This window comes from Nocardioides salsibiostraticola, assembly GCF_054783655.1.
Genome location: NZ_BAAGQD010000003.1, coordinates 1 through 57,671 on the forward strand (window position 1 = coordinate 1; position 57,671 = coordinate 57,671).

47 protein-coding genes are annotated in these 57,671 nt (G+C 68.6%); 27 read left to right on the top strand and 20 right to left on the bottom strand.

Annotation, left to right across the window (positions count from 1 at the left end; all coding sequences use genetic code 11):
- Positions 1 to 218: 218 nt before the first annotated feature.
- Positions 219 to 1,064: an SDR family NAD(P)-dependent oxidoreductase gene (locus ACYVLV_RS02415; RefSeq protein WP_460807414.1), complete on the bottom strand. Its 846-nt coding sequence runs from the start codon at positions 1,062 to 1,064 to the stop codon at positions 219 to 221.
- Positions 1,061 to 2,611: a flavin-containing monooxygenase gene (locus ACYVLV_RS02420; RefSeq protein ID WP_460807416.1), complete on the bottom strand. Its 1,551-nt coding sequence runs from the start codon at positions 2,609 to 2,611 to the stop codon at positions 1,061 to 1,063. The genes ACYVLV_RS02415 and ACYVLV_RS02420 overlap by 4 nt, the downstream gene beginning before the upstream one ends.
- A gap of 49 nt (positions 2,612 to 2,660) precedes the next feature.
- Between ACYVLV_RS02420 and ACYVLV_RS02425 the strand changes: the two genes are divergently transcribed.
- Positions 2,661 to 3,266 carry a TetR/AcrR family transcriptional regulator gene (locus ACYVLV_RS02425; protein WP_460807417.1) on the top strand — a complete coding sequence of 202 codons (606 nt, stop codon included), beginning with the start codon at positions 2,661 to 2,663 and terminating at the stop codon, positions 3,264 to 3,266.
- 59 nt (positions 3,267 to 3,325) lie between these two features.
- On the top strand, positions 3,326 to 4,120 hold the full coding sequence (locus ACYVLV_RS02430) for an NUDIX hydrolase (protein WP_460807418.1): 795 nt from the start codon (positions 3,326 to 3,328) through the stop codon (positions 4,118 to 4,120).
- On the opposite strand, the gene ACYVLV_RS02435 is transcribed toward ACYVLV_RS02430, so the two are convergent.
- The 5 genes from ACYVLV_RS02435 to ACYVLV_RS02455 all read right to left on the bottom strand — a co-directional run bounded on the left by ACYVLV_RS02435 (position 4,113) and on the right by ACYVLV_RS02455 (position 11,535).
- Positions 4,113 to 6,194: an ArnT family glycosyltransferase gene (locus tag ACYVLV_RS02435; RefSeq protein ID WP_460807420.1), complete on the bottom strand. Its 2,082-nt coding sequence runs from the start codon at positions 6,192 to 6,194 to the stop codon at positions 4,113 to 4,115. The two genes, ACYVLV_RS02430 and ACYVLV_RS02435, sit on opposite strands and share 8 nt — an antisense overlap.
- Before the next feature lie 80 nt (positions 6,195 to 6,274).
- Complete coding sequence (gene rocD, locus ACYVLV_RS02440) at positions 6,275 to 7,549, bottom strand: ornithine--oxo-acid transaminase (protein ID WP_460807422.1); 1,275 nt, start codon at positions 7,547 to 7,549, stop codon at positions 6,275 to 6,277.
- A 157-nt stretch (positions 7,550 to 7,706) separates the two neighbouring features.
- Entirely contained in the window at positions 7,707 to 9,206 is a 1,500-nt protein-coding gene (locus ACYVLV_RS02445; RefSeq protein WP_460807424.1) for a sensor histidine kinase, read from the bottom strand.
- A 13-nt stretch (positions 9,207 to 9,219) separates the two neighbouring features.
- Complete coding sequence (locus ACYVLV_RS02450) at positions 9,220 to 9,939, bottom strand: response regulator transcription factor (protein ID WP_460807425.1); 720 nt, start codon at positions 9,937 to 9,939, stop codon at positions 9,220 to 9,222.
- A gap of 57 nt (positions 9,940 to 9,996) precedes the next feature.
- Entirely contained in the window at positions 9,997 to 11,535 is a 1,539-nt protein-coding gene (locus ACYVLV_RS02455) for an FAD-dependent oxidoreductase (RefSeq protein WP_460807427.1), read from the bottom strand.
- A 73-nt stretch (positions 11,536 to 11,608) separates the two neighbouring features.
- Here ACYVLV_RS02455 and hrpA point away from each other — a divergent pair, with 73 nt between their 5' ends.
- The 3 genes from hrpA (at position 11,609) to ACYVLV_RS02470 (ending at position 18,355) form a co-directional block, all read left to right on the top strand.
- The gene (gene hrpA / locus ACYVLV_RS02460) at positions 11,609 to 15,694 is read left to right on the top strand and encodes an ATP-dependent RNA helicase HrpA (RefSeq protein ID WP_460807429.1); all 4,086 of its coding nucleotides are present in this window, start codon (positions 11,609 to 11,611) and stop codon (positions 15,692 to 15,694) included.
- A gap of 143 nt (positions 15,695 to 15,837) precedes the next feature.
- Positions 15,838 to 16,470, top strand: a complete 633-nt coding sequence (locus tag ACYVLV_RS02465; protein ID WP_460807431.1) for a hypothetical protein — start codon at positions 15,838 to 15,840, stop codon at positions 16,468 to 16,470.
- Between the two features lie 292 nt (positions 16,471 to 16,762).
- Positions 16,763 to 18,355: an ABC transporter substrate-binding protein gene (locus ACYVLV_RS02470; protein ID WP_460807433.1), complete on the top strand. Its 1,593-nt coding sequence runs from the start codon at positions 16,763 to 16,765 to the stop codon at positions 18,353 to 18,355.
- Here ACYVLV_RS02470 and ACYVLV_RS02475 read toward each other — a convergent pair.
- On the bottom strand, positions 18,352 to 19,767 hold the full coding sequence (locus ACYVLV_RS02475; RefSeq protein ID WP_460807434.1) for an HRDC domain-containing protein: 1,416 nt from the start codon (positions 19,765 to 19,767) through the stop codon (positions 18,352 to 18,354). The two genes, ACYVLV_RS02470 and ACYVLV_RS02475, sit on opposite strands and share 4 nt — an antisense overlap.
- Positions 19,767 to 20,396 carry a DUF3000 domain-containing protein gene (locus tag ACYVLV_RS02480; protein ID WP_460807435.1) on the bottom strand — a complete coding sequence of 210 codons (630 nt, stop codon included), beginning with the start codon at positions 20,394 to 20,396 and terminating at the stop codon, positions 19,767 to 19,769. Before ACYVLV_RS02480 ends, ACYVLV_RS02475 begins: the two co-directional genes overlap by 1 nt.
- 116 nt (positions 20,397 to 20,512) lie before the next feature.
- Between ACYVLV_RS02480 and hemE the strand changes: the two genes are divergently transcribed.
- On the top strand, positions 20,513 to 21,556 hold the full coding sequence (gene hemE / locus ACYVLV_RS02485; protein WP_460807437.1) for a uroporphyrinogen decarboxylase: 1,044 nt from the start codon (positions 20,513 to 20,515) through the stop codon (positions 21,554 to 21,556).
- A gap of 189 nt (positions 21,557 to 21,745) precedes the next feature.
- On the opposite strand, the gene ACYVLV_RS02490 is transcribed toward hemE, so the two are convergent.
- Positions 21,746 to 22,741: a DUF4349 domain-containing protein gene (locus tag ACYVLV_RS02490; protein WP_460807439.1), complete on the bottom strand. Its 996-nt coding sequence runs from the start codon at positions 22,739 to 22,741 to the stop codon at positions 21,746 to 21,748.
- Between the two features lie 50 nt (positions 22,742 to 22,791).
- Here ACYVLV_RS02490 and hemG point away from each other — a divergent pair, with 50 nt between their 5' ends.
- Genes hemG through ACYVLV_RS02505 form a run of 3 tightly spaced genes read left to right on the top strand, consistent with a single transcriptional unit; the run spans position 22,792 to position 25,585 of the window.
- Positions 22,792 to 24,168, top strand: a complete 1,377-nt coding sequence (gene hemG, locus ACYVLV_RS02495; protein ID WP_460807440.1) for a protoporphyrinogen oxidase — start codon at positions 22,792 to 22,794, stop codon at positions 24,166 to 24,168.
- A 4-nt stretch (positions 24,169 to 24,172) separates the two neighbouring features.
- Positions 24,173 to 24,928, top strand: a complete 756-nt coding sequence (gene hemQ, locus ACYVLV_RS02500; RefSeq protein WP_460807443.1) for a hydrogen peroxide-dependent heme synthase — start codon at positions 24,173 to 24,175, stop codon at positions 24,926 to 24,928.
- 18 nt (positions 24,929 to 24,946) lie between these two features.
- Positions 24,947 to 25,585, top strand: a complete 639-nt coding sequence (locus ACYVLV_RS02505; RefSeq protein ID WP_460807445.1) for a hypothetical protein — start codon at positions 24,947 to 24,949, stop codon at positions 25,583 to 25,585.
- Positions 25,586 to 25,834: 249 nt separating this feature from the next.
- Here the strand turns inward: ACYVLV_RS02505 and msrB are convergent, their stop codons facing one another.
- Positions 25,835 to 26,236, bottom strand: a complete 402-nt coding sequence (gene msrB, locus ACYVLV_RS02510) for a peptide-methionine (R)-S-oxide reductase MsrB (RefSeq protein ID WP_460807447.1) — start codon at positions 26,234 to 26,236, stop codon at positions 25,835 to 25,837.
- Between the two features lie 81 nt (positions 26,237 to 26,317).
- Here msrB and ACYVLV_RS02515 point away from each other — a divergent pair, with 81 nt between their 5' ends.
- The 5 genes from ACYVLV_RS02515 (at position 26,318) to ACYVLV_RS02535 (ending at position 30,675) form a co-directional block, all read left to right on the top strand.
- Positions 26,318 to 27,394 (top strand): ferredoxin reductase, encoded by a 1,077-nt coding sequence (locus ACYVLV_RS02515; RefSeq protein ID WP_460807449.1) that lies wholly within the window; start codon positions 26,318 to 26,320, stop codon positions 27,392 to 27,394.
- A gap of 97 nt (positions 27,395 to 27,491) precedes the next feature.
- Positions 27,492 to 28,685, top strand: coding sequence for a fatty acid desaturase family protein (locus ACYVLV_RS02520; RefSeq protein WP_460807450.1), 1,194 nt, complete (start codon positions 27,492 to 27,494; stop codon positions 28,683 to 28,685).
- On the top strand, positions 28,682 to 29,056 hold the full coding sequence (locus ACYVLV_RS02525; RefSeq protein WP_460807451.1) for a hypothetical protein: 375 nt from the start codon (positions 28,682 to 28,684) through the stop codon (positions 29,054 to 29,056). Before ACYVLV_RS02520 ends, ACYVLV_RS02525 begins: the two co-directional genes overlap by 4 nt.
- Positions 29,057 to 29,109: 53 nt before the next feature.
- A complete protein-coding gene (locus ACYVLV_RS02530) occupies positions 29,110 to 29,592 on the top strand; it encodes a hypothetical protein (protein ID WP_460807452.1) in 483 nt (160 codons plus the stop codon).
- 3 nt (positions 29,593 to 29,595) lie between these two features.
- Positions 29,596 to 30,675 (top strand): DNA polymerase domain-containing protein, encoded by a 1,080-nt coding sequence (locus ACYVLV_RS02535; protein ID WP_460807454.1) that lies wholly within the window; start codon positions 29,596 to 29,598, stop codon positions 30,673 to 30,675.
- Between the two features lie 172 nt (positions 30,676 to 30,847).
- On the opposite strand, the gene ACYVLV_RS02540 is transcribed toward ACYVLV_RS02535, so the two are convergent.
- From ACYVLV_RS02540 to ACYVLV_RS02555, 4 genes are all read right to left on the bottom strand, one after another.
- Positions 30,848 to 34,126: a M14 family metallopeptidase gene (locus ACYVLV_RS02540; protein ID WP_460807456.1), complete on the bottom strand. Its 3,279-nt coding sequence runs from the start codon at positions 34,124 to 34,126 to the stop codon at positions 30,848 to 30,850.
- Between the two features lie 362 nt (positions 34,127 to 34,488).
- A complete protein-coding gene (locus ACYVLV_RS02545; RefSeq protein ID WP_460807457.1) occupies positions 34,489 to 36,120 on the bottom strand; it encodes a DNA repair helicase XPB in 1,632 nt (543 codons plus the stop codon).
- 67 nt (positions 36,121 to 36,187) lie between these two features.
- A complete protein-coding gene (locus tag ACYVLV_RS02550) occupies positions 36,188 to 36,463 on the bottom strand; it encodes a putative quinol monooxygenase (protein ID WP_460807458.1) in 276 nt (91 codons plus the stop codon).
- Positions 36,464 to 36,472: 9 nt separating this feature from the next.
- The gene (locus tag ACYVLV_RS02555) at positions 36,473 to 38,767 is read right to left on the bottom strand and encodes a helicase-associated domain-containing protein (RefSeq protein WP_460807459.1); all 2,295 of its coding nucleotides are present in this window, start codon (positions 38,765 to 38,767) and stop codon (positions 36,473 to 36,475) included.
- 56 nt (positions 38,768 to 38,823) lie between these two features.
- Between ACYVLV_RS02555 and ACYVLV_RS02560 the strand changes: the two genes are divergently transcribed.
- From ACYVLV_RS02560 to ACYVLV_RS02575, 4 genes are read left to right on the top strand one after another with little or no spacing between them, the layout of a single operon-like run.
- The gene (locus ACYVLV_RS02560) at positions 38,824 to 39,645 is read left to right on the top strand and encodes a PP2C family protein-serine/threonine phosphatase (protein ID WP_460807460.1); all 822 of its coding nucleotides are present in this window, start codon (positions 38,824 to 38,826) and stop codon (positions 39,643 to 39,645) included.
- Positions 39,642 to 41,042 carry an FHA domain-containing protein gene (locus tag ACYVLV_RS02565; RefSeq protein ID WP_460807461.1) on the top strand — a complete coding sequence of 467 codons (1,401 nt, stop codon included), beginning with the start codon at positions 39,642 to 39,644 and terminating at the stop codon, positions 41,040 to 41,042. Before ACYVLV_RS02560 ends, ACYVLV_RS02565 begins: the two co-directional genes overlap by 4 nt.
- Before the next feature lie 21 nt (positions 41,043 to 41,063).
- Complete coding sequence (locus tag ACYVLV_RS02570) at positions 41,064 to 42,260, top strand: RDD family protein (protein ID WP_460807462.1); 1,197 nt, start codon at positions 41,064 to 41,066, stop codon at positions 42,258 to 42,260.
- Positions 42,261 to 42,262: 2 nt separating this feature from the next.
- The gene (locus tag ACYVLV_RS02575) at positions 42,263 to 42,670 is read left to right on the top strand and encodes an SRPBCC family protein (protein ID WP_460807463.1); all 408 of its coding nucleotides are present in this window, start codon (positions 42,263 to 42,265) and stop codon (positions 42,668 to 42,670) included.
- Positions 42,671 to 42,758: 88 nt separating this feature from the next.
- On the opposite strand, the gene ACYVLV_RS02580 is transcribed toward ACYVLV_RS02575, so the two are convergent.
- Complete coding sequence (locus ACYVLV_RS02580; protein ID WP_460807464.1) at positions 42,759 to 43,634, bottom strand: DUF559 domain-containing protein; 876 nt, start codon at positions 43,632 to 43,634, stop codon at positions 42,759 to 42,761.
- Between the two features lie 64 nt (positions 43,635 to 43,698).
- Positions 43,699 to 44,421: a signal peptidase I gene (gene lepB, locus ACYVLV_RS02585; protein WP_460807466.1), complete on the bottom strand. Its 723-nt coding sequence runs from the start codon at positions 44,419 to 44,421 to the stop codon at positions 43,699 to 43,701.
- 59 nt (positions 44,422 to 44,480) lie between these two features.
- Between lepB and ACYVLV_RS02590 the strand changes: the two genes are divergently transcribed.
- Positions 44,481 to 46,097, top strand: coding sequence for an AMP-binding protein (locus tag ACYVLV_RS02590; protein WP_460807468.1), 1,617 nt, complete (start codon positions 44,481 to 44,483; stop codon positions 46,095 to 46,097).
- 18 nt (positions 46,098 to 46,115) lie between these two features.
- Here the strand turns inward: ACYVLV_RS02590 and ACYVLV_RS02595 are convergent, their stop codons facing one another.
- A complete protein-coding gene (locus ACYVLV_RS02595) occupies positions 46,116 to 46,682 on the bottom strand; it encodes a GNAT family N-acetyltransferase (RefSeq protein WP_460807470.1) in 567 nt (188 codons plus the stop codon).
- A gap of 43 nt (positions 46,683 to 46,725) precedes the next feature.
- The gene (locus tag ACYVLV_RS02600) at positions 46,726 to 48,876 is read right to left on the bottom strand and encodes a S8 family serine peptidase (protein ID WP_460807471.1); all 2,151 of its coding nucleotides are present in this window, start codon (positions 48,874 to 48,876) and stop codon (positions 46,726 to 46,728) included.
- 158 nt (positions 48,877 to 49,034) lie between these two features.
- Between ACYVLV_RS02600 and ACYVLV_RS02605 the strand changes: the two genes are divergently transcribed.
- Positions 49,035 to 49,646 carry an HAD family hydrolase gene (locus tag ACYVLV_RS02605; RefSeq protein ID WP_460807473.1) on the top strand — a complete coding sequence of 204 codons (612 nt, stop codon included), beginning with the start codon at positions 49,035 to 49,037 and terminating at the stop codon, positions 49,644 to 49,646.
- A 48-nt stretch (positions 49,647 to 49,694) separates the two neighbouring features.
- Complete coding sequence (locus ACYVLV_RS02610) at positions 49,695 to 50,090, top strand: cold-shock protein (RefSeq protein ID WP_460807475.1); 396 nt, start codon at positions 49,695 to 49,697, stop codon at positions 50,088 to 50,090.
- 90 nt (positions 50,091 to 50,180) lie between these two features.
- Here the strand turns inward: ACYVLV_RS02610 and ACYVLV_RS02615 are convergent, their stop codons facing one another.
- Positions 50,181 to 51,725 carry an MFS transporter gene (locus ACYVLV_RS02615; RefSeq protein ID WP_460807476.1) on the bottom strand — a complete coding sequence of 515 codons (1,545 nt, stop codon included), beginning with the start codon at positions 51,723 to 51,725 and terminating at the stop codon, positions 50,181 to 50,183.
- Between the two features lie 159 nt (positions 51,726 to 51,884).
- Between ACYVLV_RS02615 and ACYVLV_RS02620 the strand changes: the two genes are divergently transcribed.
- The 6 genes from ACYVLV_RS02620 to tuf all read left to right on the top strand — a co-directional run bounded on the left by ACYVLV_RS02620 (position 51,885) and on the right by tuf (position 57,653).
- Positions 51,885 to 52,661: a DUF3027 domain-containing protein gene (locus tag ACYVLV_RS02620; RefSeq protein WP_460807477.1), complete on the top strand. Its 777-nt coding sequence runs from the start codon at positions 51,885 to 51,887 to the stop codon at positions 52,659 to 52,661.
- Between the two features lie 13 nt (positions 52,662 to 52,674).
- The gene (locus tag ACYVLV_RS02625) at positions 52,675 to 53,028 is read left to right on the top strand and encodes a DUF2530 domain-containing protein (protein ID WP_460807478.1); all 354 of its coding nucleotides are present in this window, start codon (positions 52,675 to 52,677) and stop codon (positions 53,026 to 53,028) included.
- Between the two features lie 228 nt (positions 53,029 to 53,256).
- Positions 53,257 to 53,631, top strand: a complete 375-nt coding sequence (gene rpsL, locus ACYVLV_RS02630) for a 30S ribosomal protein S12 (RefSeq protein ID WP_056862063.1) — start codon at positions 53,257 to 53,259, stop codon at positions 53,629 to 53,631.
- Positions 53,631 to 54,101, top strand: coding sequence for a 30S ribosomal protein S7 (gene rpsG / locus ACYVLV_RS02635; RefSeq protein ID WP_460807479.1), 471 nt, complete (start codon positions 53,631 to 53,633; stop codon positions 54,099 to 54,101). The genes rpsL and rpsG overlap by 1 nt, the downstream gene beginning before the upstream one ends.
- 138 nt (positions 54,102 to 54,239) lie before the next feature.
- The gene (fusA, locus tag ACYVLV_RS02640; protein ID WP_460807480.1) at positions 54,240 to 56,351 is read left to right on the top strand and encodes an elongation factor G; all 2,112 of its coding nucleotides are present in this window, start codon (positions 54,240 to 54,242) and stop codon (positions 56,349 to 56,351) included.
- Positions 56,352 to 56,459: 108 nt separating this feature from the next.
- Complete coding sequence (gene tuf, locus ACYVLV_RS02645; protein WP_460807481.1) at positions 56,460 to 57,653, top strand: elongation factor Tu; 1,194 nt, start codon at positions 56,460 to 56,462, stop codon at positions 57,651 to 57,653.
- Positions 57,654 to 57,671 lie beyond the last annotated feature (18 nt).

Genomic DNA, 57,671 nt, shown 5'->3' on the forward strand with positions numbered 1-57,671 from the left:
ACGTGCTGCCAGAACACTCGCTGAACCTCAACGCGCACCGGAGGACGGCCCACGTCAATCACCTCGATCAGATCAAGGTGTTGCGTTCACCGCCTGAACCCGCCCAGGGCCTGAGCCTCGAAACCTGGTGAGCGACCTCGGGGAGGTTCGCGTGGGTGGTTCCTTGGTTTCGAGGCTCGTCGCTGGCGCTCCTCGCACCTCAACCAGCGGAGTGGACCTCAGACGGCCTTGACCTTCGGGGGCAGAATCTTCTTCGAGCCCATGGCGACGAGGTCCTGGTAGCGCGACCCGGTCAGCTTGGCGATCGTGTGCAGGGCGTGGGCGTCGAGTCCGACCAGGACCCGCGCCTTGTTGCCGAGGATGCCCTTGACGATGATCTCGGCGGCCCGGTCGGGGGTCATCTTCGCGAGCTTCTCGTCGAAGAGTTTCGCGGTGGCGTCCTTGTCCTCGCCGTCGGAGACGCGAGCATTGCGGGCGATGGCGGTCTTGATGCCACCGGGGTGGACGCAGGTGACACCGACCGGGTGCCGTGCGATGAGCATCTCCTCGCGCAGCGCCTCGGTCATCCCGCGCACGGCGTACTTCGCGGCGTTGTACATCGACTGGCCCGGCATCGAGATCAGGCCGAACAGCGAGGACAGGTTGACCACGTGGCCGTCGCCGGAGGCGATCAGGTGCGGCAGGAACTCCTTGGTGCCGTGCACGACACCCCAGAAGTTGATGCCGGTGATCCAGTCCATGTCGGCGTAGTCGAGGTCGGTGAGGTCCCCGGACAGGGCGACGCCGGCGTTGTTGATGATCACGTTGACGCGACCGAAGTGCTCGGCCACCGCGGCGGCGTACGACGTGAACGCGGCGCGGTCGGCCACGTCCAGGTGAGCGGTGTGGATCTCGCGCCCCGGGGAGGCGGCTTCGACGAGCTTCACGGTGTCAGCCAGGCCGGCGTCGTCGACGTCGGAGAGGGCCAGCAACGAGCCGCGCTTGGCGCAGTTGAGGGCGAGGGCGCGACCGATGCCGGAACCGGCGCCGGTGATCACGACGACCTTGTTGTCGAGGGTCTTCATGCGAGGGTCTCCTGGGGGGTCTGGGCGGAATCGGACGTGGTGCTGCTGGTTGTGTGGGCAGCGCTGGCCGTGCGGGCCTGCACGGTGTACGCCGCGACATCGAAGTCGGCGGTCTCGCCGCGGAAGGCGAAGGTGGTGCGCGGCCAGAGGGTGGTGTTGTTGCCGTGGGCGTCGAGGTACCACGACGCACATCCACCGGTGCTCCACACCGTGCGCTTCATCCGTCGCTGGATCTCGCTGCTCCACTGCTTCTCCGCGGACTCGTCGACCTCGACGGTGCCGTAGCCGTGGGTGCGCATCGCCCTGATCGCCTTGCGGATGTAGGTCACCTGCGACTCGATCATGAACACCATGCTCGAGTGGCCCAGGCCGGTGTTGGGGCCGACGATGAAGAACAGGTTCGGGAAGTCCGAGACCGCGGTGCCCTTGTAGGCCGACATCCCGGTGCGGGACCAGCGGGCGGCCAGGGTCTGTCCGCTGCGGCCGGTGATGGCCTCGGTGATCGGCAGTTCGGTGGTGAAGAACCCGGTGGCCACGATGAGCACGTCGATCTCGCGCACGGTGCCGTCTGCGGTGACGATCCCGGTCGGGGTGACCTTCGCGATCGGGTCGGTCACGACGTCGACGTGGTCCTGGGCCAGGGTGGGGTAGTAGGTGTTGGAGATCAGGATCCGCTTGCAGCCGATCTGGTAGGTCGGGGTGACCTTCTTGCGCAGGACGGGGTCCGAGATGCCCTTCCTGATGTTGGCCAGCCCCATCTTCTGGGCCGGCATCGCGAGCTTCGGGGCCAGGGTGAAGCCCGGGACGTAGCCCTCTCGGGCCCAGTAGATGCCGGTGCGGTACGCCGACTGCAGGCCGGGCACGTGGCGCAGCGCGGCCTTCTCGACCTTCGAGTAGGTGCGGTCGTTACGGGGGATGACGTACGGCGCGGTGCGCTGGTAGACGTCGAGGTGCGCGACGGTCTTCGCGATGACGGGCACGATCTGGATCGACGAGGCACCGGTGCCGATGACGGCGACCCGCTTGCCCGCCAGATCGGCGTCGTGGTCCCACTCGGCGGAGTGGAAGATCTCGCCGGCGAAGTCGTCGATGCCGTCGATCTCGGGCATCTTCGGGGCCGAGAGGCCACCGGCGGCGCTGATCACGGTGCGGGCGGCGTACTCGCCGGGTCCGTCGGGTCCCGTGGTGCTGACCAACCAGTGCTGGGCCCGCTCATCCCACCGCATGGCGTCGACCGAGGTGTTGAAGACGAACCGGTCCAGGGTCCCGGAGCCTTCGGCCGTCTTGCGGATATAGGCCTGGATCTCCGGCTGGGGGGAGAAGGACATCGACCAGTCGGGGTTCGGGGCGAAGGAGTAGGAGTAGAGCTGGCTGGGGACGTCGCACGCGGCACCGGGGTAGGTGTTGTCGCGCCAGGTGCCGCCGACGTCGGAGCCCTTCTCGACCACGACGAAGTCGCGCTCGCCGTCCTCGTCGAGCTTGATGGCGGCGCACAGGCCGGCGAAGCCTGCGCCGACGATGAGGGTGTCGACCTGGTGAAGATTCATGGCCGCAGGCTATTGGCGTTATTGAATGTATGTCAATAGAATGACCGGTGTGACGACCGCCGCACGACTCCGCCTGTCCCCCGACGAACGCCGCTCCCAGTTGCTGGATCTGGGGGTGCGCCTGCTCGCCGACCGCTCCCTCGACGAGCTCTCGATCGACGTGCTGGCCCAGGAGGCCGGCATCTCCCGGGGCCTGCTCTACCACTACTTCGGCAACAAGCACGCCTTCCACGAGGCCGTCGTACGCCGCGCGGTCGACGACCTCGTCGCCCAGACCGCCCCGCCGGTCGAGGGGTCGCCGGCCGAGCGGCTGCTCGCCTCGATGAGCGCTTACGCCGACTACGTGATCACCAACTACCGCGGCTACATCTCCCTGGTGCGCGGGGCTGCTGGCGGCAACGAGACCCTGCGTGAGATCTACGACGAGGCGCGGTCGGTGCTGACCGACCGGATCTTCCTCGAGGACGCCGTCGGTGGCAGCCACGATTTCCCCGACACCCCGATGGTGCGACTTGTCGTCCGGGGTTGGGCAGCCATGGTGGAGGAGACGGTGCTGTCCTGGGCGGCCGACCCGACCGGGGTCTCCCGTACGGACTTGGACATCATGCTGGCGGTCTCGCTGCCGGCATTGGTGGAGGCCGTCGTGCCCAAGTAGTGCCCGGGTGACCCGTCGGTGTGTGGCTATGTGTCATGGCGACAAGTAATGTGGCGGCGGTGACGTACCGCAGCGACTACCCGGTCTTCTATGTCGCCGTCGACGTTGCTGCCTTCACCCTGATCGACTCTGTGCTCCAGGTCCTGGTGGTCGAACGCGGGCCCGCTCCTGACGGCAGCGAGGGGACCGAGACGGGGCGGGTGGCTCTCCCGGGCGGCTTCGTCGGGCCCGAGGAGGACCTGACCACCGCCGCTCTGCGCGAATTGGCCGAGGAGACCGGGGTCGAGGACGTCACGCTGGAGCAGTTGGCGTCGTACGGCGCTCCGGGACGCGACCCCCGGGGACGGGTGGTCAGCGTGGCGCACCTCGCCGTGCTCGCCCATCCGGCCACGCCCCACGCCGGTAGCGACGCCGCCACCGCGTCGTGGCGGGCGGTGGCGGAGGTCGGGTCGATGGCCTTCGACCACCGGCGGATCCTCGACGACGCCGTGGCCAGGCTGCGGTCGAAGCTGGAGTACACCGCGATCGCCGCGGCCTTCCTCCCGGAGCGATTCACGCTGGCCGAACTGCGCGCGGTCTACGAGTCGGTGTGGGGCGTCGCCCTGGACCCGGGCAACTTCCAGCGCAAGCTCCGCAGCAACGGCGGTGACTTCGTCGCTCCCGTCGAGGGTGCTCTGCGCGGCCACGGACGCGGCCGTCCCGCGCAGTTGTTCCGAGCGTTGAAGTCAGGCACCGCTGCCTTGGACAACCCGATCGTGCGCGCCGCACTGTCCTCCGAGAGCCCGTCCTCCGAGAGCCCGTCCTCGCAGGGCGTGTCCTCGCAGGGCGTGTCCCCGGAGGGTGGCCTCAGCTGAAGTCGTAGACCGTGACCCCGTCGACGGTGGTCGAGGCGAAGGTCTCGGCGACCCAAGTCGAGATCTCGGTCGAACTGCCTGATGTGTCGCCCTGTCCACCTCCTTGACCGCCACCTCCTTGACCGCCACCTCCTTGACCGCCGCCACGACCGCCGCCCTGGCCACCGCCGCCAGCGATGAAGAAGTGGATCTCGCCGTCGGCGACCAACTGCTGGAACTCGGACAGCGTGGGGCTCGGGTCGCTGCCGTTGAATCCACCGATCGGCATAACCGATCGTTCGGTCGCCAACTGATAGCCCGAGGCCGACTGGGAGCCCACGGCGGCCGCGACCCAGGTGTAGTCGTCGGCGTCGGTCAGTAAGAGGGCGGTCATCTCGGCGCTGGACGTGCTGCCGTTGATCAGGCCACCGGCCGACCCGGCGGCGGTGCCACCGGGGCGTCCCCCGTCCGTGGGTGCTCCGTCCGTGGTGCCCTGACCGGTGGTGCCCGCGCCGGGCCCGCCTGCTCCACCGGGCCCGGGACCTGCGCCGGGACCGGCGCCGCCTCCGCGAAGTCCGGCACCGGGACCGCCCACTCCTCCGGCGAGTTCCGGACCGGAGGTGGGGATCGACCCGGTGTGCGGCGTCGCCGCCGTCTGGAGGGAGTACGCCGCCGGCGCGCTCAGTGCGGTGACCACCGCCACTGCCGCCACGACCGTGGCTGCCCGGGCCGGAAGGCGTGAGACTCCCGCGAGCAGTACCGCGGCGAGGAGGCCGACGACCAGCACGGCGTACCGCAGCCAGGGGAGCCAGCCCTCGGTCCGGGACAGGAGCACGAACGCCGTCACGCTGGTGGCGGCCATCGCGAGGGCGAGGGTGCCCGAGGCGACCAGTGAGGTACGCCGGACCCACAGGGTGTGCCCGCCGATGCCGACCAGCGCGGCGATGGCCGGGGCTAGGGCGACGGTGTAGTAGGCGTGGTAGATCCCGCTCATGAAACTGAACACCAGGGTGGTGGTGATCAACCAGGTCGACCAGAGCGTCAGGGCTGCGGGGACCGAGCGATCGCGTCTGGTCAGGGCCAGGGCGACGCCGCCGAGGACGAGAGCCGCGGGGATGAGCCAAGCGATGTTGCCGGCGTTGTCGGTGCCGAAGAGCCGCAGGATGCCGGTCTCTCCCCAGCCGTTGCCGCCACCGACCGAGCCGACCTCGTCGCCGGTGAGTCGCCCCAGCCCGTTGTAGCCGAGGGTCAGTTCGAGGATCGAGTCGTTCTGCGAGCCGCCGATGTAGGGACGGTCACCGGGCCAGAGCTCGACGATCGCGACGTACCAACCACCGGCCACGATCATGGAGCCGAAGGCGACGAGCAGGTGCCCCAGGCGTCGACCAACCGGGACGGCGGCGAAGATCAAGTAGGGCAGGGCCAGCGCAGGCAGCACCAGGAACGCCTGCAACATCTTGGCCAGGAAGGCCAGACCCACCAGCGCCCCACCCAGAGCCAGCCACCGAGCGGGTCGGCCAGCCCATCGTGTGTTGGTTTCGGTCGTCGCCTCGAGCGCTCGCAGGGTCGCCGCGGCAGCACCGATCAGGAACAGGGTCAGCATCGCGTCGGGATTGTTGAAACGGAACATCAGCACCGCCACGGGGGTCAGCGCCAGGGTCGCGCCGGCGATGAGTCCAGCGACGTGGGAGCCGGTGGAGCGTCGTACCGTCGCGTGCAGCAGGGCGACCGAGGCGACGCCCATCAGGGCCTGCGGGACCAGGATCGCCCAGGAGGAGAGCCCGAAGACCTGGATGGCCAGGGCCGCCGGCCACAGCGACAACGGCGTCTTGTCGACGGTGATCGAGCCGGCGGCGTCCGAGGCGCCGAAGAAGAACGCCGACCACGACTCGCTGCCCGCCTGCGCGGCGGCGGCGTAGAAGGAGTTGGCGTAGCCGGACTCGGAGAGCCCGACGAGGTAGAGCAGGGCCGTGGCGAACAGCAGCCCGGCGTACGCCTGTTGCTCCCAGGTGGTGCTGAGGGCCAACGACCGGGCGCGGGCGAGCAGGCCGGTGATGCTGCGGGAGCGGCCGAGAGCCGGTGTCGTGGTGGTCATGCCATCACGATCACCGGCTCAACTGGGCCGGAGCCCTGGTGGTGCTGTGGTCCTTCTGTGAGTACTGACCAGGGTGCGGATCACTCGCCGGCGACGACGGCGGCGAGCTGGTCCAGACCCCAGATCAGGTCCTCCTCGGAGATCACGATCGGCGGGGCGAGCCGGATGGTCGAGCCGTGGGTGTCCTTGGCCAGGACGCCGCGCGCCATCAACTTCTCGCAGACCTCGCGGCCGGTGCCGATCAGCGGGTCGATGTCGACGCCTGCCCACAGGCCGCGCACCCGGACCCCGACGACGCCGTGGCCGATCATCGCTTCGAGGCGGTCCTGGAGGAGCTGGGACATGTCGGCGGCGCGTCGCTGGAAGTCGCCGGTGGCCAACATGTCCACGACAGCCGACCCGACCGCACAGGCCAGCGGGTTGCCGCCGAAGGTCGAACCGTGCTGGCCGGGCTTGAGGACGCCGAGGACGTCGCGGTTCGCGGCGATCGCGGACACGGGGACGATGCCGCCGCCGAGGGCCTTGCCGAGGATGTAGATGTCGGGGACGACGTCCTCGTGGTCGCAGGCGAAGGTGCGTCCGGTGCGCCCGAGGCCGGCCTGGATCTCGTCGGCGGCGAAGAGCACGTTGTGCTTGGTGCAGAGGTCGCGTACCCCCTGGAGGTAGCCCGCGGGAGGGATCACGACGCCGCTCTCACCCTGGATCGGCTCGATCAGCACCGCCACGGTGTTCTCGTCGATGGCTGCTTCGAGCGAGTCGAGGTTGCCGTAGGAGACGGTGGTGAAGCCCGGGGCGAAGGGGCCGAAGTTGTTGCGTGCGTCGGGGTCGTCGGAGAAGCCGACGATGGTGGTGGTGCGGCCGTGGAAGTTGCCGGCGGCGACGATGATCTTGGCCCGGTCGGGGGCGACGCCCTTGACCTCGTAGCCCCACTTGCGGGCGACCTTGATCGCGGTCTCGACGGCCTCGGCGCCGGTGTTCATCGGCAGCACGAGCTCCTTGCCGCACAGGTCGCCGAGCTTGGTGCAGAAGTCGGCGAACTGGTCGTGGACGAACGCGCGGCTGGTCAGGGTGACCTTGTCGAGTTGTTCGTGGGCGGTGGCGACCAGGGTCGGGTGGGAGTGCCCGAAGTTCAGCGCGGAGTAGCCGGCCAGCAGGTCGAGGTAGCGGCTGCCGTCGACGTTGGTCATCCACGCACCCTCGGCGTGGGCGACCACCACGGGCAACGGGTGGTAGTTGTGCGCCGTACGTTCCTCGGCCCTGCGGAACTCGGCCGCGTTGCCCGCGGACTGGCCCGCGCCAGACCGGTTGCTGGTGGGGTCGGTGGTCAGCGTCATGGCGTCGTCTCTTCCTAGCATGGGGTCACTGTACGAACCCTCCCCACGTTGTCAGACAATCAGCGCTCCGCCAACTCACCACGAAGTTCGCCAAATGGCCCCGCGAGATCGGTGCTGCGGTGCTCGCAGGGCCATTCGACGTACTTCGGAGGGCCATTCGACGAACTTCGTGTCCCCATCAGGCGAACTTCGTGGGGAGGGTGACGGAGATGGTGGTGTCACCGGGGCGGCTGGTGAGGGTGACCGTGCCGCGGTGGGCGGACACGATCGCCTGGACCAGCGAGAGGCCCAGGCCCACGCCGCCTGCCCGGTTGCGCGAGAAGTCGCCGCGGGCGAAGCGCTCGAACGCTGGGGGCGAGCCTCCCTCGCCGTCGAGCAACTCGGCCGGGAACCCGGGGCCGTTGTCGTGGACCGAGAAACCATCGGGGCGTACGCCGACCCGGATCTGGGTGCCGGGAGGGGTGTACTTCCGGGCGTTGGTCAGCAGATTGGTCACCACCTGGTGCAGGCGTTGCTCGTCGCCGGTCACCTCGACCGGTTCCTCGCCCAACTCCAGGGCCCATCGGTGCTCGGGGGCGACCACGCGCGCGTCCTCGACGGCCTCCAGCAACAAGCGGGTCAGATCCACCGGCGCCGATGCGAGCGGCCGTCCCGCGTCGAGGCGGGCCAGCAGCAACAGGTCCTCGACCAGGGCCGTCATCCGACCGGACTCCTCCTCGACCTTGGCCAACGCGGTCCGGGCGGTCTCGGTGTCGTCGGGTCGTCGTCGCGCCAACTCGGTGTACCCGGCGATGGTGGTCAGCGGCGTGCGCAGTTCGTGGGAGGCGTCGGCCACGAACTGGCGGACCTGCTGTTCGCTGCGATGCCGGGCGGACAAGGAGGTCTCCACGTGCGCCAACAGGTTGTTGAGGGCCGACCCGACCTGGCCGACCTCGGTGCGCTCGTCGGTGAGGTGTCCGGGGACCCGCTCGCTGAGGGCCACCTCGCCCGAGGCCAGCGGCATCGATGCGACGTTGTGGGCGGTCCGGGCGACCTCGCGCAGCGGCCGGAGTTGGCGGCGTACGACGACCGACCCGATGCCGCCTGCGAGCAGCACGCCGAACGCGCCCAGCAGGACCTCGACCACGATCAGCGAATCAACTGCGTCGTCCACGCCGCCCACGGGGAGACCGGTGACGACCTTCTCGGTGGCCCCGTCCTTGCTCGCGGCGACCCGGTAGGCCCCCGCCCCCGGGATGCTCACCGCGCGCACCTCCCCATCGGTCGGAAGTTCGTCCAGGACCGCCAACGCCTCGGCGTCCAGGACACGTCGGTCGGTCCGGCCGTTCTCACCGTCGACGATGATGTCGCCGAACCCGGCCTGATCCTCAGCGAGGAAGAAGGCGGTCAGCGTCCCGACGCCCTGACCGCGGACGTCCGGCGGGGCACCGTCTCGTCCGGGACGATCTCCGAGGAGGCCGTTGGCCTGCGCCGTGGGGCGCAGCGACGGCGCCAGCTCGGCCCGCTCCAAGGACTTGCTGACCTCGGTGTCCAGCTGGGTGGTCAGGTAGGACTGCATGGCGAGGGCGGTGACCGTGCCGAGCAGGATCGAGACCAGAGCGACCAGCGCGACCGCGGTGATCACGAGACGGGAGGTGAGCGAGGCGAACCTCGATCGCAGCGCCCGCAGCGGGCGCATCAGGGGGCGCCCATCAGGGGGCCGGTTTCAAGACGTAGCCCGCTCCTCGCATGGTGTGGATCATCGGCTCACGGCCGGCGTCCACCTTCTTGCGCAGGTAGGAGATGTAGAGCTCCACGACGTTGGCCTGCCCGCCGAAGTCGTAGTCCCAGACCCGGTCGAGGATCTGGGCCTTGCTCAGCACCCGCTTGGGGTTGCGCATCAGGTACCGCATCAGCTCGAACTCGGTGGCCGTCAGCTTGATCTCGTCGCCGGCCCGCATCACCTCGTGGCTGTCCTCGTCCAGGCTGAGGTCGCCGACGGTCAACACCGACGACGCCACCGCGGACTGAGCGCCCGAACGCCGCATCAGGGCGCGCAGACGGGCCACGACCTCCTCCAACGAGAAGGGCTTGGTCACGTAGTCGTCGCCACCGGCGGTCAGCCCGGCCACCCGGTCCTCGACAGAGTCCTTGGCGGTCAGGAAGAGAACGGGTACGTCGGGGTCCGTCGTCCGCATCCGACGCAGGACCTCCAGGCCGTTGAAGTCCGGCAGCATCATGTCGAGCACGACCGCGTCGGGGCGTACGTCGAGGGCCGCGGCGACGGCCGCGGTGCCGGTGTGGGCGGCTTTGACGTCCCACCCCTCGTAGCGCAGCGCCATGGAGATGAGTTCGGCGATGTTCACTTCGTCGTCGACGACGAGCACACGGAGAGGGGTGCCGTCGATCCTGGTCAGTTCACTGGTGGTCACAAGGACCATGGTGACCGATGACGCTGTGGGTTTGCTGTGAGTGTGCGGCGTCGTCGGTCAACCAGCCAGGATGTCCCGTACCGCCAGCGACCCGAAGACCATTGCAGAACCCAGCGGTGCCCCCGGGCCGGGGTAGACCTGGCCGAAGAGTGAGGCGGTGGAGTTGCTGGTCGCGTAGAGCCGCGGGATCGGCGTACCCGCCTGGGCCAGAACGCGCCCGGCCGCGTCGGTGACCAGGCCGCCCTTGCTGCCGAGATCGGACAGCACGAACCGAGCGGCGTAGAACGGACCCTGGGTGACCCCCGTGAGTGCGCGGTTCGGGCCGGCGCCGCCGGTGAAGAAGGTGTCGTACTCGTCGGCGCCGCGGCCGAAGTCCTCGTCGACCCCGGACTCGCAAAACCCGTTGAACCGAGCCACGCTGGACCCCAACGCCTCGGGCGGTACGCCGATCGCCCCGGCCAGATCGGCGATCGAGTCCGCCTGCACCCAGGTCCCGGCAGCCAGGTGCTCGGCCGGGTCACCTTCGGGGATGGCGATCGCAGGGAGCCGTCCGCCCTCGGCGGAGTCGAAGACGAACCACGACGGGATCCGGTTCTCGGCCTTCGCCATCTCCCGGCCGAACCGGTCATAGGGCAGCGACTCGTTGGCGTAGCGGTGGCCCGAGGAGTCCACGATCAGGCCGCTGCGGAAGCCGAGCGTGAACGAACCGGCGCCGTCGGGCTGTTCCAGGCCCGGGCAGAACCAACCACCGGCGGAGAAGTCGGCTGCCGCACCGATGTCGATCGCGGCCTGCATGGGCTCACCGGCATTCGTCCCGCGGGGGGCCATCGACCAGGCCACGTCCCCGGCCATGCCGTGAGCGGTGCGCAGAGTCGCGTCGCCCTCGTAGCCGCCGGCCGCGATGATCACGCCGCGGGTCGCCCGCAGTTCGAAGCCGCTGTCGCCGCTGTCGCCGCTGATTCCGACGACGGCGTCGCCCTCGATGGCGAGCCCGGTCATCCGGGTGCCGGTGCGGATCTCGCCGCCCTCACGCACGAACACCGCCGCCAGGCGGGCGATCAGGGCCTGCCCCCCGGTGAGGGTCGACCGTCCCGGGCCGCCGACCCGGTCGCGTTCGACGGGCGGGCGCACCAGGACCGCGACCTCCTCGGGCAGTTCGGCCCGTTTGATCGACACCGGCTGGATCGACCGGCCCGAGGCGACCCGTCCTGGGGCGTCGTAGTACTCCGGGAACGGCAACCACTCGAACTCCAGGTCCGGGTCGGTCTCGAGTTCGGCGACCAGTTCGGGGGCGTGGGTCAGGAACGCCTCGACCTTGGCGGCGTGCTCGGGGCCGGACGACTCAAGGATCGCGCCCAGGTAGGTCCGCGCCGACTGCGTGGAGTCGCCGATGCCCGCCCGTTCCTGGACCGCCGAGCCGGGAAGCCAGCACGCACCGCCGGAGTACGCCGAGGTTCCGCCCAGGAAGCCGGTCCGCTCGACCACGACCGTGCGCAGTCCCGCCTTGACGGCCAGCACCGCGGCGGTCAGGGCGCCGCCGCCCGACCCGACCACGATCACGTCGTACTCACCGGTGGTTGTTGCCTTGGGGGACATGCGGGCCTCTCGACGGTTCGGGCAAGGATGCGGTTCGGTGGGAGTGACCCCCGACGGGCACAATGAGCGCATCATGTCGGGTCCACCACCTGCCGCGCTCCCGATGGGTGAGATCACCTATCCCGCCGAGCTGCCGGTCAGCCAACGTCGCGAGGACATCGCGGAGGCGATCCGCGACCACCAGGTCGTGATCGTGGCCGGTGAGACCGGGTCGGGGAAGACCACCCAGCTGCCCAAGATCTGCCTCGAGCTGGGGCGCGGGCAGAAGGGTCTGATCGGGCACACCCAACCCCGTCGGATCGCGGCCCGATCGGTCGCCGAGCGGATCGCCTCCGAACTCGGCACCGAGCTCGGGGACCTGGTCGGCTACCAGGTCCGTTTCACCGACCGGACCTCGAAGGCCAGCCGAGTCAAGCTGATGACTGACGGCATCCTGCTCGCGGAGTTGCAACGCGACCGGGAGCTGAAGAAGTACGACACGATCATCATCGACGAGGCCCACGAACGCAGCCTCAACATCGACTTCCTGCTCGGCTACCTGCGGCGCCTGCTCCCGAGGCGACCCGACCTGAAGCTGATCATCACCTCCGCCACCATCGACCCCGAACGGTTCGCAGCCCACTTCAGCGAGCCCGACGGCACCCCTGCGCCGATCATCGAGGTGTCCGGGCGGACCTATCCCGTCGAGGTCCGTTACCGCCCCCTCATGCAGTTGTCCGAGGCGGACGAGGAGGGCGAGCCGATCGTCCGCGACCAGACCGAGGCGATCGCCGAGGCGGTCAGAGAACTCTCCCGCGAGGGGCCCGGCGACATCCTGGTCTTCCTGCCCGGCGAGCGGGAGATCCGCGACACCGCCGACGAGTTGGACAAGGGGGACGGCCGCGGTCGGCTCGAGGTCGTGCCCCTCTACTCACGGCTCTCCGCCGCCGAACAGCACCGCGTCTTCTCACCCCCGAACGGGTCGATGACCCGCCGGGTCGTGCTCGCCACCAACGTCGCGGAGACCTCACTGACCGTGCCGGGTATCCGGTACGTCGTGGACACCGGTGTCGCTCGGATCTCGCGCTACTCGGTGCGGACCAAGGTGCAACGCCTGCCGATCGAGGCGATCAGCCAGGCCTCGGCCAACCAGCGGTCGGGCCGGTGCGGGCGCGTCCAGGCCGGCATCGCGATCCGGCTCTACTCCGAGGAGGACTTCGAGGGGCGACCGGAGTTCACCGACCCCGAGATCATCCGCACCAACCTGGCCTCGGTGATCCTGCAGATGACCTCGCTGGGGCTGGGTGAGGTCGGCCGGTTCCCGTTCGTGGAACCCCCGGACAAGCGCAACGTCACCGCCGGGGTGCAACTGCTGGAGGAGCTCGGTGCGCTGCGGGTCGGTGAGGAGGCGGCCGCCTCCAACCGGAAGCGCCGCGGTCGCGGACGTGGGGGAGACGGTCCCCGGCTCACCGAGATCGGTCGCCGCCTGGCTCGACTGCCGATCGACCCCCGCCTGGGTCGGATGATCCTGGAGGCCGAACGCCTCGGTTGCCTGCGCGACGTACTGGTCATCGTGGCGGCGCTGTCGCTGCAGGACCCCCGGGAGCGGCCCGCCGAGCAGCGCACCCAGGCCGACCAGCAGCACGCCCGGTTCACCGCCGAGGGGTCGGACTTCCTGACCTGGTTGAACCTGTGGCGCTACGTCAAGGAACAGCAGAAGGAACTGTCCAGCAGCGCGTTCCGGCGGATGTGCAAGAGGGAGTACCTCAACTACCTGCGCGTGCGGGAGTGGCAGGACTTCGAGTCCCAGCTGCGGCAGGTGTGCAAGGAGATCGGGTTCGACACCCGCGTGAGTCCGGTGGTGGCCACCGGATCGACCAGCAGCGCGTCGCGCGGCCCGGGTGGAAAGAGTGGCCAGGGTGGAAAGAGTGGCCAGGGTGGAAAGAGTGGCCAGGGTGCCAAGGGTGCCAGGCAGGGACGCCAGCGTGGGGGTCGCGCGACCCAGGCCGGCGACGCGGCCGCGGCTGCCGCGCAGGCCGAAGAACAGAGCGTGGCCTACGACGCCGACGGCATCCACCAGGCGTTGCTGTCGGGGTTGCTCTCCCACATCGGGCTCCTGCAGGAGCGCCCGGACGCGGCCCCGGGCGCGGCGAAGAAGGACCGCCCCCGCGGCCCGCGCGAGTACCTCGGCGCCCGCGGCACCCGCTTCGCGATCTTCCCCGGATCGGGGTTGGCGCGGAAGAACCCGCAGCTGTTGATGGCCGGTGAGCTCGTGGAGACCTCCCGGTTGTGGGCCCGGCAGAATGCCGCGATCCAACCCGAGTGGGCCGAGCGACTGGCCGGCGATCTGGCCAAACGGAGCTACTCCGAACCGCACTGGTCCAAGAAGCGGGCGGCGGTCCTGGCCCACGAGAAGGTGACGCTGTACGGCGTACCACTGGTGGCCGACCGTCAGGTCACCTACGGCAAGGTCGACCGGGAGTTGAGTCGCGAGCTGTTCATCCGGCACGCGCTGATCTACGGCGAATGGCACAGCCGCCACGCCTTCCTGGCCACCAACCGGGAGCTGCTCGAGGAGGTGACCGAGCTAGAGCACCGCGCCCGGCGCCGCGACATCGTGGTGGACGAACACACACTCTTCGAGTTCTACGACGCCCGGGTCGGCGCGGAGGTGGTCAGCGGGGCGCATTTCGATCAGTGGTGGAAGGCGCAGCGGCGTACCGACCCCGACTTCTTGACCTTCGACCCCGCGATGCTCACCAACGACACCGTCGGGGAGGTCGCGGCCGATGACTACCCGCAGACCTGGAATCAGGGTGGGAGCGTGGGCGGCAGCGTCGGGGAGGCGCTGGCCTTCGCGATCAGCTACCACTTCGAGCCGGGCGCGGAGGACGACGGCCTCACCATCGACGTGCCGGTGGCGACCCTGAACCGGGTCGCGGCCGATGACTTCTCGTGGAACGTGCCGGGGCTTCGCGAGGAGTTGGTGACCTCGCTGATCCGGAGCCTGCCGAAGAACCTGCGGGTGAACTTCGTGCCGGCTCCGAACCGGGCGCGGGAGTTCCTCGCCGCCGTGCCGCCGGGGGAGGAGCCGCTGCTCGACGCCCTCGAACGGCATCTGCGGGCGACGACCGGGGTCGTGGTGCCCCGTGAGGCGTGGGACTGGAGCCGGATCGAGGCGCACCTGCGGCCGACGTACCGGGTGGTCGACGGGGACGGGGTCGAGCAGGCGCGCGGCAAGGATCTCGAGGCGCTCAAGGCGCCGCTGCGGCCGCAGTTCACCCAAGCGATCGAGGCGGTGGCGGCGGACAGCGGACTGACCCGCACCGGCGAGACGACATGGGTCTTCGGCACGGTCGAGGAGTCGTTCCGGGAGGTGCGTGCCGGTCACGACGTGCAGGGGCACCCCGGGCTGGTCGACGAGGGATCCAGCGTCGGGCTGCGCGTTTTCGGTTCCGCCGATGAACGGGACGCGAGGCACCGGCTCGGCGTACGCCGCCTGCTTGTGCTGGGTCTGCGCTCACCGATCGCGGGGGTCCTCGAGGGGTTGAACAACCGGGACAAGCTGGGGCTCGCGGGGTCGCCCTACCCCTCGGTCGATGCGTTGATCCGCGACGCCTGGTTGGCGGTGCTGGGTGAGGCGGTGGACGCCGCGCCAGCGGTCCGGGACGAAAGGGCCTTCGCTGCGCTGAAGACCGCTGCCGACCAGCCGACGGCGCTCGTTGCCTTGGTGGGGGAGCTCGCCCGGGTGCTCGATGCGTGGCGCGAGGCCGACCGGGAGCTCAGCGGTCGAGCCGACATGGCCATGCTGCCGGCCCTGACGGATCTGAAGAACCAGCTCGGCCGCCTGGCCGCGCCGGGGTTCGTCGCCGACGCCGGGGCGGCCCGCCTGCGCCGCTACCCGACGTACCTCGCCGCCCTGAGCCAGCGTCGCCGCAACCTCAGCGAACCCGGAGGGGTCGTGAAAGACCGGCAACTGATGGAACGCATCACCGAGCTCCAGGAGTCCTATCTGCATCACCTCGACGCCCTGCCGGAAGGTCGGCCCGCGGGCGCGGCCCTGCGGGAGGTCGGCTGGATGCTCGAGGAGTACCGCATCTCCCTGTGGGCCCAACACCTCGGCACCGCCGGCACGGTCAGTGACCAGCGCATCCGCAAGGCCCTGGCTCGCCTCACCTGACTCACGAAGTTCGCCAAATGGGGACGCGAGGTTCGCGAGATGGGGACGAGAACCCCATCTCGCGAACTTCGTGTCCCCAACTGACGAACTTCGTGTCCCCATCTCGCGAACTTCGTGGGGGAGGGGGACGTAGGGTCGAGGGCATGTCTCAAGCGGTGTCGGGTGAGGGTGAAGGGAGCGGCAAGGCGCGGGCCCACCATCGGCCTCAGCCCCGAGTGGGATCCTTCTTCGACGAGTACGTCGGAGGCGAGGACCCCGCCCTGGTGACCGAGGCTGCGGAGCGCGCTGCCGTCCTGTTGATCCGTGGTGCCAAGGGCAGCGACGACCAGGACGTGGCGGGTCGGCTCCTGCACCTGGCCGAGACCGAGGGAATCGAGACGATCGCCGAGGTCTGGTCGGGGTCGCCGGCCGATTCGCTCGCCGGCTGCCTGTGGCGGCTCTATCTGCTGCGCTCCTGGGTGTACGCCGAACCGGTGGCCGCGGCCGCGCAGTTCGAGGCCGGACTGGGTCGGGCCCCGGTCGCCCGAGTGGTGGCCGGGGTGGCCGAGCCACCAGGACCCGAGACGCTCAAGCTCATGGTGGATGAGGTGTTGCGCGGCATCGCGGTCGGTGACTTCGCCGATGTCCTGTTCCGGGCCGCCGCGTTCGCACGGGTCGTGGCCACCGGGCGGGCGGCCCTGCCCGCCCAGTCCGATGAACGGGTCTCCCGGATGTTGGTCATGGCCGAGCAGCTGGAGGCGGCCGGACACCGCGAACTGGCTGACCGACTGGGGTGAATCACCCGCGGTCGAGGATCGACCGCGTCGGTCGCTGGGGTGCTCACCGCACATCCCTTACAGTGGAGAACGGTGCGCCGGACCGCGGCAGCCCCGGGTCCCACATATAGCCGCTACGAGCGGCCACGCGCCGTGAGGCGCTCCCGGTTCGGCGCACCACCACCGCCCTTTGGGCCAAGAGATTCCATTCCGTGACCTGTGCGCACGGCTTCGGACGGGAAGCGGCCGGTACGATGACCCGTTCCGACCCGTGCCCACCCCGATCCGCGCGGGAACTCGCTCTGGGAGACGCATGTTGAGTCGCCGACCGGCCGTGGTGCTCTGTGCGTTGTTCACCTCTCTGGCTCTGACCGCAGGGTCCTGTGAGGACCCCACCGACGGACTGGTCCCCACCCCTCCGGCGGAGCTCACCGAGCTGACCTTCGGGGTCTACGGTCCCCCCGAGGAGATCGCGGCCTACGAGGCGCTGGTGCAGACCTACAACAACGATTCCCAGGGGACCGAGGTGACGGTCGAGTCCTGGCCCACCCGGCAGGCCATGCAGTCGGCTTTGGCCGCTGGCGAACGGCGTCCCGATGTCTTCCAGCTCTCCCGCAAGGACCTGCTCGCGGCGACCCTCGGCAAGGTCAACCGACCCGTCCTGGAACTCCTCGACGAGCGGGGAGTCGACTTCGGTGACGGGTACTCCCGCGACGCCCTCATGGCGTTCTCCGAGAACGGCGAGCTGCAGTGCATGCCCTACGGCATCTCACCCGAGGTCATCTACTACAACACCGACCTCATCGACTTCGGCAAGATGACGACCCTGGGGCTGGACGCGCCGACCCCCGACGAGCCGGTCGAGATCGGGCCCGACGTCGACGAGTTGGCCACCGAGGAGGCCCAGGGGACGGCGGACGGCGAGCCCACCGATGGGGCCAGCTCCACCGCCAGCCCTGGTCCCACCACCGACCCCTCAGCCGACCCCTCAGCCGACCCCTCAGAGATCCCCAGCGGCACCCCCACCGACGGGGAGAGCACCGATCCCCTCGAGGGGCCGGTAGGTCCCTCGACGTACCGTCGCTGGACCTTTGAGCAGTTCGTGGCCGCTGCCGAGTTCGCCAGCCGACCCCGCCGCGGCTCGAAGGGCGTATACGTCGAGCCCACGCTCGCAGGCCTGACCCCCTTCATCTACGCGGCAGGGGGCGATGTCTACAACGACGAGGAACCCACCTCGCTTTCCTTCTCCGAGGACAGCACCCGTGAGGCCCTGCGCACGCTCCTGCCGGTGCTGCGCGACCCCGGGCTGACCCCCACCGAGGAGGACCTCCAGGGGACCACGCCGCTGGAGCTGTTCCAGAACGGCGAACTCGGGATGTTGCCCGGGTTCCGCTCCCTGACCCCGGAACTGCGCGGCGCCGAGGACCTGAACTTCGACGTGATGCCCATCCCGACCATCGAGGGCAGCGCCACGGTCGGCGACGTCACGGCCATGTGTATCTCGGAGAAGGCGCCCAACATCGCCCAGGCAGCGGACTTCCTGGTGTACGTCGTCTCGGATGAGGCGGTCGCCCGGGTCACCACGTCGGGCTATCTCGTCCCGGCCAACCTGAAGGTGCTGCAGTCCGAGGACTTCCTGGACTCCACCCGGATGCCGACCAACAGCCAGATCTTCACCTCCACGCTGCGCGATGTTCGCCCCGGCCCGCTGATGGATCAGGAGAACGCCCTCGCTGCGGCGGTCGACCCGACCATCGAGCTGCTGATGACCACGCCGGTGCTCAGCGATCTGGATCCACTGACGGTGCAGATCGATGAGGAATCACGCACCGTGCTGAATCCCGACGAGCCGTCGGAGCCCACCGACCAGGGCACCGACCCCAGCGGAGACGAAAACGACGGCTAGGACGCAGGGCCCGCGGATTCGTCCGCGACTGCTGCCTCCACCGGCTCATCGCCCGGCTCATCGGCGGGCTCTTCGGCCGATTGTTCAGCGTGCTTCGACGCGGCGGCAGCATCGGCCTCCACGATCGCAGCGATCAGGACCGGCGCGACCAGAGCGATCTGCCACCCGCGGGCACCCAGCCCGTGCAACATCACCACGACCTCGTCGAGCAGGTCTCCCGGCTCCCGGGTCTCGGGGGGTGTCCACATGACTCGTCGGAGGTAGTCGGGAGTGAGCAGGTTCTCCACCGGCATCTGGTGGGTCTCGGACAGGTCTGCGACCGACTCCCGGGCTCGAGTGAGACGGTCGGCGGCGACGGGGTTCTTGTCGGCCCAGGCGCGCGGCGGGGGCGGTCCATCGCCGCGGGGGGCGCGGTCGGGCAACTCGTCCTCCTCCGCATCGTGGACCGCGATCAGGGTGTTGACCCAGGTGTTCGCGTAGCGCGAGGAGCCGCGACCGTGGAACCCCTTGGTCGCGACCAGATCGGCCTTGGTCAGGGGATGGGCCAGCGCCGCCGCGACGATGGCCGAGTCCGGGATGATCTTCCCCGGGGTCACGTCTCGTTCGATGGCAATCTCGTTGCGCGCCTCCCACAACGCCCGGACAGCGCCGAGCCCTCGGCGGCCACGGACCTTGTGCATCCCGGAGGTACGCCGCCACGCATCGACGCGGACCGCGGGGGTGAAGCCACGCAACGCATCGAACTCCTGGAGCGCCCAGTCGAGCTTGCCGGACTCGGCCAGCTGCGCCTCCAACCGGTCACGGAGCTCCACGAGCACCTCGACGTCGAGGGCGGCGTACTCCAGCCACGGTTCGGGCAGGGGTCGGGTCGACCAGTCGACGGCGGAGTGTTCCTTCTTCATCCGCCAGCCCAGGATCTCCTCGACCAGGGTGGCCAGACCGACTCGGGGGTAGCCGAGCAGGCGACCGGCCAGCTCGGTGTCGAACAAGGCGCTCGGGATCAGGCCCACCTCGGTCAGGCACGGCAGGTCCTGCGTGGCCGCGTGCAGGATCCATTCCTCGCCCTCGAGCACGGCCTGCAGCGGAGCCAGGGAGTCGAAGGCGATGGGATCGATCAGCCAAGTGGTGCTTCCGGCCCGACGCAGTTGGATGAGGTAGGCGCGTCCGGAGTACCGGTAACCCGAGGCCCGCTCCGCGTCGATGGCGATCGGACCGGTCCCCGCGGCGAGATCGGCGCATGCCTGCGCCAGGGAGTCTTCGGTGTCGGTGATCGTGGGTAGCCCATCAGCCAGCCGGAGCAGTTCTGCGGGCTCGGGTGCCTCTTCTTCGACCCCGGTGTCGGGGTCGACAGCCTCAGCGGCCTCAGCGGGCTCAGTGGGCTCGGCGGGGGTAGCGGTTGGGTCAGCGCTCATCAGGAGGGCACACCGCTTCGCTGTCCTCGACGGGCGGCGATGATGGCCACCCCTTCGGGGACGGGAGGCAGCCCCGCGGCGGTGCACAGCACCTCACCCCAGGCCTCCACGTGCGGCGCGAGGTCCAAGGCCTGGCCCTCGGCGGCCACGGGGGTCCACGAGGCGCGGATCTCGATCTGGGCGCTCCCGGCCTCGTCGGACATGCCGCCGAAACTGTCGGTCGCCACCCGGGTCACGGTGCCAGAGATGGCGACGTGCGCGGCGCTGTGGGCGTTGAGGGCCTCGGTGAGCCAGGACCAACCGACCTCGGCGAGGAGCGGGTCGGTGATCAGGTCGAGGTCGAGGTCGGCGCGGGCGTAGGCGACGCACCGGAAGGTGCCGTCCCAGGCGTCGTTCCCCGAGGGGTCGTGGAGCAGGATTATCCGTCCGGTGCCTACCTCGGAGTCGTCGACGGTGACGTCGGCGCTCAGCGCGGTGGCGTAGGGGGCGATCCGCTGAGGCGCCGGCATCTCCTCGCAAAAGATTTCCGGACGGAGCCGGGCTGCGTGCATGGTCGCCACGGCCTCGATGAACTCAGGCGGATTGGCTGCGGCAGCGGTGCCCGCGCGCGACTCATGACGGACAACCATGGGGCCCAGACTAGGTTGATCCGGCGCCAACCGATCCCGGAACACGCCGGAACCGGCCCGCTGACTGCCCCCCGCCCGCCGCCGGAGCGACTTGGATCGCCTGAGAGAGTTGCGCAGTGAGCACTCAGACCAGCGGTTCGACCCCCAGCACCTTCCTCGCCGCGGCCCGGGGCGAGGCCGTGGACCACACCCCTGTGTGGTTCATGCGCCAGGCGGGCCGGTCGTTGCCGGAGTACCTCGCCGTCCGCGAGGGCGTCGGGATGCTCGAATCGTGCATGAACCCCGACCTGGTCACCGAGATCACCCTGCAGCCCGTACGCCGCTACGGCGTCGATGCAGCCATCTTCTTCTCCGACATCGTGCTGCCGCTCAAAGCCGTGGGCGTCGACCTGGACATCAAGCCGGGGATCGGACCGGTGGTGGCCAAGCCGGTCGAGACGTTGGCCGACGTGGCCGCGATTCCGGATCTGACCCCCGATCACGTCGACTTCGTGACCACCGCGGTCGGCAACCTGGTCGCCGAGCTCGGCACGACCCCGCTCATCGGCTTCGCCGGCGCTCCGTTCACCGTCGCGTCGTACCTCGTCGAGGGCGGCCCCTCCAAGGAGCACGCCAAGACCAAGGCCATGATGTTCGGCGCCCCAGACATCTGGGACGCGTTGATGCGCAAGATCGGGGGCATCGCCGCGGCGTACCTCGAGGTCCAGGTCGCCGCCGGCGCCTCGGCGGTGCAGCTCTTCGACTCCTGGGCCGGAGCCCTGACTCCCGCCGACTACGAGACCCACGTGATGCCTCATTCCGCCCGGGTGCTGGAGCGGGCCGGCGCGCTGGGGGTGCCCCGCATCCACTTCGGGGTCGGCACCTCCAACCTGCTCACGCTGATGGGTGAGGCCGGGGCCGACGTGGTCGGCGTCGACTGGCGTACGCCGCTCGCCGACGCGATCCCGCGGGTCGGTGACCGGGTGGTCCAGGGAAACCTCGACCCGACGCTCGTCTTCGCCCCACCGGAGGTGATGACCTCCCGCGCCGCCGAGATCATCGAGGCCGGCCGCGCGGCCAAGGGCCACATCTTCAACCTGGGCCATGGGGTCATCCCCTCCACCGACCCCGACCAGCTCAAGCGGCTCACCGAGTTCGTCCAGTCCTACCCGCTGGACTGATCGCCGCGCTGGTTGAGGTGTGAAGGCCGCTAGGCCTGAGCCTCGAAACCGAGCACCCTTACGCCCAAGGGTCGCGTTGACGGAGCCGGGTTTCGAGGCTCGTCGCCCGGGGGCTCCTCGCACCTCAACCAGCGGCAGGCCGCGCTGATGGAGCCGGGTTTCGAGGGTCCTCGCTGCGCTCGTCGTACCTCAACCGGCGTGGGGCACGGCCCGGCGCCTACGGCGTAGAACGGTCCAGATCGGGAAGCCGATCACTCCCGCGACCAGGGCGAAGGGCAGAACCGCACCGACGGCGGTCGAGGCATCGGTGGCCAGGCCCTTCAGGGCATCCCAGCCGTCTGCGAGGCCGACGAAGAAACCGGCGGTGTCGCGATCCTCCTTGGGCCCCTTCTTCGCGTCCGGGGTCTGCTGGATCGAGACCGTCACCGTCGACATGGCGGTCTGATCGGCGAGGTAGCGCTGCTTCTGCTCCAACGTGGCGAGATCGGCCTGACGGCGCGACAGCTGCGCCTCGATGCTGACGATGTCGCGGATGTTCTGCGCCCGATCGAGTAGCAACGCGATCCGGTCGATGCTGTCGCGCTGGATCTTGATCCGGATGTCCTTGTCGAGGACCTCGGTGGTGACGTCGGCGGTCGAGGAGTTGTTGTTCAACAGTTGCGCGGTGGTCGACAGGTCATCCATGGCGGCGATGAACTGGGCGGTGGGGATCCGCAGCACCAGCCGGGAACGGATCACCTCGCCCTGCTTGTCGGTCTGGCTCTCCTTGGACTCGACCTCGCCGGCGTACTTGTCCGAGACGCCGACCACGTCGAACTGGGTCTGAGCGACGTCGTCGGACTGGAGGGCGACGTTGCCGTTGGAGATCAGCTTGCGCTCAGCGTTGTCGTTCTCGACCGACTCTCGGGCGACGGAGGTGTCGAGGTCGGCTGCGTCGGCGGCGTACGCCAGGGATCCGCCGGCCTTCGGTGCGTCGGAAGATGCTTGAGGACGCTCGCTGGTGGGCTGTGGGACCTCGGCGCCGCTGGCTCCGGCGTCGGTGGAGCTCTGATCGGCGGAGCTGGCGGTCAACGGGGTGTCCCCGCCGGTGGCGAAGCCGACCGCCCCGACGGTGAGCAGGGCGAGCGCGGCGGCCGCGACGAGTCGGCGACCTCGGGTGTGCAGGAGGCTGGGCAGCGTGGTCATGCTGGTACGACGCGGCGCAGGTCGCACCGGTTCCATGGCAGGCTGGTCGGGTGCAGTCGCAGCGGATCGTTGTCGTGGGGGCCGGGGTCGCGGGACTGACCGCGGCGAGGGACCTGGTCGACGCCGGCCACGAGGTCGTGGTCCTCGAGGCTAGTGACCGGATCGGCGGCAAGTTGCGCCGCGAGGTGGTCGCCGGGGTCGCCGTCGACGTGGGCGCAGAGGCGATGCTGAACCGTCGACCCGAGGGCGTCGCTCTGGCGCGGACGCTGGGGCTCGACGTCGTGCATCCGACCACGGCATCGTCGCGGATCTGGACGCGCGACGAGCTCCGACCGTTGCCTCGAACGATGATGGGCGCTCCTCTGGACATCGACCAGTTGGCCGCCTCCGGGGTGCTCAGCCCGGCCGGTGTGGAGCGGGCTCGGCACGAGCAGATCGACCTTCTCGACCCCGACGCCGATGTCTCGGTGGGCGACCTGGTCGCCCGACGCTTCGGCGACGAGGTCACCGATCGGCTCGTCGAACCCCTCCTCGGTGGCGTGTACGCCGGCCGCGCCCGTGAGATCTCCGTGCGGGCCGCCATCCCCCAACTCGCCGCACTCGCCGAACGGGGCTCGCTCGTCCCGCCCACCCAGGGCACCGTCATCGGGGATCCCGGAGTGCCGGTCTTCGCTGGACTCGACGGGGGCATGGCGACCCTCGCCGAAACCCTGGCCCAGGGCGTCGAGGTCCGGACCGGCGTCACCGTCCGCGAACTCCGTGGCCGACCCGAGGGCGGCTTCACCCTCGTCACCGGATCGGTCCCCGCGCCCGAGACCCTGATCGCCGATCGCGTCGTCCTCGCGACTCCGGCCGCCGCAACCTCTCGACTGATCGCCGACCTGAGCCCCACGGCCGCAGCCGAACTCGCCGGCATCGAATCGGCCTCCGTCGTCGTGGTCACCCTGGCACTGAGGCGTCGGGACGCGCAGGCGCTGATCGACACCGCCGCGTCCGGCTTCCTGGTGCCCCCGATCGACGCCCGCACCATCAAGGCTGCGACCTTCTCGTTCGCCAAGTGGGGCTGGGTGGGCGCCGCGGGTCGGGCCGAGGACGTCGTCCTGCTTCGCACGTCGATGGGACGGCTGGGGGAGGAGCGTTCCCTCCAGGCCACCGCCGAGGAACTGGTCGCGTGGTCCCTCGCGGACCTCAGGGCAGCGACGGGTCTGGATGCCGACGTCCAGCCCGTCGACACCTTCGTGCAGCGCTGGGGTGGCGGGTTGCCGCAGTACGCCCCGGGTCACCTCGACCGGGTCCGTCGGATCCGGGACGCGGTGGCCCAGGTGCCGGGGCTGGCGCTGTGCGGGGCGGCGTACGACGGGGTCGGCGTGCCGGCCGTGATCGGGAGCGCCCACCGCGCGGTCGCCGAGGTCGGCGCGGCACAATGAACCCATGAGTGACCCGATGAACGACACTGCGAGCGCCCCGTTGAGCGAAACCCCCACGCCCCAGTCGAATGCCTCCCGACTCCGCGAGATCAACGAGTCCATCCAGTACACGATGTGGTCGGTCTTCCGCCTCGACGAGGTCCTCGGCAAGGACAGCGACCGCGCGGCCGAGGGCGTCGAGGTCGAGGAACTCTTCGCCGACCTCGACCAGGCCGGGGTGATCGTCCGAGGTGTGTACGACGTCAGCGGGCTCCGGGCCGACGCCGACGTGATGATCTGGTGGCACGCCGAGGACAGCGTCGACCTGCAGTCGGCCTACCACCGCTTCCGTCGGACCGCCTTCGGCTCCCGGATGGCGCCGGTCTGGTCGCAGTTGGCCCTGCACCGCCCGGCCGAGTTCAACAAGTCCCACGTGCCGGCGTTCATGGACGGAGAGGCGCCCAAGAAGCACATCTGCGTCTACCCCTTCGTGCGGTCCTACGAGTGGTACCTCCTGCCCGACGAGGAGCGTCGCGGCATGCTCAAGGAGCACGGCATGCAGGCCCGGCCCTACCCGGACGTGCGCGCGAACACCGTCGCTTCCTTCGCGCTGGGCGACTACGAGTGGATGTTGGCCTTCGAGGCCGACGAACTGCACCGCATCGTCGACCTCATGCGAGATCTGCGAGCCAGTGCCGCACGCCGTCACGTGCGTGAAGAGGTGCCCTTCTACACCGGCGCGCTGACCCCCATCGCGCAACTGGTGGAACGACTTCCCTGAGTCGGACGTCAGATCACCATGACGTCCCGTACGGCCCTCGTCGCCGCAGCCCTACCGGTGTTCCTGCTGGCCTCTGCCTGTGCCGGCAACAGCGACCCCGTGGCCCGCGACGATGGCGCGGCTGACCAGGTGCCAGCTCTCGAGCAGGTCCCCGTGCCCTCGGGTGTGGTTCGCACGACCAACCTCGCCACCGTCATGGACACCGGGCAGGGTCCCGTCGAGCTCTGCCTGGGCCCGGTGGCCGAGTCCTATCCACCCCAATGCGGCGGGCCGCCGATCTCCAACTGGGACTGGGACACCTACGGCGGCGGCGGCTTCGAGGAGGAGGGTGCTGTCCGCTGGGGGCTCTACTCCCTGACCGGGACCTGGGACGGCACGGAGTTCACGGTGAGCGACTCCATCATCGCGGCGCTCTACGACTCGTTCTACGAGGAACCACCCGGCCCGCCGGAGCCGGGATCGGCGTACTCAGCGGAGGAACTCGAGACGATCGCCGCCGAGGTCGGAGCGCTTCCCGGGGCGCAGAGCCAGTACGCCGACGCGGACCACGTCTACCTCGACGTCACCTACGACGACGGTTCGATCCAGGACTACCTCGACGACGCCTATGGCACCGACGTGGTCTTGGTGACTTCCGCCCTGGTCGACGTGACCTGACTCGATCGCACCCGGGTGCCGGCTTTGGAGGCGCTTCGGCCAGCGGGGCGGCCGTGCGCTGGTTGAGGTGTGAAGGCCGCCAGGCCCGAGCCTCGAAACCGAGCACTTCGATCCACCCAGGGTCCGCGTTGTCGGAACCGGGTTTCGAGGCTCGTCGCTGGCGCTCCTCGCGCCTCGCACCTCAACCAGCGTCACCCCTGGGCTCGTCGCTGGCGCTCGTCACACCTCAACCAGCGTGGTGGGGCGAGGTCAGGCGCCCTTGGGCTCCAGGGTGAGGCTGATCGAGTTGATGCAGTAGCGGTCACCGGTGGGGGTGCCGTGGCCGTCGGGGAAGACATGGCCGAGGTGCGAGCCGCAGTTGGCGCAGCGGACCTCGGTGCGCTTCATCCCCATGGTGGAGTCGTCGATGTACTCGACGGTGTCGCTGATCGGCTGGTAGAACGACGGCCAGCCGCACCCGGAGTGGAACTTGGTGTCGGACTCGAACAGCGTCGATGAGCATGCTTTGCATTTGTAGACGCCGGTGGTCTCGGTGTCGGTGTACTCGCCCTTGAAGGCGCGCTCGGTGCCGGCCTTGCGCAGCACGGCGTACTCCTCCCGGCTGAGCTCGGACTTCCACTCGGCGTCGGTCTTTTCCACGTTGTAAGCCATGGCTCAATTGTACGGAGTCACCTGGTGAGAAGTTCTGACGATTCGGTTGCGAAATCGAGTAAACACGTGTTCACTCACTTCATGACTGGCGCTGCTGTGTCGTGGGAGCGAGTGCGCACTCTCGGCGACAAACTCACTACCCCCCTCCACCCCGACGACTACCTCTCGCTGGTGAACCCCCTGTGGAGTTCACGCGAGCTCCGTGGGCGCATCGAGAAGGTGATCCCCGAGACCGAGGACGCCGCGACACTGGTGATCCGACCGGGTTGGGGTTGGAAGTACGACCACAGCCCCGGCCAGTACGTCGGCATCGGGGTCCAGGTGGAGGGCAAGTTCCAGTGGCGCTCCTACTCGGTGAGTTCGCCGCCCAAGCGCAGCCGGCGCACCATCGAGATCACCGTGCGAGCGATGCCTGAGGGAAAGATGTCCGGTCACCTGGTCAAGGGTCTGACGCCGGGCACCATCGTGCGTCTGGCCAAACCCGAGGGCGACTTCATCCTGCCGGATCCGCCCCCGGCGCAGATGCTCTTCCTCGTCGGCGGCAGTGGGATCACTCCGGTGATGGCCATGCTGCGCACGATGGACCGGCGCAACAACCTGTCCGACGTCGTCGTGCACTACTCCTCGACCACGCCCGAGCGGATGATCTTTCGCGACGAACTGCTCGATCTGGACGAGAAGTGGTCGAGCCTGACCTTCCACGAGCATCACTCCGACGCCGATGGGATCTTCGGTCTCGAGGGGCTGGACACGCTGTGCCCGGACTGGCGCGAGCGCGAGACCTGGGCCTGTGGGCCGGGCCCGATGTTGGACGCGGCCGAACAACACTGGGCCGAGCAGGACCGTGCCGACCGATTGCACCTCGAACGCTTCTCGCTGGCCCTGACCGGCGAGGCGGGGGAGGGCGGCAGCCTGACCTTCCGCAACTCCAACAAAACGGTCGAGGCCGACGGCGCCACGACCATCCTCGAGGCCGGCGAGCAGGCCGGTGTCGGAATGCCCTTCGGCTGCCGAATGGGGATCTGCCACACCTGCACGGTCACCAAGGTCTCCGGAACGATCCGCGACCTGCGCAACGGCGAGGAGTACAACCAGCCGAACGAGCAGGTGCAGACCTGCGTCACCGCCGCGGTCAACGACTGCACCTTCGACATCTGAATCTCGACCAGCTCGATCACCCAGCCACAGGTGGTTGAGGTGCGTGGCCGCCCGCGGCCGAGCCTCGAAACCACCGGAACGCGAAAGGAAATCCCTCATGGCCATCGCCGACGTCAAGGAATACACCCACCTCACCGAGGAGGACGTGGAGCAACTCGGGCGCGAGCTCGACGCGATCCGCGCCGAGATCGAGGAGTCGCGCGGAGCCTCCGATGCGGCGTACATCCGCAGGATCATCCGGATCCAGCGGGGACTCGCGTTGGGCGGCCGGGTCGCGCTGTTCGCCAGCCACAAGAAGCCGGCCTTCGCGGCCGGCGCGACCATGCTCGCCATGGCCAAGATCCTCGAGAACATGGAGATCGGCCACAACGTCATGCACGGGCAGTGGGACTGGATGAACGACCCCGAGATCCACTCCAGCAACTGGGAATGGGACACCGCCCAGCCGGCCGAGCAGTGGAAGCACTCGCACAACTACATCCACCACCAGTTCACCAACGTGCTCGGCTATGACAACGACATCGGCTACGGCATCCTCCGGATGGCGCGCGAGCAGAAGTGGCACCCGGTCTATCTGGGTCAGCCGGTCTACAACGCCCTGCTCGCCGGGTTGTTCCAGTGGGGGGTCTCGTTGCACGACCTCGACCTCGACGCCATCCGCAAGGGCGAGAAGGACCCGAAGGTGATGAAGCGGCAACTCGGGCAGATCCTCAAGAAGGGTCGCAACCAGATCCTCAAGGACTACATCGTCTACCCCGCCCTGAGCGGACCCAACTGGAAGTCCACGCTCAAAGCCAACGCGAGCGCGAACCTGACCCGCAACCTGTGGTCCTACATGGTCATCTTCATGGGTCACTTCCCCGACGGCGCGCTCCACTTCACCAAGGAGGAGGTGGAGACCGAGACCCGCGCGGAGTGGTACCTGCGCCAGATGCTGGGCTCGGCCAACTTCGACGGGGGCAAGTTGATGACGATCATGGCCGGTTCCCTGAACTACCAGATCGAGCACCACGCGTTCCCCGATCTGCCCAGCAACCGCTACCCCGAGATCGCGGTCAAGATGCAGGCGTTGTGCCACAAGTACGACATCCCCTACACCACCGGACCGATCCGCAAGCAGTACGGCGAGACCCTGCGGACGATCTTCAAGCTGTCGTTGCCCAACTCGTGGACCAAGGACGACTCGCCCGAACCGCCTTCGGCGCCGGTCGAGCGTGGCCGGATCCCCGACTCCCTGCGGCCTGCGCGGCGTACCGAGGCCGGAGGCTGGTCCCGCCGGGTCTCGGCATGAGGCAACACCCGACCGGGCAGGTGACCGGGGCGACAGCGGGCCCGTTCGCCTGGGACCCGGCCGCCACTGATCTGGGTCCGGTCGAGAGCCTGAACCGTGAGCGGGTCACCCAGTGCGCGTTGAGTAGGGTCTGCGGATCCTGCGGACGCCCGCTGAGGCGACCGGTGGCATTCGTGGGGACCCCGCGGGAGGTGGGCCGCAACGCGTTCTACGCCCCGCCGATGCACCTCGAGTGCGCCACGGCGCTGCTCGCTGTGCCAGGAGCAGACGCAACGTGGGAGGTGCTGACCACCTCCGGGTTCGAGTTCGTCCGACCGGGACGGGACGAGACCGAGGAGCACCCCACCTTCCAACCGAACTCGGTGGTCTGACTTCTCAACCTCCACCCGTCGGGCGCCGGGTTCCTCTACGGTCGAGGACAGGAATGACCGGCCCCGATGAGGAGATCGACATGGCGGACCCGTGGCAGTTGCTGACCGCGTCGCAGAAGAAGGCGCTCGATCTGCTCAACGACACCTTCGACGGAGTGGTGAGTGCGGGGCGTGCCGGGGCGAGCGGCATCGCTCATCCCGACGAGACCCTGCAACGGGTCACCGCCCTGATCGCGGCCGTGGGTGACCTGGCCGCCTCGAGCACCAAACCGATGGAGGCGCTGCTGACCAGCCAGCGCAACCTGGCCAACGCGATGACCTCCTTCGCCGCACTGCAGATGGAGATGGCGCAGGTCGTGGAGAAGATGGCCGCCAGCCACAGCGCCGTCGTCGATGCGATGGAGACGTTGGCCTCCCCGGCCCTGGGGATCAGCGAGATGATCCGCAGCGAGCCCGTGGTGAAGAAGGCCCGCGCCCGCAACGCCAAGAGCAACGCCACCACGACCTCACCCAAGAGCACCCCGAAGAAGAAGTAGGTCATGGCGAAGGTAGCCGCGGTCGAGGTCGAAGCCGGCGGGCGAAGCGTGCGCGTGTCCAGCCCGGACCGGGTGATCTACGAGGCCACCGAGCACACCCCCGAGGTCACCAAGCTCATGGTGGCCGAGTACTTCGCCTCGGTCGACGACGGATTGATGCGAGCCCTGCGGGAACGTCCAACGGCGCTGGAACGCTGGACCTCCGGAGTGCGCGAGGGCATGAAGTTGGCGACCGGTCCGGGGGATCGCAACGCCGATGCGTTCTACCAGAAGCGGGTGCCCAAGGGGGCTCCGGACTATCTCGAGACCGTGGAGATCACCTTCCCCAGCGGGCGCAAGGCCGACGAGATCTGCCCCACCGAGATCGCGGTGCCGGTCTGGTGCGCCCACATGGGGACCCTGACCTTCCACCCCTGGCCGGTACGCCGCGCGGACGTGGACAGGCCCGACGAGCTGCGCATCGACCTCGACCCACAGCCCGGCACGGTCTTCACCGACGCGGTGCGGGTGGCCGGGGTGGCCCGCGAACTCCTGGATGAGGTGGGCCTCACCGGCTTCGTGAAGACCTCCGGGAACCGAGGGGTGCACATCTTCGTGCGGATCCGCCCCGAGTGGGACTTCGGAGACGTCCGTCATGCCGCGATCGGGTTCGGCCGGGAGTTGGAGAAGCGCGACGAGCAGGTCACCACCGCGTGGTGGAAGGAGGAGCGGGGGGAACGGATCTTCGTGGACTTCAACCAGAACTGCCGGGACCGGACCATCGCCTCGGCGTACTCCCTGCGTCCCATCGCCGGAGCGCCCGTCTCGACGCCGCTCGCGTGGGCCGACCTCGCCGAGATCTCCGACCCCCGAGAGTTCAACCTGTTCACCGTCCCGGAGCGGCTGGCCGATGGTGATCCGTGGGAAGCGATGGACGCCGAGGCCTACTCCCTCGAGCCGCTGCTGAGCCTGTACGAGGAGTCCGGTCTGGGGGAGATGAACTTCCCGCCCGACCACCCGAAGATGCCCGGCGAGCCGCCCCGGGTCCAACCGAGCAAGAAGGTCGCCGACCACTGGGACGCCGAGGGCAACCGCGTCGAGTAGCAACCGAACTACTGACAGAACAAACGAAATCGGCCCGAAATGGGCCGAATTCGGGTGATTCTGTGCCGTTCGGTCAGTACTTCGGTTGGCCGCCGAACCGACGCGACAAAAGGCCGACCCCACCGCCTCGTCGAGGCGGTGGGGTCGGCCCACATGGGTGTCGCTCAGATCATCAGCGGATGACCAGCTTCACCTTGTTCGACCGACTCGTCGCCACCAGGGGGGTGCCGGGGACGACCGCGCGGAGCGTGTGACGCCCCTTGCCGAGTCGGACGGTGATCGTGCGCTGACCCGACGAACCGCGCACCTTGAAGGTGCGGACCTTGCTGCCCCGGTCCCGCAGGACGACCGTGGCGCGAGGCTGCAGCCCCGGGATGCGGAGCTTGACGGTGGCCTTCACCTTGCCCGGCCCCGCGGTCTGACGGGCGATCAAGCGGGTGAACGCCTTGGCCTTGGCCACTGACAGCTCGACCGGTGCGCTGGTGGTCGGCTCCGACGGAGCGGAGTCGGGGGTGAAGCGCGCCGTGACCTGGTAGGAGCCCGGAGTCTGACCGGCGGCCACCAGGGTCGCCGCACCGTCCACGACATCGGACTCAGCCACGACGGCGTCGTCGACCAGCAACTCGACCGACCCGGCCGGGGTCTCCTCGCCGGACGAGGCGACCGAGACGTCGTACGACGCATCCTGCGGGTACCGGATGGAGCCCGGACCGCTGAGCGACACCGTGGTGGCCGTCGGCTCCTCGGGCGCGGTGACGCCATCGCCCTCGGGAGCGGCCCAGAAGATCGCCCGCCCGGCTTGGCTCATCCCACCCTTGGGGTGGGTTCGGAAGAAGACCGAGGTGCCGAAGATGACGGCACGGGCACCGGAGGCGGCTTCGCCGGAGACGACCGCGGCCTGGTTGGCCGCATCGTCGGGACCGGTCGGAGTGGTGACTCCACCCGAAACGCGTGGGCGCCAGTGCCCGGCGAGGAGCGGGTCAGCCGCATAGGACTGTTCCACCGTGGTCTCGTCACCGAGGTCGGTGAACCAGTAGGCCGGGTAGAAGAACGCGCTGTCCTGCTCGTAGGGCTTGAGGAACGAGTCGGGGGCGGTGTCGACGTCAACGATGCCGTTGCCGCTCGAGTTGCCCGTGACGGGTGTTCCGGACACGAGCCCGTAGCTGCTCGCGGCTTCGAAGCCTCGGTTAGTGCGACCGACGATGGCTCCGCCGGCGTCGACGAAGGCCTGTACGGCGGTGCGGCCGGCCGAGCCCTCCTCGAGGTCGAAGGTGGAGGTGATCCACAGGATCTCGACGCCATCGAGGAGGCTGGGATCGGCGTTGAGCGTGCCGGAGGTGATCCGCACAGGATTGTCGAAGCCCAACTCGTTCAACGAGAGGAAGTCCTCCTGGGAGCCGACGTAGGCCATGTCGACCTCTCCGAGACCACGCGTCGCTTCGTCGGACAGCGCTGCGAGGTCGGCCGCGGTAGCGGCTTCGAAGGCCACGTCGAACTCGTCGGCCGCGGCCTGTGCGCTGGTGCGACCCTCTGGGCCCACCACGACCGAGCCGTCGGGGAGCAGCGACGCGTCTACGCCGTCGTCCAACAGGGCGTTGACGGCCCGGACTTCCGCGGTGCCGGTCAGGTCGAGGGTGAGGTACGCGCCCTCCGCCACCGAAGCGAGTTCGGTCGGAGTGGTCACCGGGGTGGTCGCGCCTAGCGAGTCATCGGTCACCGAGCCGACCTTGTCGACCGTGGCACCCCAGAGGAAGGAGTAACTCCACGCCGAGATGTCGTACATCGACGGCACCTTGTCGGAGATGTCGTCTCCGAGGTCGAGCAGCGAGTTGGCCAGGCCGCGAAGCGGCTGGTGCATGTCCACGACGTACGAACCGGCCGGGTAGGTGGTGCCACCGACGGCGGCGGGTGCGTCGAGCGTGCCGACCTCGATGTCGTGGAACAGCAACGACTCGACGAGGCCATTGGCGTCGCTGGAGGAGCGCTGGTCGTCCCCGGTGGGGATCACGTAGGCCCGCGGGAGGCTCACCGGCTCCTGGTCGTCAGCCACGTCCCAGAGAGACTTCCACTGGTCGGGTCCCGGGACATCGGCGATGTTGTCCAGGGTCAGCGAGGTCTTGGCCTCACCGGCCACGGCACGTCGGAAGACCTCGATCTGGTCGGCGAGCATGGCGCGGGCGTTGCTGGAGTCGTTCATGTAGTCGACCATGCTCGTGATGGTCTGCAGGGCCACGGCGGTGTTGACGACGCCGTTCTCCGGAGTCTGTCGCCCACCCGGGGCGCCGCGGCGCAGCGGCAGTTCCACCGTGGAGGTCGCCGCACCGTAGAAGGCGGCGTACTGAGCGGTGAAGATCGGCGGGAAGTCGTCCCAGCCGCTCGGGGTGTCGCGGTAGGGGATCTTGACGTGCGCCGTGTCCGGCCCGGTGTTGTCGTCCACGACGGAGCCGGTGGTGACGTCGTAGTAGGTGTTCCCCGGGATCTCCGCGTCTACGACTTCCTGCTCGACCTGCAAGGCCATGTCGTAGTTATGCGGCAGGTAGACGTCGTACTCGTAGTTCGAGCCGTGCGGCGGACCGGTGGGCTCGATCTGCAGCACCCGGGTGTAGCCGTGGAGATCGGCCGAGTAGATCGGTTGCACCGCCTGGGCGGTCCGGACGAAGGAGATCGATTCGTTCAGGACATTGGTGATCATGTCCCGGTTGATGTCCAGGCCCGCTCCGGGCGTGCGGGTAGCGGCGGTACGGCCGTCGGGGTTCAACGACAAGGAGAAGTACAACCGGTTGTTCCGCAGGATGCCGCCGACCTCCGACAGGGGTGAGTTCACCAGGTAGTCGATGTACGCCATGATCCCGTCGGTGCCCTCCCACTCGTTGCCGTGGATGTTGCCGCTGAACCAGACCGGCGTCTTGTACTGCGAGAGCAGCGCGGCATCGGCCGCGGCGGCCTCGGGGTCGTTCTTGATCGTGTCGCGCCACACCTTCTGTTGCGCGGTGTCCTCCGCTCGCTCGGGGGCGGTCACGGTGACGAGGTAGAGGTCGCGACCTAGCTCGGTCTGTCCGACGATCTGGGTGGAGATGCGATCGCTCTGCTCCATCCATTCGGTCAGGCGCGGGGCGAGATCCGGGTGGCTCAGCAGGCCCGCAGCCGTGGCCGCGTCATCGGGGTTGTCGCGGTAGAAACGCAACGAAGGTTGAGAGGGGTAGGACGTGGGCATGACGAGAGGGTCGGTGACCGAAGGGGCTGCCGCCGCTTGGCGAATGACCTCCGCCTCCTCGATGGAGGGGGCCACAGCGGTGGTGTCTGCACCACGACCCTCGGAGACGCCGGGCGCCGTTGGAGAAACCCGGGGTCGAGGATCATCCGGATCGGCTACTGCGGCGCTGGGAGCGACCAGGGCGGAGGCGACGAGCGCCAGGCCGGTCATCCCGATGCGGGAACGGAGTCTGAGCACGATGTTCTCTTCTCTCTCAGGGGTGGAGAGAGTCAGACTGTCTGACAATTCGGTCCAGTGGTGTTATCGGACGCAGAATTCTCAATATGTGGCTGGGGGGTTGTCACCAGCGTGAATACGCGCTGTCTCGCTTTCGAGTGCTCTCACGCTTCGGCATCGGACCCATGCGATGCCTCGCAGTTCGACCACTCGTTCCTGCTCATGCGGCGCCTCGCAGTTCGACCACTCGTTCCTGCTGATGCGGCACCTCGCAGTTCGACCACTCGTTCCTCGCGCTCTCACGCTTCGGCACCGAGCGCTCTCACGCTTCGGCATCGGTCCTATGCGATGCCTCGCAGTTCGACCACTCGTTCCTCGCGCTCTCACGCTTCGGCATCGGTGATCCGGTAGGCGTACCCCTGCTCCGCCAAGAACCGCTGCCGGTTCTGCGCGAAGTCGGCGTCGACGGTGTCACGCGACACGATCGTGTAGAAGTGTGCCGACTTGCCCTCGCCCTTGGGGCGCAACAGGCGGCCGAGGCGCTGTGCCTCCTCCTGACGGGAGCCGAAGGACCCAGACACCTGGATGGCCACCTCGGCCGAGGGGAGGTCGATCGAGAAGTTGGCGACCTTGCTGACGACCAGCAGAGGGATCTCCCCGGTCCGGAAGCCTTCGAAGAGACGCTGACGCTCCCTGACCGGGGTTTCGCCCTTGATCACCGGAGCATCGAGCACCGCACCGATCTCGTCGAGCTGATCGATGTACTGCCCGATCACGAGCGTGGGCTGTCCGAGGTGCTCCTTGACCAGCCGTTGCACGACGTCGATCTTCTTGTGGGTGCAGGCGGCCAGCCGGTAGCGCTCCTCCGGTTCGGAGGTGGCGTAGACCAACCGGTCGCTCTCCGGCAGCGTCACCCGCACCTCGACACAGTCGGCCGGGGCGATCCATCCCTGCGCCTCGATGTCCTTCCACGGGGCGTCGTACCGCTTCGGGCCGATCAGCGAGAACACATCGCCCTCGCGGCCGTCCTCACGCACCAACGTCGCGGTGAGGCCGATGCGACGGCGGGCCTGGAGGTTGGCGGTCATCCGGAAGATCGGGGCCGGCAACAGGTGCACCTCGTCGTACACCACCAGACCCCAGTCGCGGGCGTCGAGCAGTTCGAGGTGGGAGTAGACGCCCTTCCGCTTGGTCGTCATCACCTGGTACGTCGCGATCGTGACGGGGCGGACCTCCTTGACCGAACCGGAGTACTCGCCGATCTCCTCCTCGGTCAGCGAGGTACGCCGAATCAGCTCGTCCTTCCACTGCCGGGCCGAGACCGTGTTGGTGACGAGGATCAGGGTCGTGGCCTTGGCGTGAGCCATCGCGGCGGCACCGACCAGGGTCTTGCCCGCACCGCAGGGCAGCACGACCACACCGGAGCCGCCGTGCCAGAAGGAGTCCGCGGCGTCGCGCTGGTAGTCGCGCAACTGCCACTCGGACTCGTCGAGTTCGATCGGGTGGGCCTCGCCGTCGACGTAGCCCGCGAAGTCCTCCGCCGGCCAGCCGATCTTCAGCAGGGCCTGCTTCAGATTGCCGCGTTCTGAGGCGTGCACCGCGACGGTGTCGTCGTCGATCCGAGCCCCGATCATGCCCTGGATCTTCTTGGCTCGCAGCACCTCCTCGAGCACCGGGCGGTCGTTGGAGGCCAGCACAAGACCGTGCACGGGATTCTTCTCCAGCCGTAGTCGCCCGTAGCGCGCCATGGTCTCGGCGACGTCGACGAGCAGCGCGTGGGGCACCGCGTAGCGGGAGTACTCCAGCAGGGTGTTGACCACCTGCTCGGCGTCGTGTCCGGCGGCGCGCGCGTTCCACAGCCCCAGCGGTGTCAACCGATAGGTGTGGATGTGTTCGGGAGATCGTTCCAACTCAGCGAACGGGGCGATGGCCTTGCGGCAATCAGCTGCCTGCTCATGGTCGATCTCCAGCAGCAGAGTCTTGTCCGACTGCACGATCAGGGGTCCGTCGGTCACCGCACGAGCCTACGGCGCGGGAGGTGAGGCCCCCTCATCGTGGAGGAGGGTCGGGGTCAGGACCGCTTCACGACTCGAGTACGTCGAACTCGTCCACGTCGATGCTCAGGATCAGCTCGCCCATCTCATCGTCCGCTCCGGTGCCGCGGAACCCCTCGAGCGCCGCCCGGTCCGCCCACCGCTCGGCGATGTTCACCCGCGCCGGATCGATCGGATCGGGGCTGACCGCGAAGTCCAGGCAGGAGGGGTGTTCGCGGGCCTGGCGCACCGAGGGCAGGGAGATCTCGAGGAACCGGTCGCGGCGGCCGGGGGCGACGGTGAGGAAGCCGGTGACGATGATCATGACGTCACGCTAGACGGAGCCGGTTTCAGGGCCGGTGTCGACCGGACGCACCGAGGTGATGCGATGGACCGCATAGGAGCGGGTGTCGTCGGCCCGGTGGTCGTGGGCGGTGAGTTGGCCGCCGTCCAGGGTGAGGGGATCCACGATCCGGTCGCTGGCCGAGCCGTGGTTGTCGACATACCCGATCAGCACCGAGCCACCGGACTCGATGGCGTTCCTCAGCGCGGCCAGCGAGCCGCTGGGGCTCAGCCCGGAACGAGCAGGACTGGAGGCGGCAGCCCGCTCACCGGAGCGGATCGCGGTGATCGTGGAGGCCACGCGGATCTCCTCCCGGGCTGCGCGGGCCGGGCTGGGACGACCTCTCCGGGACCGCGCACGCAGTACGTCGGGGCGGGTCACCTGCACGGTGCCGTCCGCGGCCTCGACGACCGGGGCCGCCCCGATCTCTCGCAGCCGGGGTAGGAGCACATCCAGCGGCGTACTGCTGATCAGCACGGTGGGCGCGATCCGCCGCAATCCCAAAGACGCGGCTTTGGGATTGCCGAGCAGTTCAGCCAGCGTCGACTCGTCATCGGCTCGCAGAAAGGCCTCGGCGTGACCGACGCGGATGCTGCCGAAGGTCCGCACCGTGTCGTCGACGAGGTAGGCGAGGGGCTGGGGGACAGGGGTGCGGGACACAGCCCCGAGGAACTCGTGGATCTCGGCGGCGGTCCATCCCGCGTCCAGGGCCCGGCGCAGCGAGGTCGCGGCGAACCGGTAGACCGTCGCCCCGCCCTGGGACTCCACGTCGGCCAGCAGCTGAAGCCGGCGGGCCAGATCGGACTCCAGCGGTCCGGGAGCCACGGCCGTCAGATCGGCCTGGATCAGGACGTGGTCCACGGGGGTCGGGAGCAGCGCAGTCAGGGCGTCGGTGATGGTCTCACCGTCCAAACCCTCCCGGGCGTAGGACGCGAGACCACCGAGAGCGACCAGGCCGAGGGTGGCGGCCTGGTCGAGGGCGTCGGCGACCTCCTGGGCCCGGGCCGCGTGTCGACGGGGACGCTGCCAGGAGATTCGTTCGACCAGGGAGGGGACCCCGGTGCCAGCGGCCAGGACCTGCCCCGGAGGCAGCAGCGTCGGATCGGCCATCACCTCCAACGCCATCCGGCGGGACTCCACCAACGTGTGGCCGGTGAGATCGGGAGCCAGCGCGTTCCAGGTCTTCCCGGCGGAGTCCCGGGTCCCGATCAGGGCGATCGCTCGGGGACTGTCGCGCCAGGCGGTGACCAGGCTCAACCAGCGAAGGGCGGTCGGCCGGGAACTCCAGGTGTCGAAGGTGTCCGTGGGCACCCAGACGGGGTTTCCGTCCGCGTCGGCGCGGGCGGCCAGCAGGCCTGCGGCTGCGGCCGTCTCGATCAACAGGGCGGCGTCGGTCTCGCTGACCTGCATCTGCTGCGCGGTCGCCTTCAGATCGCGCACCCCAAGGCCACCGCTGCGCAACTGGGCCGGAGGGTGGGTGCTCCACGTGTCGAGGAGCAGCTCGACCCGGCGGGAGAACTCGAACGCGGCCCCCGCGGCGGCACGGTCGACCATCGCGGCCGGGCGATCGGCGGTGGCCAGACCGGGTGGGATGCCAACGGGCTCGCGGGTGGTGTGACCACCGCGGAGCGTGAGTCCCACTTCGCCCGGGATGACCACGGTGCCGCCGGCTCGTGGGACGAGCAACCGACGGGCGATCAACTCCTCGGCGGGCGTCCGGGCGTCCTCGGCGGAGACGGTGAGCCTGGCCGAGCCGGCGGTGGCCTCCCCGCCGTGGGTGTCGACGTGGTCGAGCATCGCCCGGGCTCGGGGCGAGAGCGCGGACAGGTGTTGCTGGATCTCGGCGGGTGTTCCGGGCTCGGGTGAGCGGGGCCGCAGAGCGCTGACCCCTCGCGCCGGCCCCCCGGTCAAGCCCTCGGCCACGCCCGTGAGCGGACGGAGTCCCTGGGTGGACTCCCAGGCGACACCGAGGTCGATCAGGGTCTCGATGGCCTGGTGCGTGACGGCGGGTTCGGCGTGGACCAGCGCAAGTAGTTCGTCCCGAGAGGTTTGTCCCGCCACGACGAGGGCATCCAACACAGAGAGCTCCAGGCGCGACAGACTGTCCAGGGCACGCCACAACGAGGCGCGCACCGAGGCTCGGGAGGCGAGTTGACCGAAATCGTGAGGAGCTGGAGTGGCCAGGTCCGGGCGCAACAACAGCAGGCGGGACAGCTGTGCATCCGACCAGTCCCGCAATTGGTCGGCCAGGGAGCGGTACCCGGGCCCGCTGGTCGTCGTACCCATCGGGGCCACGCTAGCCGAGGGCTCACCGGACCCAGCAGCCCGAGGTGGCCATCGCGATGAGTGACGTCGAACTGCACCACGGGGCCGCCACCGATGTCGGACGGGTCCGAGAGGTCAACGAGGACGCCTTTCTGGCCGAATCTCCGGTGTTCGTCGTCGCTGACGGGATGGGGGGCCACGACCGAGGGGACGTGGCCAGCCGGATCGTGGTGGAGGAGTTCACCAAGCTGGCCCGCGCCGGCTACGACGCCACAGCAGGCCCGGATCTGATCGCCGCGACGCTGCTGGATTGTCAACAGCGGATCGCCGAGTACGACGAGCGCCGCCGTGCTGAGGGTGCCCCCCGTTTCGCGGCCGGGACCACTGTTGTGGCGGCTCTGGTGATCGAGGATGAGGGCCAGACCAGATGGCTGCTGGCCAACCTCGGGGACTCGCGGATCTACCGCTTCCACGACGGCGAACTGGAGCGGATCAGCGTCGACCACAGCGTCGTACAAGAACTCATCGACGCCGGAAGGATCACCGAGGCCGACGCGGCGGTGCACCCGGACCGGCACATCATCACGCGGGCGCTGGGGGGAAGGGGCAGCACGGAGGCGGACTTCTTCGTGCTCCCGTTGGCCTCCGTCGAGAGGCTCCTCCTGTGCTCCGACGGGGTCAGCGGAATGCTCGACGACTCCGAGATCGCCGAGATCATGGGTGCGGTGGAGGACCCGCGCGACGCAGCGGATCGGGTGGTGGCTGCCGCCGTCGCGGCCGGGGGCAAGGACAACGCGACCGCCGTGGTCGTCGATGTGGTGGGATTGGCCGCCGACCGCCCCTACGACACCGAGCAGCAGCGGATGAGTCTTGAAGAGAAGTTGGGAGCTTTGCCGTGAGCGACACAGTTGGTGAGCAGATCCGTTGGTCCTACCGACCCGGTGCCTGGTTCGGCGTGGTCGGGGAGCACGTGGGGGTGCTGGTCCCTGCTTCCGCGAAGGATCGCGTCGCGGCGCTGTGGGAGGCCGCTGATGATGCCGCTGACTTCGACACCGTCCTGGACGCCCTGGTTTCGGGGGGCCTGAGTGGACTTCCCGCTTTCGCCCTGATCGGACTGGGCGCCGAGACCCGTCTGCTGGTCCGCGGCGCGGCCGTCTCGGCCACGGTGGTGACCGCCGCAGGAGACGAGCAGGTGCACGGCTCGGCGGTCGGCACCTGGGTCGACCGGACCTTCGACGCGGTGGAGTCACTTCAGATCTCCGTCGAGGACCAGGACGTCACGGACGGCGACGACCTCCCGCTGCCGGGCGGGTTGGTCCGGGTCGGTCGACTGAACCACCCAGCGGTCGTTCTGGCCGGCCCTGTGCTGGCCGGCGGACTGCCCGCGGAGGGCTCGGCTCTCGGAGCGGTTGGGGCCGTCGGCCCGGTGGCCGTGCCGGACGAGGCCGCCGATGATTGGCTCTCGCCGAGTGTGAGCGTCGCCGAGACGGAGATGCCCGGCCTTGACGAGCTGCCTGACACTGAGCCTGTTCCCGAGCCCGAGCCCGAGCCCGAGCCCGAGCCGGAGCCGGAGCCGGAGGTTGAGCCGGAGCCGGAGCCGGAGCCGGAGCCCGAGCCCGAGCCCGAGTCGGAGCCGGAGCCGGAGCCGGAGCCGGAGGAGATAGACGCCGGAGCGGAGACAGAGATGTTCCCGATCGTCAGCGTCTCGGCCGACTCCATGCCTGCCGCACCCTCGATCCCGCCGCCCCCGCCTCTAGCGTCGGTTCCGCCGTTGCCGGAGCCGCCGACCTCCCATTTCGCGGGAGGCGACGATGAGTCAGGCGACCCGGTGGACAACCAGGACGACCACGACGGGATGACCCAAGCCGGGTTCCCCGGTGAGGAGTACCCACGATCCGCGCCCGGCATCCCCGGTCAGCCCGAGGCCCCGAGCGTGACGCGCACCGTGGCGCGCCTGTTGGTCTCCAACGGGGACTCGGTGGACGTCGACCGGGTGATCCTCATCGGACGAGCCCCGGAAGCAAGACGGTTCACCTCCGCCGAACAACCGAGACTGCTCACCGTGCCCAGCCGCCTCCAGGAGATCTCCTCCACCCACCTCGAGGTCCGTCCGGGCACGGGGGTCGACCACGGCACGGCCGTCGTCACCGACATGGGATCCACCAACGGAACCGTGCTGGTGCAACCCGGCCTCGAGCCGGAGGACCTCAAACCCGGGATCGCCGTTCAACTGCTTCCGGGTGCGGTGATCAACCTCGGCGACGGCGTGACCATCCAGGTCACCAGGCCCGAGTGATCGGCCCGCGAACCGCTCGCCATGAACGCACCCACCCGTAGCGCTGCCGCCTACCCGGCCGCGGAACTCGACCGCCGGTTCTACGCCTATGCCCTGGACCGGGTGGTGGTCTGGGGGATCTACGCCGCGATGGTGCTCGTGGCGGTGCGGTTCGTGTTCGCCGAGGGGCGGACAGTTCTGGGCATCACCAGCATCGCGCTGACCGTGCTGCTCGTCGGGGTCGCCCAGGCGGCGCTCCTCGGAACCCGCGGGACCTCGCCGGGCAAGGCGCTGGTCGGGCTGCGGGTCGTGGACCACCACAACGGCACGCCGATCGGCTTCTCCGCAGCCCTGCTGCGAGGCGGCATCTTGGGGGTGGCGGCACTGCCGACCGTCGGCCTGGGGGTGGCGACCCTGGCGTGGACGGCGGTGATGGATCCGGGTGGCTGGCGCCGTGGTTGGCATGACCACCGCACGGGTTCGGTGGTGATCGACGTACGACCTGTTCCGGTCGAGGAGACGCCCGGAGCAGGGCGGCCCCGGCAGATGGTGAACCTGACGGCGATGCGGCTCATGTCGCCCGCTCAGGTGGCCGCGGCCACGGCGGGTTCGCAACTGCCGCCGACCGTACCCGTCCCTATCCCCGGCTCGGCGGGTCCGGTGCCGATGACTCCGCGTCCGAGTGGTCCGCCGCCCTCGTCCCCGCCTCCGACGGGTCCTGTGCCTCTGGGCCCCCCTCCGACCGGCCCTCCGCCCTCGACCTCGCCATCGACCCCGCCATCGAGCCCACCGAGACCTGTTTCTCCGCCGGCACCGGTCAGCACGGGCGCCGAGCCCGACAACGGTGCCACCCGGCGCCGGGAGCCCATCACGCCTGCTCCACAGCCGGTGCCAGTGCCGGGGACGTCCGTGAGTTGGCGGGTCGTGTTCGACAGCGGGGAGGACTTCATCGTCGAGGGGCTTGCGCTGGTCGGGCGGCGACCCGAGCCGAGAGCAGGAGAGACGGTGCGGCACGTCGTACCCCTGCGATCGGCGGACATGTCGATCTCCAAGACCCACGCCCAGTTCCAGGTGACACCGGACGACGTCCTCGTGGTTATGGATCGGGGGTCGACCAACGGATCGACGATCGTGCGCCAAGGGATCGCCAAACCGTTGGCGGCCGGGCGTCCGGCGACGCTGGTCGATGCTGACATCGTCCGGTTCGGCGACCGAAGCATGACTGTGAAACGGAGTTGAGGATGTTCGAGTACTCACGCACGGTGACGACCACCGCGCCACCCCACGCGGTGTGGGCGCTGTGGAGCGACACGACGACGTGGCCGGACTGGGATCCGGCGGTCGAGGCGGTTGCCCTCGCCGAAGGCTTCGTCGCCGGCGCGACGGGGACGATGACGCTGGGTGGGGGTATCGAGGTGCCCGTGACTCTCGAGGTCGTGGAGGACGGGGCGCGCTACCTGGATCGGCTCGACATGGGTGAACTCGTGATCCGTATCGACCACGTGGTGGTGCCGGCAGCATCGGGAGGCTCCCAGATCACGGTGAGCACGACCATCGAGGGGCCGGGGGCCGACGACATCGGGCCGATGGTCACCCACGATGCACCGATCGCCCTGCAGCGCCTGATCGAACGCGCCGAGGCCACGTAGAACTACGTACATACCGGACGCCAGTCGGTCTGTCTGGCTTGACTTAGTGCGGGGTCAGCGCTCGATAGCGCCAACTCTGTACGTACTTTTACGCGACTCGTCGGCCTGACCTGAGTTCGACTGCCTCGATGAGCACCCATCGGACCCAGTCGGGGTGGAACATCACGTCCTCCCAGGCGAATCGGAGAACCAGCCAGCCGTTGACCACCAACGTGTCGTATCGACGCGCGTCGGATCGGAGGGCAGCGCGGTCACCGTGCCAAGCGAACGAATCCGCCTCGGCGATGATGCGAAGCTCTGTGTCGACCAGATCAGGACGACCGATGAATTCCGTCGCGAAGATGGGGACTTGAGGTCTCAAGCTCAGCCCGGGGACGTCGAGTCCGATGGCTCGTAGGACGGACTCGAACGGATTCGATGCTGCGCCGGACGCGTGCGCCGCGACCGAGCGCATGCGCACGGAGTTCGGCCCGCGGGCGTCACGAGCCAGGGCATGGAGACGTCCGGGCGGGAAACCGGACCTGATCGCGGAGTCCACCACGGCCAAGGCGGAATCGAACGGTTCGCGGCGCAGACAATCCACCAGAGTGAGGTCACGGCTGGTGACTGCGTCGATGACGTCGTCTGGATCCAGGTCGGCGCGGAGGATGATCGCCCCGTGCTTCTGATCAGGACTCAGCTTGCGGCCCCGGGGAACGGTGATCTGGGGGAGTGCAGGGGTCTGTTTGACCGCCCACTGATGGTGAAGGGCGGCGCTCAGGTGGGACAGCGTGCCGTTGATTCGAACCGCGGCAGCTAGAGCAGCGTCGGCGCCTCTCGATCCGTAGGTTCCGCGGCCCAGGGCCACCAGCTCCCCGGTTCGTACGGACCGTTCGACGTCCGACCGGGAGGTGGCGGCAACGAGGTCTTGACGGCGGGCGACACCGCCGAGCATCGCGAGTGCGTCGAGTACGGAAAGGGCCATCGAGCCACCATGACTGAAGTGGAGGACGGCTGCCGTGAGTTATCCACAGGCGGGGTTTGGGCGGTCAGGAGGGGTCGGGTACGTCGTCGAAGGCGTCCGGGCGACCGATCCCCTGGAAGTGGCTGACCGGCCAGACGAGCAGGTTGACCTTGCCGACGACCAAGCCCTCGGGGACGAAGGCCTCGGTGTTGTCGCAGGTCGCGTCGGCTTCGTCGCACAGGCGGGCGGAGGAATCCGCGGAGGCGTTGCGGTTGTCGCCCATCACGAACAGATAGCCGTCCGGGACGGTGACGGTCCAGTCCTCGGTGCACCCGTTGACCATCGGCCCGTCGCACTGCCGTTGCGGTTTGATGAACGAGTCCTCATCGATGGCAACCCCGTTGATCGTGAGGTTGCCCTCTTCATCGCAGCACATGACCGTGTCCCCGGCGACGCCGATGACGCGCTTCACCAGGTGCCCGCCGGTGGGGTAGAGGCCGATCTTGGCCATGCCTTTGGTGATCGGGCTGGCAGGGGCGCTCTCCTGCCCGTTGAGCCAGCCACCGGGGTCCTCGAAGACCACGACATCGCCTCGTTCGGGCTCGCCGCCGAACCAGTAGGACACCTTCTGAACCAGGATCCGGTCGTTGACCACGAGCCCGGGCTTCATCGAGGAGGACGGAATGTAGAACGCCTGGACGAAGAAGGTCTTGATCACCAGAGCCAGGACCACGGCGACGACAACGAGGACGATGGTCTCCAACCACAACGGTGTCTTGCGTTTGGTGCTCGCATCAGTCTTCGCCACGAGCCGACCCTACGGCAGGGGGTATCGGACCCGAGTCCACACCGCGTAACTTCCTCCCCATGGAGTCCTACGCCGCCGGAGAGACCACACCACCACTGCTCGACGAGACCATCGGCGCCAACTTCGCCCGCGTCGCCGCCCGACGCCCCGACGCGGAGGCTCTGGTCGAGGTGGCCAGCGGTCGCCGCTGGACGTGGGCTGAGCTGGCAGCTGACGTCGAGGCGTTGGCACGCGGCCTGATCGGCGTCGGGTTACAGGTCGGCGACCGGGTCGGCATGTGGGCACCGAACTGTGCCGAGTGGACGATCGCCCAGTACGCCACCGCGCGGGCCGGAGTCATCCTCGTCAACGTCAACCCGGCGTACCGCACCCACGAGCTGTCCTACGCCATCAATCACAGCGGTTTGAAGATGCTGATGGCCACCACCTCGTTCAAGACCAGCGACTACAAGGGCATGGTCGAGGAGGTGCGCAGCGGTTGCGACACCCTCGAACACGTCGTGTACGTCGACACCGACGACTGGTCCGAACTGGTCGCTCGGGGCGAGTCGGTCGACGTTGCGACGCTCACCGACCGCGAGGCCGGACTGACGCCCCAGGATCCGATCAACATCCAGTTCACCTCGGGGACCACGGGCTACCCCAAGGGGGCGACCCTGAGCCACCGCAACATCCTCAACAACGGCTACCTGACCACCGAGACCATCGAACTCACCGAGGACGATCGGCTCTGTATCCCGGTGCCGTTCTACCACTGCTTCGGCATGGTCATGGGCAACCTCGGCTGCACCAGCCATGGCGCCACGATGGTCATCCCCGCCCCAGGGTTCGACCCGGTGACCACGCTCCAAACCGTGCAGGACGAGCGCTGCACGGTGCTGTACGGCGTCCCGACCATGTTCATCGCGATGCACAGCACCCCGGGGTTCGAGGACTACGACCTGTCGAGTCTGCGCAGCGGGATCATGGCCGGTTCCATCTGCCCGGTCGAGGTGATGAAGCGCTGCGTGAACGAGATGAACATGGCCGGCGTCTCGATCGCCTACGGGATGACGGAGACCAGCCCGGTGTCGTGTCAGACCCGGGCCGACGACGACCTCGAACGGCGCACCGCCACGATCGGGAAGGTCCACCCGCACGTCGAGATCAAGGTCATCGACCCGGCGACGGGGACCACGGTCGAGCGGGGGGAGACCGGGGAACTGTGCACGAAGGGGTACTCGGTGATGCTGGGCTACTGGCAGGACGAGGAGAAGACCGCCGAGGCCATCGACGAGGAGGGATGGATGCACACCGGCGACCTGGCGGTGATGCGTGAGGACGGGTACTGCACCATCGTCGGACGGATCAAGGACATGGTGATCCGCGGCGGCGAGAACATCTACCCCCGCGAGATCGAGGAGTTCCTCTACACCCACCCCGACGTGGAGGACGTCCAGGTCGTCGGTGTCCCAGACGAGCGGTACGGCGAGGAGCTGTGCGCCTGGGTGACGATGCGGTCCGGCGCCGAGCCGCTCGATGCAGCCGGGGTGCGTGCCTTCGCGGCCGGCAAACTCGCGCACTTCAAGATCCCGCGCTACGTCATGGTGGTCGAGGAGTTCCCGATGACGGTGACCGGCAAAATCCGCAAGGTGCAGATGCGCGAGGAGTCGGCGAAGCAGTTGGGGTTGCTCTGACTCAACGTCTGCTCTGACTCAGCGGACCGCCCACTCCTCGACCAGCACGGCATAGACGTAGGTGTCGGTCCACTCGCCCTTGGTCCAGAAGTCGCGACGGTGGTGGGCCTCTCTGGTCATGCCGAGGCGTTCGCACAGTCGGGTGGAAGCATCGTTGCGCGGGTCGAGCATCGCGAAGATCCGGTGCAGGCGGTAGTGCTCGAACCCCAGGTCGATCAGGGCCGAGGCGGCCTCGGTGGCGAAGCCGCGATCGGCGTAGGTGGGGTTGAAGACCCAGCCGATCTCGGCGGTCGCCGGCGGCTCGCCGTCCTTCATCCGCAGCATCAGGTCGCCGACCAGTGCTCCCTCGTGCTCGACGACCAGGCTGAGTACGTCGCCCGGCACCGCAGGAGCGATGCTCTCGCGGCGCATCGCGATCCGTTCGGTCATGGTGGTCCGGTCGAGCACCTCGTGCAGCAGGTAGCGGACCACGTCGGGGTCGCTGTAGTACGGCAGCGCTGCCTCCACATCGGTCTCCGCCCAGGGCCGCAGGAGAAGTCGTTCCGTCCGGATCGGGAAGGACCGCGGGCCGACAGGGTCGCTCATCGGATCACCGTAAGCGGTCTCAACCGGCTTGCCCCGCGGATGGTCAGCGCGTGATGAGGACGGGGATGCGCGTGGTGGTGCCGCGGGCGCCGCGCCACACGACGTACCCGTCGTCGGACCGGTTGCCGGCACCCTGGGTGGTGAGGGTGAACTCCGCGCTCTCGCCGGGACCCAGGCGAACCGCCGCAGGGGTGACGCGGACCTGACGTCGGAAGCCGACGGCACGCGAGGAGAAGAACAGGGCCCGGTTGCTCAGGTTGGTGATCGACCGGGTCGCCTCGGTCTGGTTGCCGCGAAGCAGGATCGACGGCGTGTTCAACTCATCGCGCTCACCGGTGAACCATTCGCGGTAGGCGAACCTGTCCACGTCGTAGGCCAAACCGGGAGTCTCCACCTCTTTGGGCTTGATCAGACCCGAACCGCTGCGCAGCGGCGAGGTTCCCGCCAGCGGAGCAGCCGTCGTCACCAGAGCAGACCGTGTCTGGGCGGCATCGAAGCCCCGCTCGCTGATCAGGCGGGCTGCGACCCCAGCGGTGTGGGCGCTCGCGGCGGAGGTCCCGGAGACGAAGTCCCAGGAGATGCCGTCGGGCCCTGAGGGGACCGCTCCGAGCACCCCGTTGGCGGGGGCGACCAGGTCGGGCTTCAACACACCCCCGTTGGGGTCACCCACAGCCGACCAGTCAGGGACGACCGGTTGTTCCCGAACCAGGCCCAGGGGCCGGAGCTCGACGCGAGGCTGCGGCTGCGAGGACATCCAGGCCGACAGGGTGCGACCGGCGGACGCGCTCAGGTGGACGGTCGGCACGCGGTGGAGGTCGGCGTCGACCGACTGAGGCTTCAGGTTGACCAGCACCATGCCGACACCCCCGGCGAGCGCGACGGCGGCGGACTTGTCGATACGACCCATCAACCCTCGTTCACAGACGACTATGCGTCCGGCGACGGCCGCCGTGTCCAACGACTGGGGAGCGCACGCCCGAGCCCGGGACAGGCTGGCGCCGCGAGCGCGGGCGTCGGCCGCAGCGACGATGGGCGCTGCGGGCAGGCCCGTCGTGGACGACATGGCACCTTCGAGCTGGCTGCCGTTCTCGCCCAATTGCACGACCCGGCCGCGACGCTCGCTGGTCTGGGTGCCACCGACCGTGGTGACCCAGGGGCTGGGGTGGGCGGCGTACTCGCTGCTGCCGGTGTTGCCGCCCGCCGCGGTGACCACGATGTCGGCCTCGGCTGCACCGAGGAGCGCTCGTTCGACGGTGTCGAAGCCCGACGGCCCGCCCACCGACAGGTTGAGTACGTCGACCCCATCGCGGGTGGCCTGATCGATGGCGCTGACCAGATCCGCGGTGGCGCACCCGTCGTCATCGGGGTCCGGAGCCGTCCAACAGGCCTTGTAGATCGCCAACCGGGCCTGAGGAGCGGCACCATCGAAGTTCCCGAGACGCTGTTCACCCACGCGGACCGAGACCCCCGGGTTGCCAGCGGCGATGGATGCCATCTGCGTGCCGTGCCCGTCGGTGTCGCGAGGGGAGAGTGACGAGGAGGTCCGCAGGTCATCCTGGCCGAACCCCTGGACGAACCATCGGGCGGCCACGACCTTGCCGTCGCACACCTCGGAGTTCCAGTCCTCACCGGGCGCTCCGTCCTCGCAACGACCCTGGAAGTCGACCGGGCGGCGGCCCAAACCCGGCACGTCGGTGAACACGGGGTTCTCGGGCGCCAATCCAGAATCGACGAAACCGATCACGGTGCCCTCGCCGCCCTGTCCGGGCGACGGGACGGAGCTGGCTGCCGAGCCGGCCATGGCCTCGGCCTGCAAACTGCTGGTCGAGGCGAGTGGTCGGACCGAGTTCGGTTCGACGAGCGCCACCCCGGGATCGGCGGCGAGGTCAGCGGCCTGCTGCTCGGTCAGGTCGACCGCGAAACCGTTCAGCGCGTATGTCCAGGTGTACGTCGGGCGCGGGGCCTCGACGGATCGGAGCAACGCGTTTTGATCCGCCTTCATCTGCACGGTCCGCAACATGCTCGGGACCTGGGTCCGATCGCCCGCGACGCCCGGTCCGTCGAGCGTCACCAGATACAGATCGGCGTCGCCCTCGGCCGCACCTGCCGCGGGCGCGAGCGCCCCGACCACCGCGATGGTCGGTAGCGAGAGCACACACGTGGCCAGGAGGGACATGAACGTCGGTCTTTTCACAGGGGAGTGCCCTCCTTCGTTGCGTCGGAGAATCGGGGGATCGGGAGCCAGCCAGGATCGAGAGGCGTACCCACCATTGTGACCGACATCGTCAAGTCAGACCAACGAAACCGGGAAGCTGATGCCGGGGGCCTGACCCGAAGAGCTACCGTCGCAGTGTGAGCGCTGCGCTGGTGGTCGGCTTCGACCTCGACATGACGCTGATCGACACCGCCCCGGGGTTCGCCGCCGTGCTGGAGGTGCTCGGGCAGGAGCTCGGGGTCGAGTTCCCGGTCGCGCACCTGGTCTCGCGGCTCGGACCCCCGCTGGAGCAGATGCTGCAGGGCCACCTTCCGCGCGAGCAGATCGAACCAGCCGCAGACCGGTTCCGCGCGCTGTACCCCGAGCACGCGATCGGCTCGATTCCTCTCCTCCCGGGGGCCGAAGCCGCCATTCGCGCCGTACGACACCACCAGGGGCGGGTGCTCGTGGTGACGGGAAAGTACCCCCGAAACGCGCAACTGCACCTCGACCACCTGGAGTTGGACGTCGACCGCCTCGAGGGGTGGGTCTGGGGGACCGGCAAGGCCACGGTGCTGCGCGAGGAATCGGCGTCGATGTACGTCGGGGACCACGTCCACGACGTGGAGGGCGCCCGGGCCGCGGGGGTGCTCAGCGTGTCGGTGCTGACCGGGGGTTGCACCCGGGAGGAGCTGCTCGACGCTGGCACCGACGTAGTGCTGGAGGACCTCCGCGAATTCCCGTCGTGGTTGTCGACGCACGTGGTTTAAGGTGTGCCGTCGCCCGGAGAAGCCGGGCACTGCCGGAAGGATCGAGCCGTGCCGAGTGGCAAGGTGAAGTGGTACGACGACGCCAAGGGTTTCGGGTTCCTCTCCCAGGAGAGTGGACCGGACGTCTACGTGCACGCTGACGCGCTTCCGGACGGCATGACCACGATCAAGCCCGGAACCCGCGTCGAGTTCGGGATCGCCCAGGGCCGCCGCGGCGACCAGGCGTTGCAGGTGCGTGTGCTGGAGTCACCGGCCTCGGTGTCGCGCAACCAGTCCCAGGCGCGCCGCAAGACCCCCGATGAGATGGCCGCGATCGTGGAGGACCTCATCCGGCTGCTCGACGGGGTGGGGGAGGCCTACCGTCACGGTCGGCACCCCGAAGCCCGATCGGCGAAGCCCACGGCGAAGTTGTTGCGCGCGCTCGCCGACGAACTCGACCTCTGAGGCCCGCTGTCGGGTCCCCATCCGGCGAACTTCGGGTCCCCATCTGGCGAACTTCGGGTCCCCATCTGGCGAACTTCGGGTCCCCAGCGCCTACACGGGGAAGGGCACGGGCCGGCTTCGCCGCGTGCGTGGGCGACTCGAGATCACGAAGAAGGTCCAGATGGCCAGCACGGCCACGGCGACCCCCAGCCCGAGCCGGGGGATCAGGGGCAGCGCGATCCCGACGAAACCGCCGATGACCCACGCCAGCTGCAACGTGGTGTCGCTACGGGCGAACGCGCTGGCCTGCACCTGAGGAGGTACCTCCGCCTGGATGGTCGAGTCCAAGGAGAGCTTCGCCAGGGACTGGGACAGGCCCGCGGTCAACCCCAGCACTGCGAGGGGGATCAGCCCGTAGAAGAGCGCGGCGAAGAGCACGGCCGCGCCATCGGCGAGTAGCGCCACCACCACCATGACGGAGGGGTTGATCTGCTTGAGCACCGAGGCGGACAGGATCGCCAGGGTGTTGCCGAGCCCCGCGGCGCCGATGACCACCCCGAGCAACAACTCCGGTCTGTCCTCCCAGCCGTCGATCGGGTTCTCACGCAACAGGAACGCCATGAACATGGTGAGGAAACCCGACAGGAAGCGCGGGCCACAGTTGGCGCGCAGAGCGAAAGCGACGGCCCCGGGGATGCGCGTTCCCGTCCGGCCGGTGCGACTGGTGCGACCGGGTCGCGCCGGCTTCTGGGGCTGCTGCGGGTCCTCCAGGCGCATGCTCATCGACTGCTCGCCGGCACTGGAGTCGACCTTGTCGGGCAGGCGGATCGAGGCGACGGTGCCCAGTACGAACACCAGGAAGGCGAAGCGCAGCGACCACGCCTCTCCGCCGAAGACCGCGATGGCCCCCGCGATCGGCGCGGACAACCCGGCGCCCACGATCCCCGCCAACGACACCCGGCCGTTGGCCTTGACCAGTTCGACGTCCTGAGGCAGCAGTCGGGGTACGGCGGCCGCCCGTGTCACGCCGTACGCCTTGGAGGACACCAGCACACCCAGGGCGGCGGGGTAGAACAACGCGGACTCCGACGCCACGGCGCTGGCCAGCACCCAGCACAGGAACGCGCGGATCGCGAAGGTCGAGCCGATCGCCCACCGGCGACCGTGGCTGAATCGGTCCAGGAACGGTCCGATCAGGGGTGCCACGATGGCGAAGGGCAGCATCGTCAGCCCCAGGAACAGCGCCACCTGGCTGCGGGCCTCGCTGGTCGCTCCCGCGAAGAACAGGGTGCCGGCCAGGGAGATCGCCACGGCGGTGTCGGCGGCTGCGTTGGTCGAGTGCAGGTGGATCAGCCGGTTCAGCCCAGACTGCTTGGCCCCCTCTGCGTCGGCGGCCCTACGGGCCTGCCGCACGGTGTACCGGCTCGCCCGTCCGGTCCCGCGGGCCACACCTCGCACCGCCTGCCCGGTCACCCGTCCGGTCACCCTGGCGCTGGTCCCCAACCCGCGTCCCACCGCACGGGCACGTTCCGCGGAGGTGGCGGTGTCCGGTCGCTCGCGCGGACCGTCCCACCCCTCTCCGGGAAGACCCTGCGTGGGTTCGTCCCCGTGGTCATCGGTGCTCGATGATCGCGGGTGGAGGTGGTCGGAAGTCACAACCCCCATCTTGCCTTCCCCCTGGGTCACCTACGGCCCTCGGCTCGCGCGACGGTCCGTTCGATCCGGGAATCTCTGGGGCCGAGCGCCGATCTCACCCGGAGTCGCCACGCATGACCTGATCTGACAGGAGCACCACCGGTGAGACATGATGCGGACGTGAGCACGCTTCTGCGCAATCAGGCCGACGGACCCGCCGCTGCGGCGACCGACCAGGCTCGGGCCGCCCTCGTGGAGGAGGTCGACGCCACCGCCGTGGGGGAGTACCTCGACCACGTCGTCGACGGACCCCGCGTGGTGACCCACCACTTCGCCTGCACGCTTCCCGGGTACGTCGGGTGGCGCTGGGCGGTGACCGTCACCCGTGCGTCGCGGCAGAAGACCGTGACGATCTGCGAGATCGTCCTGCTCCCGGGCGATGAAGCCATCGTGGCGCCGGACTGGGTTCCCTACCGCGAGCGCGTCCTGCCGGGTGACATGTCCCCGGGTGACCTCATGCCGGTCGGCGACGACGACCCACGCCTGGCTGCGACGTACTCCTTCGGTGACGACCCGCTCGACACCGACGACAAGACCCAGGTCCGTCTGGTCGCCAAGGAACTCGGTCTGGGCCGGGTCCGGACCCTGTCGCCCGAGGGCCGTGATGCGGCCGCCGAGCGGTGGTACGACGGGGGTGCAGGTCCCGACGCCCCGATCGCGGAGGCAGCCAGCGACCAGTGCACCAACTGCGGGTTCCTGGTGCGTCTGAACGGACCCCTGTCGGAGCTGTTCGGTGTGTGCGCGAACGGCGACGCCAACGACGACGGTCGCGTGGTGTCCTACGACCACGGATGTGGTGCGCACTCCGAGGTACGGCTGGCCAAGAAGTACGCACCGGTCCCGGTGCCCGATCACGTCTGGGACACCCTGACGCCCTCCGACGTCGAGACCTTCTGAAGACCTGTTCCCGATGGATCTGGATGACGAGCGGTCGGGTCAGCGCGAGTTCCGCAACAAGACCTACCTCATCGCCGACGTCGAACCCCTCGACGTCGACGGCGTCCGCGCCGTCCAGATCGGTAGCGCGCTGTTCCTCCTTGCCTTCGTGGGGCTGCTCCCCTTCTACGGGCGCCTCGAGCAGGACGATCACACCTGGTGGTTGTGGACCTGTCTGGCCGGCTTCGGCTTGGGGTTGTTGGGGCTGGAGTACTGCAAGCGGCACCGGCGAATGCGCCGCGAGGGCCGGGAGCGGCGTGAAGGCCAAGCCGCTAGCCAGGCCGCTAGCCCGCCTGATGGGCAACCCGGCGCCGAACCCGGCGATTGATAGCGGCGCAGCGGTAGCGTCCACGGTTTTGCCCTGGGGGTGAGCGGCGGGTAGCCTCACTCCTCGTGTCTGGGTCCAACCAGGCCGTTGCGCGTGCCCGAAACCCAACCGGGGTGGCAGGGCCGCATCTGAGAACCACCGTCAGCAACAAGGCACACAGCGACAAGCAAGATCACCGTGTCCGGCAAGGCGCCGGCGCAGAGAGCTACCAAGAAAGGGAACCACCAGGTGCCCACTATTAACCAGCTGGTCCGCAAGGGCCGCGAGGACAAGGTGTCGAAGAACAAGACACCCGCCCTCAAGGGTTCGCCCCAACGCCGCGGAGTCTGCACCCGCGTCTACACCACCACCCCGAAGAAGCCGAACTCCGCTCTGCGTAAGGTCGCCCGCGTGCGCCTGTCCAGTGGCGTCGAGGTCACCGCTTACATCCCCGGGGTCGGCCACAACCTTCAAGAGCACTCCATCGTGCTCGTTCGCGGCGGCCGGGTGAAGGACCTCCCCGGTGTCCGTTACAAGATCATTCGCGGCTCCCTCGACACCCAGGGTGTCAAGAACCGCAAGCAGGCCCGCAGCCGTTATGGCGCGAAGAAGGAGAAGAGCTAATGCCCCGTAAGGGACCGGCCCCGAAGCGGCCGCTCGACGTCGACCCCGTCTACGGCTCCCAGCTGGTCACCCAGCTGGTCTCCAAGGTGCTGCAAGACGGTAAGAAGCAGGTTGCCCAGCGCATCGTCTACACCGCACTGGAAGGCTGCCGCGAGAAGAACGGCACCGACCCGGTGGTCACGCTCAAGCGCGCCATGGACAACGTGAAGCCGGCCATCGAGGTCAAGTCCCGTCGCGTCGGTGGTGCGACCTACCAGGTCCCCATCGAGGTCAAGGGCACCCGTGGCACGACGCTGGCCCTGCGCTGGCTCGTGGGCTACGCCGCCGAGCGTCGCGAGAAGACCATGGCCGAGCGCCTCATGAACGAGATCCTCGACGCTTCCAACGGCCTCGGTGCCGCGGTGAAGAAGCGCGAAGACACCCACAAGATGGCCGAATCCAACAAGGCCTTCGCGCACTACCGCTGGTGATCGCAGGGCGGGGGGCGTCCATGCACCGTGTGACCCCCTCGCCCCACCAGCCGCGGCCCGCCGCAACCAGGCACCACGCACACTCGCATCACCCGCACCAGACCTTTCCCCGCACTCTGATCCTAAGGACGAACGCACGTGGCAGTCGACATCACCACGGACCTCAACAAGGTCCGCAACATCGGCATCATGGCGCACATCGACGCCGGCAAGACCACCACGACCGAGCGCATCCTCTTCTACACCGGTATCACGTACAAGATCGGTGAGGTGCACGACGGTGGCGCCACCATGGACTGGATGGAGCAGGAGCAGGAGCGCGGCATCACCATCACGTCCGCCGCGACGACCTGCTGGTGGAAAGAGCACCAGATCAACATCATCGACACCCCCGGGCACGTCGACTTCACCGCCGAGGTCGAGCGCTCCCTGCGCGTCCTCGACGGCGCCGTTGCCGTCTTCGACGGGGTGGCCGGGGTCGAGCCCCAGACGATGACCGTCTGGCGCCAGGCCAACAAGTACTCCGTGCCCCGGATGTGCTTCGTCAACAAGCTCGACCGCACCGGCGCCGACTTCTTCCGCTGCGTCGACATGATGGTCGACCGCCTCAACTCCACACCGCTGGTCCTCCAGCTGCCCATCGGAGCCGAGGGCGACTTCATCGGGGTCGTCGACCTCGTCGGCATGCGCGCGCTGACCTGGCGCGGCGAGACGACCATCGGTGAGGACTACGACATCGAGGACATCCCGGCCGAGCTCGCAGAGCAGGCCGCGGAGTACCGCGAGAAGTTGCTCGAGACCCTCTCTGAGGCCGACGACGCCATCATGGAGAAGTATCTCGACGAGGGCGACTTCACCGTCGAGGAGTTGGAAGCGGCCATCCGTCGCGCCACCCTCGCCGACAAGCTCAACCCCGTGCTCTGTGGCACCGCGTTCAAGAACAAGGGCGTTCAGCCTCTGCTCGACGCGGTCCTCAAGTACCTCCCGTCCCCGCTCGACGTCGACGGCATCGTCGGCCACTCGGTGAAGGACGAGAGCGTGGAGGTCATCCGCAAGCCCTCCGACGACGAGCCGTTCTCGGGACTGGCCTACAAGATCGCCTCCGACCCGCACCTCGGGAAGCTGATCTACGTCCGCGTCTACTCGGGCAAGCTCGAGGCCGGCGCGACCGTGGTCAACTCGGTCAACGGCCGCAAGGAACGAATCGGCAAGGTCTACCAGATGCACGCCAACAAGCGTGAGGAGATCGCGTCGGTCGGCGCCGGACAGATCGTGGCGGTGATGGGCCTGAAGGGCACCAAGACCGGTCACACGCTCTGCGACCCCCAGCACCAGGTGATCCTGGAGTCGATGACGTTCCCGGCCCCGGTGATCGAGGTCGCCATCGAGCCGAAGACGAAGTCCGACCAAGAGAAGCTCGGTATGGCCATCCAGCGGCTCTCCGACGAGGACCCGACCTTCACGGTCAAGGCCGATGAAGAGACCGGGCAGACGATCATCGCGGGCATGGGTGAGTTGCACCTAGAGATCCTGGTCGACCGGATGAAGCGCGAGTTCCGCGTCGAGGCCACCGTCGGCAAGCCGCAGGTCGCCTACCGCGAGACCCTCCGCAAGGAGGTCGTCAAGCACAGCTACACCCACAAGAAGCAGACCGGTGGGTCTGGCCAGTTCGCCAAGATCGTCGTCAACCTCGGCCCGAACACCGACCCCGAGACCGGTCTCGGTGCGGGTTACCTGTTCGAGAACCAGGTCACCGGCGGTCGCATCCCCAAGGAATACATCCCCTCGGTGGACCAAGGTGGCCAGGAGGCGCTGGAGTTCGGCATCCTCGCCGGCTACCCGATGGTCGACGTCAAGTACACGTTGACCGACGGCGCCTACCACGACGTGGACTCCTCGGAGCTCGCGTTCAAGATCGCCGGGAACCAGGCCTTCAAGGAGGCCGCCCGCATGGCCAAGCCTGTCCTGCTCGAGCCGATGTTCGCCGTGGAGGTGATCACGCCGGATGACTTCCTCGGCACGGTCATCGGTGACATCAACAGCCGTCGCGGACAGATCGTGGCCCAAGAGGAGCGGCACGGTGACATGGTCATCGACGCCCGTGTGCCTCTCTCTGAGATGTTCGGGTACGTTGGCGACCTGAGGTCCAAGACCTCCGGCCAGGCTTCGTACTCGATGGAGTTCGACTCGTACGCCGAAGTTCCTTCGAACATCGCCGACGAGATCATCAAGAAGGTACGCGGCGAGTAGCCGTCTTCATGCGAAGCCGGTTGCTCGGGGCGGACCCTCGGCAACTTTCAACCAGTTCAGCCAAATCAAGTACGAGTCAAGTACCAACCACACCAGGAGGAGCCCACAGTGGCTAAGGCGAAGTTCCAGCGGACCAAGCCGCACGTGAACATCGGGACGATCGGTCACATTGACCACGGCAAGACCACCTTGACCGCGGCCATCACCAAGGTGATGCACGACAAGTTCCCCGATCTCAACGACGCGTCGGCCTTCGAAGACATCGACAAGGCGCCCGAAGAGCGCCAGCGCGGTATCACCATCTCGATTGCTCACGTGGAGTACCAGACAGAGGCGCGTCACTACGCACACGTCGACTGCCCTGGTCACGCTGACTACATCAAGAACATGATCACCGGTGCTGCGCAGATGGACGGCGCAATCCTCGTGGTTGCGGCGACCGACGGTCCCATGCCGCAGACCAAGGAGCACGTGCTCCTGGCCCGCCAGGTCGGCGTGCCCGCGATCGTGGTTGCACTGAACAAGTGCGACATGGTCGACGACGAGGAGCTCATCGAGCTCGTCGAGATGGAGGTTCGCGAACTCCTCAGCGAGTACGAGTTCCCCGGCGACGACCTCCCCGTGGTCCGCGTGGCAGCCTTCCCCGCCCTCCAGGGCGACGAGAAGTGGGGCGAGTCGATCGCTGAGCTCATGGAGGCTGTCGACACCGGCATCCCGACCCCCGAGCGCGAGACCGAGAAGCCCTTCCTCATGCCTGTCGAGGACGTCTTCACGATCACCGGTCGCGGCACGGTCATCACCGGTCGTATCGAGCGCGGCATCGTCAAGGTGAACGAGGAGGTCGAGATCATCGGCATCCGCGAAAAGTCGCAGAAGTCGACGGTCACCGGCGTCGAGATGTTCCGCAAGCTGCTCGACGAGGGTCAGGCCGGCGAGAACGTCGGGCTGCTGCTCCGAGGCACCAAGCGCGAAGACATCGAGCGCGGCATGGTTGTCATCAAGCCGGGTACGACGACTCCTCACACCAACTTCGAGGCGTCCGTCTACATCCTGTCGAAGGACGAGGGTGGTCGTCACACCCCCTTCTTCAACAACTACCGTCCCCAGTTCTACTTCCGTACCACGGACGTGACCGGTGTCGTGACGCTGCCTGACGGGACCGAGATGGTCATGCCGGGCGACAACACCGAAATGTCGGTGGAGCTGATCCAGCCCATCGCCATGGACGAGGGTCTGCGGTTCGCGATCCGTGAAGGTGGCCGCACCGTCGGCGCCGGCCGGGTCACCAAGATCACCAAGTGATCGACTGATCCACAGTTT

What these genes read in the sequence shown, in the direction of transcription:
- ACYVLV_RS02470 (WP_460807433.1), top strand. Translation starts at nt 16,763, where the DNA reads ATGTTGAGTCGCCGACCGGCCGTGGTGCTCTGTGCGTTGTTCACCTCT.
- ACYVLV_RS02520 (WP_460807450.1), top strand. Translation starts at nt 27,492, where the DNA reads ATGGCCATCGCCGACGTCAAGGAATACACCCACCTCACCGAGGAGGAC.
- ACYVLV_RS02480 (WP_460807435.1), bottom strand. Translation starts at nt 20,396, where the DNA reads ATGGTTGTCCGTCATGAGTCGCGCGCGGGCACCGCTGCCGCAGCCAAT.
- ACYVLV_RS02595 (WP_460807470.1), bottom strand. Translation starts at nt 46,682, where the DNA reads ATGAGCGACCCTGTCGGCCCGCGGTCCTTCCCGATCCGGACGGAACGA.
- ACYVLV_RS02575 (WP_460807463.1), top strand. Translation starts at nt 42,263, where the DNA reads ATGTTCGAGTACTCACGCACGGTGACGACCACCGCGCCACCCCACGCG.
- rocD (WP_460807422.1), bottom strand. Translation starts at nt 7,549, where the DNA reads ATGCTAGGAAGAGACGACGCCATGACGCTGACCACCGACCCCACCAGC.
- ACYVLV_RS02445 (WP_460807424.1), bottom strand. Translation starts at nt 9,206, where the DNA reads ATGCGCCCGCTGCGGGCGCTGCGATCGAGGTTCGCCTCGCTCACCTCC.
- ACYVLV_RS02590 (WP_460807468.1), top strand. Translation starts at nt 44,481, where the DNA reads ATGGAGTCCTACGCCGCCGGAGAGACCACACCACCACTGCTCGACGAG.
- hrpA (WP_460807429.1), top strand. Translation starts at nt 11,609, where the DNA reads ATGTCGGGTCCACCACCTGCCGCGCTCCCGATGGGTGAGATCACCTAT.
- rpsG (WP_460807479.1), top strand. Translation starts at nt 53,631, where the DNA reads ATGCCCCGTAAGGGACCGGCCCCGAAGCGGCCGCTCGACGTCGACCCC.
- hemQ (WP_460807443.1), top strand. Translation starts at nt 24,173, where the DNA reads ATGAGTGACCCGATGAACGACACTGCGAGCGCCCCGTTGAGCGAAACC.
- ACYVLV_RS02580 (WP_460807464.1), bottom strand. Translation starts at nt 43,634, where the DNA reads ATGGCCCTTTCCGTACTCGACGCACTCGCGATGCTCGGCGGTGTCGCC.
- ACYVLV_RS02455 (WP_460807427.1), bottom strand. Translation starts at nt 11,535, where the DNA reads ATGTCCCCCAAGGCAACAACCACCGGTGAGTACGACGTGATCGTGGTC.
- ACYVLV_RS02560 (WP_460807460.1), top strand. Translation starts at nt 38,824, where the DNA reads ATGAGTGACGTCGAACTGCACCACGGGGCCGCCACCGATGTCGGACGG.
- ACYVLV_RS02570 (WP_460807462.1), top strand. Translation starts at nt 41,064, where the DNA reads ATGAACGCACCCACCCGTAGCGCTGCCGCCTACCCGGCCGCGGAACTC.
- ACYVLV_RS02535 (WP_460807454.1), top strand. Translation starts at nt 29,596, where the DNA reads ATGGCGAAGGTAGCCGCGGTCGAGGTCGAAGCCGGCGGGCGAAGCGTG.
- ACYVLV_RS02435 (WP_460807420.1), bottom strand. Translation starts at nt 6,194, where the DNA reads ATGACCACCACGACACCGGCTCTCGGCCGCTCCCGCAGCATCACCGGC.
- ACYVLV_RS02550 (WP_460807458.1), bottom strand. Translation starts at nt 36,463, where the DNA reads ATGATCATCGTCACCGGCTTCCTCACCGTCGCCCCCGGCCGCCGCGAC.
- ACYVLV_RS02465 (WP_460807431.1), top strand. Translation starts at nt 15,838, where the DNA reads ATGTCTCAAGCGGTGTCGGGTGAGGGTGAAGGGAGCGGCAAGGCGCGG.
- ACYVLV_RS02555 (WP_460807459.1), bottom strand. Translation starts at nt 38,767, where the DNA reads ATGGGTACGACGACCAGCGGGCCCGGGTACCGCTCCCTGGCCGACCAA.
- ACYVLV_RS02505 (WP_460807445.1), top strand. Translation starts at nt 24,947, where the DNA reads ATGACGTCCCGTACGGCCCTCGTCGCCGCAGCCCTACCGGTGTTCCTG.
- ACYVLV_RS02415 (WP_460807414.1), bottom strand. Translation starts at nt 1,064, where the DNA reads ATGAAGACCCTCGACAACAAGGTCGTCGTGATCACCGGCGCCGGTTCC.
- ACYVLV_RS02515 (WP_460807449.1), top strand. Translation starts at nt 26,318, where the DNA reads ATGACTGGCGCTGCTGTGTCGTGGGAGCGAGTGCGCACTCTCGGCGAC.
- ACYVLV_RS02490 (WP_460807439.1), bottom strand. Translation starts at nt 22,741, where the DNA reads ATGACCACGCTGCCCAGCCTCCTGCACACCCGAGGTCGCCGACTCGTC.
- ACYVLV_RS02475 (WP_460807434.1), bottom strand. Translation starts at nt 19,767, where the DNA reads ATGAGCGCTGACCCAACCGCTACCCCCGCCGAGCCCACTGAGCCCGCT.
- ACYVLV_RS02625 (WP_460807478.1), top strand. Translation starts at nt 52,675, where the DNA reads ATGGATCTGGATGACGAGCGGTCGGGTCAGCGCGAGTTCCGCAACAAG.
- msrB (WP_460807447.1), bottom strand. Translation starts at nt 26,236, where the DNA reads ATGGCTTACAACGTGGAAAAGACCGACGCCGAGTGGAAGTCCGAGCTC.
- ACYVLV_RS02530 (WP_460807452.1), top strand. Translation starts at nt 29,110, where the DNA reads ATGACCGGCCCCGATGAGGAGATCGACATGGCGGACCCGTGGCAGTTG.
- ACYVLV_RS02525 (WP_460807451.1), top strand. Translation starts at nt 28,682, where the DNA reads ATGAGGCAACACCCGACCGGGCAGGTGACCGGGGCGACAGCGGGCCCG.
- ACYVLV_RS02420 (WP_460807416.1), bottom strand. Translation starts at nt 2,611, where the DNA reads ATGAATCTTCACCAGGTCGACACCCTCATCGTCGGCGCAGGCTTCGCC.